This is a genomic window from Actinoplanes sp. NPDC051411 (assembly GCF_040682075.1).
GTDB lineage: Bacteria > Actinomycetota > Actinomycetes > Mycobacteriales > Micromonosporaceae > Actinoplanes.
In genome coordinates this window covers 1-56672 of the sequence record NZ_JBFBAD010000018.1, presented here as the reverse complement: position 1 = coordinate 56672, position 56672 = coordinate 1, and the positions used below count along the sequence as shown (strand labels likewise).

Genomic DNA, 56672 nt, shown 5'->3' with positions numbered 1-56672 from the left:
AACGCCAGGTGCTGGCCGGGTCGGCCGAGCGGCCGGCGGCGATCCCGGTGCCCGAGCCGTCCCGCACCGTGGTGCCGACCGCGGTCGCCAAGGCGTTGCGGGACGGGCTGGACGGGCGCGACTCGTTCGGACGGTCGGCCGAGATCGACCGCTTGCGGGGCCTGGTGCGCACGGCGGCCGCGGGCGGCGGGTCGGCGGTCTGGATCGAGGGCGAACCCGGCATCGGCAAGACCGAGCTGCTGATCCTCGCGTTCGCCGACGCGGCCGACGCCGGATGCCGGGTGGCCTGGGGCGCGGCCGATCAGCTGGGCTCGCGTGTCCCTCTGCAGGTGCTGTCGCGGGCGCTCGGCCTGGAGACCGCGTCGCGGCGGCCGCGCAGCCCGGTCGCCGAGCCCGCGGTGGCCGAGGACCAGGTTGTGGCCGCGGTGCGCGGGGCGTGCGCGGCCACCCCTCTGGTGCTGATCGTCGACGACATGCAGTGGGCCGACTCGGCGACCGTACGGGTGTGGGAGCGCCTGTTGTCGCTCACCTCTCGCCTCCCGTTGTTGCTGGTCGCGAGCGCGCGCACGGAACCGCGGCTGGCCACGCTGCGCCGGGCCGTTCAGGGCCGCCAACCGTGGCCGGTCAGATTGAAACCCCTTGCCGCGCCCGAGATCGACCGGCTCGTCGAGTCGCTGGTCGGGGCCCCGCCCGGCCCGCACCTGCGTGCGCTGGTGGCGCGGGCGGGCGGCAACCCGCTGTTCGCCCGCGAGCTGATCGGCGCGCTCCGGCAGCGGGAGGCGATCCAGGTCGCCGGCGGCTGCGCCGACACCGCACCGGATGTGACCGTCGACCCGCCGCAGACGCTGCTCGACGCCGTGCACGCGGGCCTCGACCTGCTGTCGCCGGAGACCCGGGAGGTGCTGCGGCTGGCCGCGCTGCTCGGCTTCGAGTTCTCGGTCAGCGAGGTTGTCGCGGTGACCGGGCGCTCGGCGCTGGAGCTGGTCGGCGCGCTGGAGGAGGCGCTGACCGCGAACATGCTGGTCGACAGCGGAACCGACCTGGCGTTCCGGCATCCCTACCTGCGGGAGGTGCTGGGCGAGAGCGTGCCGCCGGCGCTGCGGGCCGGGTTGCACCGGCACGCGGCGGAGGTGCTGGCGGCCGGCGGGAGCCCGGTGACCCGGGTCGCCGAGCAGCTGACCGCGCAGACCCCGGTGGTCGACAGCTGGGTGCTGGGCTGGTTGCTCGACCACCACGCCGAGGTCGTACGCCGGGCGCCGCAGATCGCCGGGGAGCTGATCCGCCGTACGCTCGCCACCGACCTGCCGTCGGCCGGGCAGCGCGGTGTGTTGCTCGTCGCCCTGGTCCGCCTGGAGTTCCGCCGCGAGCACTACCCGATGACCGAGGCCGAGGAGGCGATGACCCTCGCCACCGACCCGGCCGACAAGGCCGAGATGCGGCAGTTGCTGGCGACCATGCGCTACCGGCGGGGTGAGATCGCCGAGGCGGTGGCGATGTTGCGCGACGCGGTCGACGACGCGGGCGTGCCGACGATCTGGCGCACCCGGCATCGCGTGCTGCTGGCCAATTTCCGCCGGGGTGACCTCGACGATCTCGATCTGGCCGAGCGGCGGGCCGAGATCGTGCTGTCCGAGGCGATGGCGGCCGGCGAGCCCTACGAGAGCGCGTACGCCCTGCAGACGATCTGGATGACGAGCTCGATCCGCCGCGACCACGAGAAAGCACTGGCCAATGTGGACCGTGCTCTGGAAGTGGTGCGGGGTAACGAGGAACTCGCCGGCACCACCATCGACCTGCTCGACAACCGGCTGTTCTCGCTGCAAAATCTCGACCGTCTCGACGAGGCTCAAACCACTTTGGAGACCGCGGTCGCGTTCGCCACCGAGCACCGGCTGCCGGCCAGCCTGCACGTGGCGACCGCGGTGCAGGACTACTGGCTGGGCCGGTGGGACGAGGCGCTGGCCGAGGTGAGCGCGGTGACCGAGGACGCGCCGGGCATCGGCTTCCACGGGCTGCGCGAGCCGGGCGCGGTGACGATGCTGCTGCACGGGGTGGCGGCGCTGATCGCCCTGCATCGCGACGCCCCCGACCTGGCCGCGGCGCATCTGGGTGCGGCCGACGCGGTGCCGGCCAGCGAGGCCGAGCGGGAGAACTGCGATTTCCTGCTGGTCGCCCGGTCGCTCGCGGCCCAGCAGCGGGGCCGGGGCGAGGAGGCGCTCGAGGTGCTGGCGCCGCTGCTGCAGCCGGCGTACGCCCCGATGATGTTGCGGCACCAGTGGCTGCCCGACGTCGTGCGGCTCGCCCGCACTCTGTCGCGTTCGGACATTGCCGAACAGGCGGCGGCGATCTGCGCCGCCGAGGCGGCCCGGGAGGTCCGGCCGGCCCGGGCGTACGCGGCGAATCTGCGCTGTCAGGCACTGCTGCTCGGCGATCCGGGCCCGGCGCTGGCCGCGGCCGAGCACTACCGACAGGTCGGGCGGGTGTTCGAGCGGGCGGTCGCGCTGGAGGATGCGGCCCTGCTCAGCGGGGAGCGCCCGGAGGAGGCCCGGAGCCTCTACCTGGCGTTGTCCGCGCGCTGGGACCTCGCGCGCACCTCGACCGTCACCATCTGAGCCGTTCTCAGTTCCCATCGACGCCCGTCAGCGGCGTTCGGTTGTGATTGGTTTTGGTGCTCATGCTTGACAGGAAAAGTTTGATGGTGCGTGAATGTGTTTCCAGGTGGTTACTCCCCGATGTCACACCCACCAAGGAGCTCAAAACATGCGTACATACCCGGGACGATTGCGCCCTGCGGCCGTCACTCTAGGTGCCGCCCTGCTCATGATCAGTGCGTGCGCCAAGTCCGAGGACAGCGGTTCGGCCAGCAACAGTTCCGCTCCGGCGTCGGCCGGTGCCCAGGTCGTCGCCTCCGCTCCGGCCGGCCCGACCTGCTCGATCGACCAGTACGGCGGCAGCAAGATCGATCTCAAGACGGCCAAGGTCGGCTTCTCCCAGTCGGAGAAGGAGGCCAACCCGTTCCGCATCACCGAGACCCAGTCCATCAAGGACGAGGCGGCCAAGCTGGGCATCACCAACCTGACCGCGACCAACGCGAATTCCGAGTTCAACAAGCAGATCAGCGACGTCGAGCAGATGATCGACTCGGGCGTCCAGGTGCTGGTCATCGCGCCGCTGAACTCGGACGGCTGGGACTCGGTGTTCGCCAAGGCCTCGGCCAAGCACATCCCGATCATCACGATCGACCGCAAGATCAACGCGACCCCGTGCAAGGACTACCTGACCTTCATCGGGTCGGACTTCGCCGAGCAGGGCAAGCGGGCCGCCGACGAGATGGCCAAGGCCCTGGGCAACAAGGGCAAGGTCGCGATCCTGCTCGGGGCGCCCGGCAACAACGTGACCACGCTGCGTACCAGCGGCTTCAAGGACGAGATCGCCAAAGTCGCCCCCGATGTGAAGATCGTCTTTGAACAGACGGGCAACTTCGCCCGGGAGGACGGGCAGAAGGTCACCGAGCAACTGCTGCAGTCCAACCCCGACATCAACGGGATCTACGGCGAGAACGACGAGATGGCGCTCGGCGCGGTCACCGCGCTCAAGGGCGCGGGCAAGAAGGCCGGCGACGTCAAGGTGGTCTCGGTCGACGGCACCAAGAGCGCGGTGCAGAACATCGTCGACGGCTGGGCCAGCGCGGTCATCGAGTCCAACCCGCGGTTCGGCCCGCTCGCGTTCGACACCGCGAGCAAGTTCCTGAGCGGCACCCCGGTCGGCGAGGACATCGTCATCCAGGACCGGCAGTACGACGAGAGCAACGCCAAGACCGACGTCAACAGCGCGTACTGAGATGCTCGAGGTCACCCGGGTCAGCAAGACCTTTCCCGGCGTACGCGCGCTCGACCAGGTCTCCTTCGCCCTCCAGCCGGGTGAGGTGCACGCCCTGGTCGGCGAGAACGGCGCCGGGAAATCCACTCTGATCAAGGTGCTCACCGGGGTCTACCGGCCGGACGCCGGTGAGCTGCGCTATGCCGGTGAGGCGGTGACCTTCGGCTCACCGATGGACGCCCAGCGGGCCGGGATCTCCACGATCTACCAGGAGGTCAACCTGGTCCCGCTGATGAGCGTCGCCCACAACCTGTTCCTGGGGCGGGAGCCACGCACCGCGTTCGGCCTGCTCGACGAGCGCCGGATGCGACGCGCGGCGACCGAGGTCCTGGCCGGCTACGGCGTCACGACCGACGTCGGCCGTCCACTGGGGACGCTGCCGCTCGGAGCGCAGCAGATGGTCGCGCTGGCCCGGGCGGTGATGGTCGACGCCAAGGTCGTGATCATGGACGAGCCGACCTCGTCGCTCGAGCCGCGCGAGGTGGAGACGCTCTTCGGCGTCATCCGCACGCTGCACGAGCGGGGCATCGGCATCGTCTACGTCAGCCACCGGCTGGACGAGCTCTATCGCATCTGCGACGCGGTGACGATCCTGCGGGACGGCAAGGTCGTGCACACCGGCCGGCTGGCCGACCTGGAACGGATCCGGCTGGTCTCACTCATGCTGGGCCGGGAAGTCACCGAGGGCTCGACGGCCTTCTCCGGCGACGCCACCGGCAGCGAGGCTGCACCCATCCTGCGGGCCACCGGCCTGACCGACCGGCACAAGCTGCACGAGGTCACCTTCGAGGTGCGGCCCGGCGAGGTCGTCGGGCTCGGCGGCCTGCTCGGCGCCGGCCGGAGCGAGACGATCAAGGCGATCGGTGGCGCCTATCCGCTGGATGCCGGTGAGGTCGAGGTGGACGGCGCTTCCCTCGGCCGGCCGACCACGGTCCAGGCGGTCAAGGCGGGCATCGCGGTGCAACCGGAGGATCGGAAGGCCGAGGGCATCGTCGCCGGCCTTTCCGTACGCGAGAACATCGCGCTCGCCGTGCTCCCCCGCATGTCGCGCCTGGGCCTGGTGTCCGACAAGCGCATCGACGAGATCGTCGAGAAGTACATGACCCGCCTGCGGATCAAGGCGTCCAGCCCCGACCAACTGGTCGGCGACCTCTCGGGCGGCAACCAGCAGAAGGTGCTGCTGGCCCGGCTGCTGGCCACCGGCCCCAAGGTGCTGCTGCTCGACGAGCCGACCCGCGGCATCGACGTCGGCGCCAAGGCCGAGGTGCAGTCGCTGATCGACGAACTGGCCGCCGAGGGCCTGGGCGTCGTGCTGGTCTCCTCGGACGCCGAGGAGCTGATCGAGGGCGCCGACCGGGTGGTGGTGCTGCGCGACGGCGTGGTCGTCGGCACCCTGACCGGCGACGCCGTCACGACCGAGGATCTGCTGGCCACGATCGCGGGAGACCCGTCATGACCGGCGAAGCCGTCACCGCCCGGCCCGGTCTCGACCTGACCCGGCTCTCGAAATACGGCGTGTACCTGGCCATCGCCCTGTTGGGGCTCTACAACATCTTCTTCACGCCGTACTTCCTGACCTGGAGCAACCTGCGCATCCAGCTGATCCAGGTCGCGCCGGTGGTCATCGTCGCGCTGGGCATGGCACTGGTGATCGGCACCGAGGGCATCGATCTCTCGGTCGGCTCGGTGATGGCGCTCGCGGCCGCGTTCATCCCGCTCTATCTGGGGTACGGCGTGGTCGCCGCGATTCTGGTGTCACTGGCCGCCGGCGTGGTCGTCGGCCTGATCAACGGCGTGCTCGTGGCGAAGGTCGGGCTGCAACCGATCGTGGCGACGCTCGCGCTGTTCGTCGGCGGCCGGGGCCTGGCCGTGGTCATCTCGAAGGGCCGGCTCCGGGACATCCACGACTCGAACTTCCTCTATCTCGGCTCGGGCGACCTGTTCGGCATCCCGGTGCTGGTCTGGATCGCCGCGCTGCTGGTGGCGGTGGTCGCGTTCGTCGTGCGGCGCACCGTGTTCGGCCGCCGGCTGCTCGCCATCGGCGGCAACCGCCCCGCGACCGAGCTGGCCGGCGTGCCGGTCCAACGGGTCCTGATCACCGTCTACGTGGTCTGCTCGGTGCTCGCCTCGATCGCCGGGCTGCTGTCGGTGTCCCGCATCCAGTCGAGCGACGCCTCGTCGGTCGGCCTGCTGATCGAACTGTCCGCGATCACCGCGGTCGTGGTCGGCGGCACCCCGCTCACCGGCGGCAAGGTGCGCGTCGTCGGCACGGTCGCCGGCGCCCTCCTGATGCAACTGGTGATCGCCACGATGATCAAGCACAACCTGCGGCCGTCGACGACCGAGATGGTCCAGGCCGTGATCATCCTGATCGCGGTCTACGTGGCCCGGGAAAGGAAGACCCGATGATCGTGACCGATCCCGCGACGATCGTTGTCGAGGACGTCCGCCGGGCCGAGCGCACCGATCGGATCGTCGGAACCGTGCAACGCCAGGGCGCGCTCGCCGTGCTCGTGGTCGTGGTCGTGATGTCGGTGGCCGCCTTCCCCAACTTCCGCAGCTTCGACAACGCGGCGACGATCCTGGTCGCGGCCGCGCCACCGATGCTGATCGCCCTCGGCATGACCTTCGTGATCATCACCGGCGGCATCGACCTGTCGGTCGGATCGCTCTACGTGCTCGGCGGCGTCGTCGCGGCCTGGGCCTCCCAGTACGGCTGGCTCGCCGCGTTCGCCGCCCCGCTGCTGGTGTGCGGGGCGATCGGGCTGGTCGACGGGCTGCTCATCGCGTACACCCGGATGGCGCCGTTCATCGTCACCCTGGCCGCCCTGCTCGGCGCCCGCGGCCTGATGCGGGCGATCAGCCAAGAGGGCTCGCAGACCTACCTGGTCCGAAGCCGGCCGTTCGCTCATTTCGGCAACGGCTCGTTCCTCGGCCTCGGCTATCCGGTGTGGCTGGCCGCGGCGCTGGTGGTGGCCGGGATGGTCGTGCTGGCCCGCACCCGGTTCGGCCGCGCGGTCTACGCACTCGGCGGCAGCGAGGACGCCGCGGCCCTGATGGGCATCGCCGTCCGCCGCACCAAGGTCTGGGTATACGTGATGTCCGGCCTGCTGGCCGGGCTGGCCGGGGCGATCAACGCGGCCAAGCTCGGCTCCGGCGTGACCGTGCTCGGCAGCGGCATGGAACTCGACGCGATCGCCGCGGTGGTGATCGGCGGAACCCTGCTGACCGGCGGCGCCGGCACGATCGCCGGCACCGTCGCCGGTGTGCTGCTGCTCGGCGTGATCCAAAACCTGATCAACCAGGTCGGCAACCTCAACAGCAACTGGCAGCAGGTGATCAGCGGGGCGTTCCTGGCCCTGGTCGTGGTCGCCCAGACCTACCTGGTGAAACTCCGCCGGGTGACCTAGTTGACGTTGGCCGTTCCGAGCAGGTGGCCGTTGCGGTCGGCCACCGTGATCTCACTGACGTTGCGCAGCTGGATGGAGCTGGCGCCGATCACCTTGGCATTGCCGGTCGGCGTCGGCCCCCACGCCGCGGCCTGCTCGATCACTTTGCCCTCGTCGTCGTGCACCTGGCAGAGGAACGGCCCGTCACCCTGCAACCGGGTCACCTCGAGCGAGACCGAGACACCCCACGTCTTCGGGGTGAGCGTCGCCTGACCGGTCATGCTGCTGCCCGCCGCCGGCTCGAACTGGGCCGTGACCAGCTGCGGGCTGGGCAACGCCTCGGGGGCCTGCTGCTGATGACTGCCGCGGACCACCCCGAAGCCGATGGCGGCCGCGACCACCACCACGGCGGCCGCGGCCAGCCAGCGTACGCGTGCCGTGCGGCTCTCCCGGGAACGCTCGGCCCGCATCTTCCGCAGCAGGCCCTCGATGTTCTCCGCACTCGGCCGGGTGGCCAGGCTGACCGGCGCTTGCGCGCCGTCGCCCCCGGCCCGCTGGGCTTCCGGCAAACGCTTCAAAAGCTCCGGTACGGCGGCAAGCTCGTCCAGCTCGGTGCGGCAGTCGTCGCAGTCGCGCAGGTGAGCGTCGAGCCGGTCGGTGTCGGCTTCGTCGAGGCCGCCGAGCAGATAACCGCCGAGGAGCCGGCGCAGGTCGTCGTGTTCGGCGCTCACCGCAGGACCCCCATCTCCTCGAAGGCGGTTCGCAGGGCCCGCACCGCGTAATAGGCCCGCGACTTCACTGTGCCCTCGGGCACCGACAGCTTCCGGGCCGCGTCGGCGACACTCTGGCCCTCGTAGTACATGGCCCGGACCACCGCCTGGTGATCGGCCGAGAGCCGCTCCAGCGCCTCGGCGACCAGCCAGCCCTCGACCAGCTGATCGACGTTGTCGGCCGAGGGCACGGACGCCACCGCGGCCTCGTCGGCGACCAGGTGGGGGCGGCGCTGCTCGGCCCGCCAGGCGTTGGTCACCACGTTACGGGCGATCGTCAGCAGGTAGGACCGGGTGCGGCCGGGGTCGCTGTCCAGGTGGTCGATGTGCTTCCACGCCCGCAGCAGCGTCTCCTGCACCAGGTCTTCGGCCCGGTGCCGGTCGTGCACGTAACGCAGGATGAAGCTGAGCAGGACCGCGTAGTGCTCGGTATAGAGCGCGGTCATCAGCTCCTCGTCGGGGCTACCCCGTCGCCTCATCCGGCCTGCCTCTCGAACTCACGGCCCCGTCCTGGGTATTACACCCCCCGCCGGTTTCCGGTTCGATCGCGAGGCAGCCAATTCCGTCCTGGGAGCGCCCCGGCAACCCCCTGGGGAAACGGACGATGCCCGATCCCCCTCGCCGGGACCGGGCATCGTGTCGTGGGTGACCTGTCAGCAGGCCGGCTTCACGGTGTCGGTAGAACTCTTCTCGGGGTCGGAGGCGCCCGGTCCGCCGTACATGAACGATCTGGTCGAGTTCTTGATCGAGCTCATGCCGTAAACGAGGTTGGTGCTTCGCATGTACATGTTGACCGTCGGACCGTTGATGTACGTGAGGTTGCCCATCCGGGCCGCCGCCCCCGACGGGTCGCCGACCTTCACGCCGCTGCCCATCTGGGAACAGGGCGTGGAGGTCGGGGCCGCGACCTCACCGAACGCCTGGAAGTACGAGCCGTAGGTGAAGTCGTCGACACCCTGCTCGTTCCAGAGCTTGTCCGGGAAGTTGCCGACCCAGTTCGTGTCGTACGCGATCCACCAGGCGTTGTTGACGTGCTCGATGCCGAACTTCTTCAGGGTGTCGACCGGCAGCGTGTCGCCCGGCTTGGCACCACCGTCGAACTGCTGGAAGCCGCAGGCGTTGTAGCAGGTCGGCTCGCCGTTGATCCAGTGGAAGACGAAGAGGTGCGGGTCGTCGTCGCCGTTGACCGAGCGGTCGACGTTCCAGCCGACCTCGACCGTCTGCGAGCCGTCGTCCGTCTGCACGGCCAGCTCGGCGAGCGTGTGGTATTCGCCCTTGGCCAGCGTCGGCTTCTTGATGTCGACCGACGCGTACAGACCGTCGGCCTTCTGCTCCTGCGAGGCCACGCTGTAGAGGAAGTTGACACTCTTGCTCGCCGCGCCGTTGTTGCCGGTGACCGGCGGCGTGGTGGAACTGACCGCGTTCGGCGTGCTGCTGGCGGCCAGCGGGGCGACCCCCGCGGCCGACGTCGACGGCGAGGCCGGGGAGGTGGTCGCGGCCGCCGTGGTCGGGTCGGCGGCCGGGCTCGTCGTGGACGACGTGGTGGGCGACGTCGTCGAGTCGTCGGGCGCGGTCGTCGTGGTGGTGGTCGAGGGCGACGCGGCCGGTGCGGGCGGCTGCACGTCGGTCTTCTCGGACCGCAGGACGCTGGTCCTGGTCGACCGGCCCTTGGGTGCGAAGTCGAGGGTGTGTGCGTTGTGGTCGGAGGCGGCCTGCAGACCCTGAGCCTTGAGCGAGCGGCTGGAGGCGCCGTCTCGGCCCCGGCGCACACGCTGCGGCTTGTCGCCCCAGGGCAGCTTGGCCGGCGGTGTCGACACGGCAGGGGCATCGGCCTGGTCGGCGACGGGGGCCTTGGCGGCACCCTGGTCACCGGAGACCTGTTCCGCGCCCGCGTTCATAGTCGAGGCAACGCCCAAGGCGCCGACCACGGCGACGGCTAGGCCGGCGGCAAGGAGACCGCGGCGTGACTTCAACACGTGTCCGTCCTCGTTCATCGGGGGGATCGGCGGAGGCGGGCGAGGTCCTCCGGCACCGTTTCGGCGGCGGAGGTCACCATATAGCTTTCTCGATTGCAGTTGAGCGTGCCGAGCTGATTTCCGCCTTAACGGCTGAGGCGCCACAGCAAGACGGCCGATTCGCACGTCAATTAGGTTGACGGAGCGTGTCGAAGCGGTCGCGCAGGGCCTCTTTTCACGTGTTGTTCGGAAAGAGGCAAAGTCCCATGAGGTTCTTTCAGGTCTAAGTTGATCGCATGTCCGGGATCCGAGTCCTGTCGTTGACCGGCGGCACGGTCGAGAGTCACCCGTTGGAGGAGGTGGCCGACCTTCTCGAGCGGGACGACACGCTGGTGTGGGTGGACGTTCCGGAGTGCAGCGACGAGGCCGTGACCCTGCTGACCGACGTACTCGAGTGCCATCCCCTGGCCGTACGTGACTGTATGCAACGCAATCGCGTGCCAAGAGTCCGGATTTATCCGCATCAACAACTTCTGATCTTGCACGGACCGGAACGCGGACCGTCCGGGCATGTCCACTATCTCGAACTCGATCAGATAATCGGGGAAAAGTACGTCGTCACCGTGCACGGCCCGATCAATCCCACCGTTCCGCTCGAGGTCGCATTGCGCGAAACGGACGGCGTCCGGAAGCGGATCGAGGCGGGCCGGCTGCAACCGGATTCCCCCTACGAGTTGTCGTACGCGATCACCTCCGCCCTGACCCACCGGCTGGAGTCCTTCATCGAGGACCTGACCCGCGACGTCTGGGAGCTGGAGCGACGGGTGACCGGCGGCCACATGGGCAACCCGGAGGAGTTCCTGGAGGAGCTCTTCGAGGCCCGGCACGGCCTGCTCGCGGTACGCACGATGGGCGCGCTCGGCGCCGAGGTGCTGGGCCGGATAGCCGCGCTGGAGGCTCGCATCCCGGTCGACGACCGTCCGCTGGTCGCCGACGCGACCGACCAGATGAACCGCATCCGCAACCTGGCCGACGGCGAACGGGAGTACCTCCAGGGCGTGATCGAGTTCTACCGGGCCCGGGCCGAGACCAAGATGACCGTAGCGGCCGAGCGCCTGGCCGTGATCGCGGTGGTGACGCTGCCGATCACGGCCCTCTCCTCGATCTACGGCATGAACATCATCGTCAACGGCACGACCCACGTCACCCAGCTGATCGTGGTGCTCACAATCATGGCGGTCATGTCGGCGCTGCTGCTGGCGTGGGCGAAGCGGCGCGGCTGGTGGTGACGTCCCGGTTGGCTGCGGTCCACATGGCGGAACGAATTTGACGGGCGATCTTTTGCCGGGCCACGATGGGCGCCATGCAGCGGAAGGCCATCCCTCTCATCGCCGATCTGGCGATCGATCTGGTGCGTTGCGCCAGCGCCTGCTGTCCTAGCTGACCTGCTCTTTCTTCCGGCCCTCGGGCCCACAGCACGTTTCAGCCAACCGATTCCGCGCGTTCCGCCCCACTAGGCCGCTCTGCGCCGGTTAACCTATAGGACTGATAGGCAATGTATGCAAAGCGAGGAGCTCCCGTGACCGCCGTCGACGTCCGCCTCGACCATCTCGCCATCGCCGCCCGCTACGCCGCCGCACCCGGGCAGTGGCCGGTCGCCCCCCGGTTCAACCCGGTCGACCGCTGGTACCACCGGCTCACGGTCGCCGAGGACCACGAGGTCTGGCTGCTCACCTGGCTGCCCGGCCAGGGCACCGACCTGCACGACCACGGCGGCTCGTCGGGCGCTTTCCTGGTCGTCGCCGGCACGCTGACCGAAGAGACGGTCGCCCCCGGCAAGCTGACCGGGGACACGATCGGCGGCGGCACGCTGACCGGAAAGACGGTCACCGGCGGCACGCTGACCGCGGACACGATCGGCGGCGGCACGCTGACCGGAAAGACGGTCACCGGCGGCACGCTGACCGCGGACACGATCGGCGCCGGCACCCTGACCGCAGACACGCTCACCGCCGCCACGCTGACCGGGAAGACGGTCACCGCCGGCACGCCGACCCGGCAGACCGGCGACGAACGGCCCCGGGCCGTCGCGCGCGAACTCAGCGCGGGCGACGGCCGCCGCTTCGGTCCGCGCCACATCCACCGGGTCACCAACCGGTCGACCCGGCCGGCGATCAGCATCCACGTCTACGGCCCGGCGCTGACCACGATGACCCGCTACCGCCTGACGGCGGCGGGCCTGGAGATCCGTACGGTCGAGGCAGCGGGAGCGCAGTGGTGACCGCGAGCGTCCTGACCCCGCCGCCGGGCTCCCTCGGCATCAACGACCTGTTGGCCGCCGCCCGGGCCCGGCTGCACCGCCTCGACCCGGCCGCCGTGGCCGCCGCCCTTCGCGACGGCGCGACGCTGATCGACATCCGCCCGGTCGCCCAGCGAGCCGAGCACGGTGAGATCCCGGGCGCGCTCGTGATCGAACGCAACGTGCTGGAGTGGCGCCTCGACCCGCGCAGCGACGCCCGGCTGCCGTTCGCCGACCGCTACGACCTCGAGGTGATCATCACCTGCCAGGAGGGCTACACGAGCAGCCTGGCCGCGGCCGCCCTGCAGGATCTCGGCCTGCACCGGGCGACCGACCTGGCCGGCGGCTACGCCGCGTGGCGCGCCGCCGGCCTGCCGACCACCAGATAAGCCGACTCGTCAGGCCGGGCTGGTGTAGACAGCCGGCCAGATAAGCCGCGCCGCCAGCGCCTCTCTTCCGGCCGCGGCTGGCGCACGCTGCAGGCCCGACGACCATCTCAAATGAGCCGAGCCGCCAGGGCCTCTCTTCCGGCCGCGACCGGCGCACGCTGCAGGCCCGACGACCATCTCAAATGAGCCGAGCCGTCAGGGCCCCTCCTCCGGCCGCGGCCGGCGGGGCAGGAAGAACGACAGTCCAAAGGCGAGCAGGAGTAGCAGCACGGTCACCGCGGTGGTGCGGATCGTCGTGTCACGGAACCCGCTCTGCACCTGCTCCGTCACGTACGCCCCGATCTTTGGGTCTTGGTTCTGCGCCGAGCCGGCGCCCTTGCAGCTGGCCGGCACCACGTCGGGGTCGTTTTCCGAGACCCGGTCGGCCAGGCAGGCCCGCAGGCCGGCCGTGACCGCCGGCTGGGCCTGGGCCGGCACCCCGCTCGCGGTGAGCACGGTGCGCAGCCGGCTCGCCGAACTGTCGACGTGGTGGGTGACCGCGCCGGGCAGCAGGGCGAAAAAGATCGTGCCGAGCACCGCGATGCCGAACGCCCCACCCAGCTGCTGCACCGACGTGAGCGCCCCGGACGCCGAGCCGGTCTCATGGTCGTCGACGCCGGCCAGCACGATGTTGAAGAACGGCGCCATCGCCAGGCCCATGCCGATGCCGAGGAACAGCAGCGACGGGATCATCTGGTACGGGTTGATGCCCGCTCCGGCCAGCCAGACCGTGTATGCGAAGCCGCCCGTGGCGACCAGCATGATCAGGGTGCCGAGCTGAAGCGCCTGCCGGCCGAACTTCTCGGTCAGCCCGGCTGCCGCCAGCCCGAAGCCGGCGATCGTGCCCAGCGCCTGCGGCAGCGTCGACAGGCCGGCCTTGAGCGGTGAATAGCCCAGGCCGATCTGCAGGTAGAACGTGAAGATCAGGCCGGTGCCGATCAGCGCACCGAAGAACACCATGCCCAGTGCCAGGCCGCCGGTGAACGCCCGCTTGCGGAACAGGCTGGGCGTGACCAGCGGGTCGAGCCCCTTGCGCTCGCGCCGGCTCTCGAAGAACGAGAAGACCCCGAACACCACGACGCCGGCCGCCAGCATCACGAAGCACCACGCCGGCCAGTCGAGCTCGCGGCCCTGCACCAGCGGGAAGAGCAGCAGGAACGCGCCACCGGCCGCGAACAACACTCCGACCAGGTCGAGCTTGGGCGGCTCGGGCAGGCGCGAGTCGGGCAGGAAGCGCAGCGCCCCGACCACCGCGAAAATGCCGAGCGGCACGTTGATGAAGAAGATCATGCGCCAGCCGGAGCCGAAGTAGTCGGCGTCGACCAGCCAGCCGGCCAGGATCGGGCCGGCGACCGCGCCGAGACCCATCACCGGGCCGAAGGCGCCGAACGCCTTCGCCATCTCCTTGGGGTCGGCGAACATCCGGCGGATCATGCCGAGGCCCTGCGGCAGCATGATCGCGCCGAACAGGCCCTGCACCGCGCGGGCGGCGATCAGCTCGCCCGGCGCCTGGGCGAGCGCACAGCCGAGCGAGGCCAGCGTGAAGCCGGCCGCCCCGACCAGGAACATGCGCTGCCGGCCGAAGATGTCACCGAGCCGGCCGCCGGTCAGCAGGCCGATCGCCATGGCCAGCGTGTAGGCCGCGCCGAGCCACTGGATCAGCGCGTAGGACCCGCCCAGGTCGGTGCGGATCGAGGGCCCGGCGATGGTGGTGACCAGCGAGTCGAGGAGGTCCATCACCTCGGCCGCGAGGATCACGAAGAGCGCGACCCAGCGATATCGGTATGGCGCGGCGGCCTTGGCCTCTTCCAGAACCGCTTGCATGGAGTCCCCCCGGATGTTCTGAACAGTGTTCGTCGTCTACGAACACTGTTCTACTGGCGAACGGTGTTCGCGTCAAGGTAAATTCAGTCCCGATGAACGAGTTCCCCTGGCGACACCAGAGGCCGGCGGCCGGCCGCCCCGCCAAGCTCCCGCTAACCCGCGACCAGATCGTGCAGGCCGCCCTGCGCATCGTGCGGGCCGAGGGCATCGACGCGGTCAGCATGCGGCGCGTCGCGACCGAGTTCGACACCGGCCCCTCCAGCCTCTATGCCCACGTGGCCAACAAAGACGAGCTGCTCCAGCTGATGTTCGACGAGATGTGCGGCACCATCGCGGTCCCCGCGCCCGACCCGGCCCGCTGGCGGGAACAGGTCAAGGAGCTGGCCCGGGCCGGCTATCAGGCGATGCTCGACCACAACGACCTGGCCCGGGCCGCGCTGGCCACGATTCCGACCGGGCCCAACGCGATGCGGGTCTCCGACGCCATGCTCGGCATGATGCTGACCGGCGGCGTCCCGGCCCGCATTGCAGCGTGGGCGCTCGACCGCATCTTCCTCTACATCACCGCCGACGCTTACGAATACTCGATCTGGCGCGGTCACGTCTCGGCCGCCGGCACCGACAAGGAGACGTTCCTCGAGCAACTCTCGTCCGATCTGGTGGCCTATTACGCCGAGTTGCCCGAAGACACCTATCCCCACCTGAGCAAACATGCGGCCGAGATGGTCGGCAACACCAACGGCACCGAACGCTTCGAGTTCGGCCTCGACATGATCGTCGGCGGCCTCGATCGGTACGTCACGGCCGGCCACCAGACCGACTTGTCGGGAAACCGTCAGCCCAGATAGCAAGATTGCCGGTAATGCCCTGCCGTCACCCATAGTTGATCTGGTCCCTTTTGTTGATACTGAGACCATGGATGGTGAGATCCAGTCAGATGGATGGCTCCCGGTGCCGGTCACCGTGTTCGGGCCGCTCCATCTGCTGGCGCTCCGGGTACACCAGATGGCCAACACCGGCCGCTGCCACGAGGCGATCGCCGCGGCCGACGCCTATCTCGCCATCGCCCGCGCGACCGGGGACGCCAGGACCGTCCCCTTCCTGATCCAGGGCAAGATGTACGCCAATCTCAAGATGGGCCGGCTGATCGAGGCGACCGACCTGGGCGAGCAGCTGCTGCGCATGCACCGGGTCGCCGGCTCGGCCCTCGGCGAGGCCAAGACCCTCTGCGACCTGGCCCAGTTCGACGTCCTGCGCACCCGCTACGTCGACGGCATGCGCAACCTGGCCCGGGCCGCGGTGCTGCTCGACCTGCCCCACAACAACCCCGACCGGCGCATCTCCGCCCTCTGCTCGTTCGCCGAGGCGGCCAACGCGGCCGAGATGTACGAGACCGCCGCCGCCACCTACGAGCAGCTCAGCGTCGCCAACGCCAGCTTCGAGCTGGTGCACGCGGTGACGCTGCTCTACTGGGGACTCCGGCTGGCCCACGTCGGACGGCACGACGAGGGCGCCAACCGGCTGCGCCGCAGCGCCACTCTCACCCGCCGGCACGTCGACCAGCGGCCGGACGACTTCGGCAGCGCCGCGATGCTGGCGCTGGCCCTGGCCAAGCTGGGCGACGTGGTGCCGGCCGAGAAACTCGCCCGCGAGGCGGTGCTCCCGCTGCGGCAGGCGGAAAACTTCCAGTACGCGCGGATGGCCCACCTCGCGATCGGCATCAGCCTGCGCGCCCAGGGCGCCCCGCACGAGGCCCGCACCGAGTTCGTCGCCGCCCGCGAGCTGTGCGACTTCGGAGCCCGCCCCGACGAAAAGACGATCATCCGGTCCGAGATGGCGCTCAACGCCCTCGAACTGGACGGCGGCCGGGCCGGGCGCGACCTGTTCGAGGCGGTCGAGGGGCAGACCCGCGAGCTGTGGCGGGTGCGGCTGCAGCGCCTGGCCATGCTGCGCCAGGCCCGCCAGCGCGAGGAGGTCGACGCGGCCCGCGCCCGGGCCGAACGCGAGGTGATGCGCGACCCGCTCACCGGCCTCGGCAACCGGCGCCGCTTCGACCTGCTGCTCGACCGCATCGACGCCCACCGTCTGGGCGTCCCGCTGGTGCTGCTGCTGGTCGACGTCGACCATTTCAAGGCGATCAACGACGCTTACTCCCACTCGGTCGGCGACCGGGCGCTGCGCGAGGTGGCCCGCATCCTGCGCGCCCACTGCCGTACCGAGGACGTGCCGGTCCGCTACGCGGGCGACGAGTTCACGGTCTTCCTGCGCGGTGACCTGACGGTCGGCCGCGAGGTGGCCGAACGCATCCGGTCGGCGGTGGCCCGCTCCGACATCCTGCCCGGCGTCCGCCTCACGGTGAGCGTCGGCCTGGCCGAACTCACCGACGGCATGACCGGCGACGCCCTCTTCCGCCACGCCGACGACCGCCTCTACGCCGCCAAATACAGCGGCCGCAACACCATCGCCGCCTGACACCAACCCGGCATTCGGCCAGTCTCTGAGATAGCTTTCACTACACTAGTCGAGTGACTACTCTCGAATGAGACGTTGTCGGCGCAGGCAATTGACGTCCTCGCCACGACGGGACCTGCTCTCGGTCGGCCTCGCTACAAGGCCTACCTGAAGAGGCGAACCGAGGAAGGCGAGGAATGAAGGGATATACGCGTTGGGCGGACGTCCGCAGCCGCCACATCGCGGCATCCGGCGGTGAAGAAGTGGTCGAGGCCGAGAAGCAGGAACTGCTCGCCCAGGTGGTCGGGCATCGGCTGGCCGAGGTCAGAAGGGCTCGCGGACTGACCCAGCAGCAGGTCGCCGAGCGGATCGGGGTGACCAAGGGCCGGGTGTCGCAGATCGAGCAGGGCAAGGTCGCCGGGCAGGAGGTTGTCGCCCGCTATGCCAAAGCGCTGGGCGGCCGCCTGCACCAGGCGATCTACTTCGAGGACGGCGACATCGCCGCGATCGCGTGAGTCAGAGGGGGCGGACGACGGCGGAACGGCCGCTGTAGAGGCTGCGGGAGTTGTCGAGGCGGCGCGGGGTGTTGGGGGCGTCGAGCCAGACGACGTACGGGTTGCCGGAGATCAGGCCGGTCAGGGTGGCGGTGACCGTGCAGCCGGTGCCGGCGGTCACGTTGACCCAGGTGGGCGGCGGTTGGGTGCCGGTGACCAGCCTCTGGTCGACTGCGGCCACCCGGTAGTTCGGGCCGTACCAGGAGGGCCACTGCACCTTCAGCGAGCCCGCCCCCGGGGTCACGACCATCGGGATCAGGACCCGCTCGTCGGTCGGCCAGGGGATGTCGCAGGTGGTGGCGCTCGGCAGCGGTGACCAGGCCGGGGTGGCCGACGGGGGCAGGCTGATCGGCGGGCTGGTGCTGGGGGTCGGATTGGCGCTCACGTCGATCAGCCACGGGGCGGCCGGGGAGGCCGCGGCTGAGGTGCCCGCGCTCGGCGGGCCCGAGGCACCGCAGCCGCTCAGGACCAGCAGCGACGCCGATATCGCCAGCGCCGACCGCACCGCCCTGAGCCGCATCCGTCCCCCTCTAACCCCCCCTTCGGCTCAGCCGCCGCAGGGCTTAGCCGCCGCAGAACTCAGCCGCCGCACGCAGGGCTCAGCCGACGGAGGGCTCAGCCGCCGCAGAACTCAGCCGCCGCAGAACTCAGCCGCCGCAGGGCTCAGCGGCGGCGCGAAGGACCAACCCTCCGCGAGCAGGGCGTCGGTCGCCGCCACCGCGGCGCGGAGACGGTCGCCCGGGGTTCCGGTCAACACCTCATGACGTACGCCGTGAGCCGCCAGCTCCTGGCGGAACCGTCCGGTCATCCACCGCCGGATGTGTTCGCCGTCCCGCAGCCCGTCGTCGACGAACGGCACCCCCTCGTCGGAGGTCAGCAGGTACAGCGAGGGCCGCCGCACCCGGGCCCGCACCGCCTCGGAGCCGCTGCCGAGGTAGCGCTCCTCCCAGATCGTGGTCGCGAACGTGTCGGTGTCGCAGAACAGCACCGGCGAACCCTCGCGGGCCAGCGCGTCCTCGGCCGCGTTCTGCTCCTCAGCCACCGTGACGAAGTCGTCCCGGTCCCACGTCACGTCGAAGACCGTGGCCGCCGGGTCGGTCTTGCGCAGGTCGTCGAGTTTGCGTTCGGTGAGTTCGCGGCCGTACTCGGGGACCCACCGGGTGCGGGCCCAGACCCCGCCGCGCAGCCGGAACAGCCGGGCCAGCGCTCGCGCCGTCGTGGTGGTGCCGGTCGATTCGGCGCCGACCACGACGACCCGCCGGGTCAGCCAGGACCGCACTCCCGGCCCGAGGTGGTCCCAGTTGCCGATCGGGTCGGCCCGCACCGCGGTGCCGGAGACGGGCACCCGGGCCCGGTCCAGGTCGACGATCACCGGGACGGCTCCGAACCGGGCGGCCAGCTCGATCCCGTACGCCTCGGAGGAGAACACCGCATCGACCCGGTCGGCTCCGGCCGCGGCCCGGAACACCGCCATGTGCAGTTCCCACACCGCCGGGTCGGCGTAGTCGACCGGGTGATCGTCGTGCACCCCGACGAACCGGACCGACGGGCCGTGGGCCTCGCGCAGCCAGGCCAGCCGCAGGTCGAGCGGCACGGTCTCGCGGGACGACGGCGCCACCACCACGGTCACCCGGGTGCAGGCGGCCGCCGCCGCGTCGATCAGCGCGTGGTGCCCGGCGTGGGGCGGATAGAACTTCCCGACGACCAGCCCGTGCTCGTAGCTCATGCTGTGCATCTGGGTATGCCCTTCTGGCCCTCGCCTTCAGCGCCGTCCGCTGGTCCGGCTGGGTGCCGCTCGGTGCGGGCGGTCATGCCGGTACCACGACCAGCTGGGCGCGAAGTGCCATTCGCCAGGCCCGGAGCCCGGCCACGCACAGGGCCAGGAACGCCACGTAGAGGATCGAGGTCAACCAGAGGTCCTTGTATCCGTAGAGCGGAATGTAGATCAGATCGGCGGCAATCCAGAGCCACCAGTTCTCGACCAGTTTGCGGCTCTGACCATAGGTCGCGAGCAGCGACAAAGCGGTCGTCACGGCGTCGGCGAGCGGCACCGTCGAGCTGGTCAGCCGGTCGAGGAACAGCCAGAGGCCGGCCGTGAGCAGCACCCCGGCGACGGCCTGGGCCAGCCACTCGTCGCGGGTCGTCGTGCGGACGACCAGGTGGGTGCGGTCCTGGCCGCCGTAGAGCCAGGTCCACCAGCCGTAGAAGCCGAGCAGCACGTAGAGGATCTGCAGGCCGACGTCGGCGTACAGCCCGGCCGACCAGAACACCAGCATCAGCAGGGCGACGTTGAGGATGCCGAGCGGCCAGTTGAGGATGTGCTGGCGCACCAGCAGCCACACGTTGATCAGGCCGGTCACGAACCCGAGCACCTCGGCCCAGGTGGTCGGCGCCCCGAAGGCGGTGAGGGCCGTACTGTTCAACCAATCGATCACGGTCACAGTGTGCCAGCGGGCGACTGCGGAGCGCGTACCTCGAAATGCCGCAGCACCGGCCGGAACCCCATCCGGTCGTACAGCCTCCGGGCCGGGTTGCCGTTGGTCACGGTCAACCCCACGATGGTCAGGCCCGCCTGGCGGGTTCCTCTCATCGCGTACGCCAGGAGAGCCGCACCGAACCCGCGACCCTGCCCACCGGGGGCGACCGCCAGGTCGAGCACCCACGACATCGGCACGCTGCCCCACGGCACCGGCCCGACCGTGAACACCTCGCCCATGCTGCGCCCGCCGGGGTCCTTGAGGCGGGCCGTCGCGCCGGGCAGGACGATCAGCCCCTGCTCGCCTTCGGTGAGCGAGCGCAGCCGGGCGGGCCGGTCGGCCTGGTCCGGATGGTCCGGCCCGTAGGCCGCGCTGAGCGCCGCCGCCAGCTCGTCGTCCCAGTCGTGCGGCACGATCGACCAGCCGCCGGCCACCGGCGCCTCGGGAATCGGCTCGCCGAACCCGCGGTGCATGTCGGTGGCCGCCCGCACGAGCGTGCAGCCGGCGCCGATCAACGCCCGGGCCGCCTCTTCGTCGTTGCTTCTGATCCGGCGTCCGGCCAGCTCCCGGACCCCGGCTCGCGCCGCGCGATCGGCCGGCACTCCCGGACTGGGCCGGAACATCAGGGCAACCCGCTCGCCGCCCTCGTCCCGCCACCCGAACCGCGCCACCGGCACCCCGTGGCCGTCGCTCAGCACCGCCCCGCCGGCGTCCTCACTGATCGGCATGCGCCGCACATTAGCGGCATTGGTCTCTAGGCTAGGCGCGGCCGAGGCGGTGGCCGGCCATCTCGAGCTCGCCGTCGTAGAGGACCACCGGCGTACGGAGGCCGGTGTCGTCGCGGAGGGTCATCGTGGTGCCGTCGACGCGATAGGTGCCGTGAGCCGCGCGTTTGCGGCCGGCGACCGCTCCCGCGTACGTCCCGTCGGTTTTGATCTCCAGGCGCACGGCGCCGTCGGCGCTGCGCCATCGCCCGACCAGCGCCTTGCTCGCGACCGGCGCCGGCTGGTGGCCGGGCGGCGCGGTGGCCTCCGATCCGTCGGTGCCCATCGCCAGGGCGAGCAGCGACGAGGTTCCCAGGACGGTGGTGTCGACGCGAAAGATACGCATGCCGGGCTCCGAGGGGTCGCGGGTCGTGGCCCTACTTTCGGTAAGGGAAGGGGGAGCTGCAGATCTTTCGGTGGTGCTAGTCGGTTGGCGAGGCGCGCAGCGCGCCGATCACCGCGGCCTGGAGCCTCTCCAGGTAGCCGTCGGGCAGCGGGGTGCGCGCGACCGCCAGGCGCCAGTAGAGCGGGCCCAGCATCAGGTCGACGGCGACCTCCGGATCGGTGCCCTCGGGCAGCTCACCGCGCCGCACCGCCTGGCCGACCAGCTTTTCGCCGACCGCCTGCTGGTGGGTGCGCAGCGCCTTTTGGAGGGTTTCGGCGATCTGCGGGTTTCGTGCCGCCTCGGCCATCAGGTCGGGAATGATCTGCGAAGCGATCCGGTGCTGGAGCGCACGGCTTACGATCATCGTCAGCAGCTCGAGGTCGTCGGCGAAACTGCCGGTGTCGGGCAGCGGGACGGCGCGGCCGGCCACGTCGGAGACGATTTCGAGCACCATCTCGAGCTTGTTGCTCCACCGGCGGTAGATCGCGGTCTTCCCGACCCCGGCCCGGCGCGCGACCGCCTCGATGGACAGTCGGCCGTAGCCCACCTCGGCCAGCTCGTTCATCACGGCGTTTCGGATCGCCGCGGTGATGTCTCCTCGGAGCACCGCCGCGCCGGCGGGTGCACGCTTCCCTGTCGCCACACGATCACTATACGCCAGGACGTAACGGTTGCGTTCCGCCGTTCGGTCGGTTAGCCTTCGGCACGTCGATACGCCTGCGTTTCATCGGCAGGGCACCGCGATCGGCTGTCATGCTGCTTCGGCTGTCATGCTGCTCTAGTGTTCCCGCGACGAAAGCCTGGGTCCGACACCCCCATCGGTCCGACGAGATCGGAGCACCACCCCATGTCTCAGACGGCGGTCGCCGATTCCGAAACCGGGTTGCCGCTCAAAGAGCTAGCCCGGCGGAACGGTCTGAGCTCGGCCGGCCGGATGCCGAGCGTCTTCGAGTACGCGAAGCAGGTCTGGTCGTACCGTCATTTCATCGCCGCGTTCGCCCGTGCGAGGACGATCGCCACCCTCGGCGAGACGCGCCTCGGAATGATCTGGCAGGTCCTGACCCCGGTCTTCAACGCCGGCGTCTACTACGTGATCTTCGGCGTCATCATCAATACGCGGCGCAGCCAGTCGAACTTCATCACCTACCTGTGCATCGGCGTCTTCCTGTTCGGCTTCACCCAGACGGTGGTGCAGAACGGCGTGATGGCGATCACCGGCAACCTGGGCCTGATCCGGGCACTGCACTTCCCCCGGGCGAGCCTGCCCGTCGCGGTCACCCTGATCGAGATCCGCAACATGGTCGCGTCGCTCAGCGTCCTGCTCGCCATCGTCCTGATCAGCGGCGAGCCGATCCGGTGGCAGTGGCTGCTGATGTTGCCGCTGTTCGCCCTGCAGTCGCTGTTCAACGCCGGCCTGGCGCTGTTCGTCGCCCGGCTGGGCACCAAGGTGCACGACATCCGGCAGCTGATTCCGTTCATCATGCGGTTCTGGCTGTACGGCTCGGCCGTGATCTACCCGGTCACCAACTTCACCCACCGGTTCCACGACTGGAAGATCTGGGTCATCAAGGCCAACCCCCTGCTGGTCTTCATCGAGCTGGGCCGGCACGCCCTGATGAAGGACGTCGAGCTGGTCGGGCCGCCGGTCGAGTTGTGGATCGAAGCGATCGCCTGGACCGTGCTGGTCGTCGTCGTCGGCTACCTGTACTTCCGGCGCGGAGAGAAGGGCTACGGACGTGGCTGACAAGCGCATCCCCACCGTCATCTCGGACGACGCGCACATCGTCTACCGCATCCACGGCGCCTCGGCGGCCGGTGCCAACAGCCCGCTGGCCAGCTTCAAGCGCATCATCACCAAGAAGGACGCGGCGTCGGTCCGCGAGGTGCACGCGGTCAAGGGTGTGAGCTTCGTGGCCTACCGCGGCGAGGCGGTCGGCCTGATCGGCAGCAACGGCTCCGGCAAGTCGACGCTGCTGCGGGCGATCGCCGGCCTGCTGCCGGTCGAGCGCGGCGGCGGCATCTACGCGGCCGGCCAGCCGTCCCTGCTGGGCGTGAACGCGGCCCTGATGAACGACCTGTCCGGCGAGAAGAACGTCGAGCTGGGCTGCCTCGCCATGGGCATGAGCCCGGCCGAGGTCAAGGAGCGCACCGCCGACATCATCGAGTTCTCCGGCATCAACGAGCGGGGCGACTTCAGCTCGCTGCCGATGAAGACGTACTCGTCCGGCATGGCGGCCCGGCTCCGCTTCTCGATCGCCGCGGCCAAGAAGCACGACGTGCTGCTGATCGACGAGGCGCTGGCGACCGGTGACGCGAAGTTCCGCAAGCGGAGCGAGGCGCGGGTGCGCGAGCTGCGCCAGGAGGCCGGCACGGTCTTCCTGGTCAGCCACAGCGAGCAGTCGATCCGCGACACCTGCGAGCGGACCATCTGGCTCGAGTCGGGCGTGATCCGGGCCGACGGCCCGACCGAGGAGATCCTCCGGATGTACGAGGAGTTCAGCAACAAGTGAGCGAAAGGCCGGCCCCGGCGGGCCGGCCTTCTTCGTTCATCTCACCGAGAGATGTACGTGGTTCTCGTGCTCGCTCGACGGGTCGCCGTTCCCCTTCGTGTACGCCTTCCAGCCACTACTAGGCAGCCAGATGCGCCGGAACCAGATCACGTAGAGGACGCCCAGCTCGTCCGAGTTGTTGATGAAGTAGTTGGCCAGCCGGTTGCCGTAGTCCTTGCTGGACCCCGTCGCGACCCCGCCGAAGCCGCCCTTGTCGGCCGCGAAGTCGCACGCCCGGCCCTTCGGGTGCTCGCCGCTGTCCTGGTGCCGGAAGCAGGCCACGTAGTGCGTGAACCCGTCCGACTTGGCCTGCTGCAGGGCGTGCAGCATGCGCGCCGTGATGCAGCCGTCGGTGGTCGGGTCGTTGACCGTGCAGCCCTCGGGTGACAGCGACCCGTCCCCGTTCCGCTTGACCGGGGTCGCTTTGGCACTGCCGCCTCCGTCACCCGGCTGCGGGGCGTTCTGCCCGGCGTCGGCCGTCTTGAGCGCCGCCTCGGCCTGCGCCTTGCGGGCCGCCATCACGGCCACCTGCTTCTGCTGGTCGCGTACGGTCGCATCGATCGCCGCCTTGGCGGCGGCCTGGGTCTGCCGGGCGGTCCGCAGGTCGTCCATCGCCTTCTGCTGGCGGGCGGCCACGGTCTGCAGGACCTCGGCCCGGTCGAGGAACCCGGCCGAGGAGTCGGAGGTGAGCAGCGCGCTCATCGGCCCGAGCCGGCCGGCTCGGTACGACTCCTGGACGACCTGGTCGAACGCGGCCTGCCGGGGCGCCATCTGAGCGTCGATCCGCTGGAGCTGGGTGGCCAGGTCGGTCTGCTTCTTCTTGGATCCGGCCAGTTTGTCCTTGGCGTCGAGGTAGCCGCGGGAGGCCGCGTCGAGCTGCTGGGTCAGCGACTTCGAGCCGCCCTCGCCGTCGTCGCCGGACGATCCGGGAGCGGCCCGGGCGGGCGAGGCCAGTCCGGCCGCCGCGACCAGCGCGACCAGCACCGCGGCCCCAGCCTTCTGCAGCACAGTTCTTCGCAGCACAGTTTTCTGCCGCACAGTTTTCTGCCACACAGGGCATTCCTTCCATAGCGCCGGCCGGGTTAGCTGACGGGTTCGGGACGGAAGAAATCCCTACCGCGGCGAAGCGGATTCACCCCAGGATGGAACGTGGTTCCCCGGCTCACCCTGGCGGGTGATTAGGCGGTGGCCCCGATAAGGGACCGCGGCCGACCATACCGGAAGGTATCGATTGATCGACAGTTTTGATACGCAGAGCTATTCGACAATCACGCATGGTCGAACGATTACTTTTCGTCGCCATCCGGTAACTGGTTTTATGCTTTTCGAAGGCTGAAGCATTCTCGCTGCTCGGGTAAACTTCCGGCCGGATCTGCGACACGGCCCCACCCCCGAGGCACCGGCAGACCACCGCCCAATCGCCCGCCAGGGCGAGCCGGGGACCCAAGTTCGTTGGGGTGCATCCGCTTACAAGAGCGGTAGGGATCGCTTCCATCCTGAACCCGTCAGCTAACTCGGTAGGCGGTCCATCCGGAAGGACTTGCATGACCGTCAGACGCCGCCGGTGGCTGCATATCGCGCTGGCGCCGCTAGTCGTGGCTGCCACGCTGACCGCTGTAACGGCCCCCGCGCAGGCCGCGCCCGGCTCCGGCTCCTCGTCGTCGTCGTCGACCGCTCCGGACGAGAAGGGCGGCGACGAGCTCTCCGACAACTCGACGCTCAACGACGTCCTGGAGAGCACCAACCGGAAGTACGTGCAGGCCAAGGCCCAGGTCGCCACGTCGACCACGCAGCAGAAGGCGCTGGCCACCCAGATCAAGGACGCCGAGGCCAAGCGCGACGCCCTCACCCCCGAGGTCGCGTCGATCGCCGCCGAGCAATACGAAACCGGCCGCCTCAGCGCGTCCCGCTTCCTGCTCGGCGCCGACGACTCGGACGACTTCCTCTCCAAGGCGGTCTCGCTCGAGGAGATCAACGCGCTGCACGACCGGAAACTGCACGACCTCGACCAGGCGATCGACGCGGTCAACGCCAAGAAGGCGGCCCTCGACGCCGAGGTCAAGGCGCAGCAGACCAACCTGCTGGCGATGAAGAAGCAGAAGGAGTCGGCCGACAAGGCGCTCGCGCTGCTCGGCGGCGAGAGCCTGACCGGCGGCTTCGTGGTCGCCAAGTCACCGGTCGCCGCGCCCGCCCCGCGCAACGCCCAGGGCGGCTTCTCGCCCGAAGCGTGCACTGTGGACGACCCGACCACCAACGGCTGCATCACGCCGCGCATGCTCCACCTCTACAAGGAGGTGAAGAAGGCGGGCTTCAATCGGTTCGTCGGCTGCCATCGCGACGGCGGGCCGTTCGAGCATCCCAAGGGCCGGGCCTGCGACTGGTCATTGCAGAAGAGCGGCTTCTCGGTCGCGCACAACGCCGACATGAAGAATTACGGCAACAACGTGATGGCGTTCCTGGTGCGCAACGCCGACCGCCTCGGCATCTACTACGTGATCTGGTATGCGCAGATCTGGTTCCCGGCGACCGGCTGGCACGCCTATCACGGTGTGAGCAATCACAAGGACCACGTACACGTGTCCGTGCTTTAGCAAAAGGGCCCCGCATTCGCGGGGCCCTTTCCACTCAGTTCGTGCTGCTGGTGGCCCGGCGTACCGGAGCCCGGCCGTGCGGCTGGGTCGGCGCCGGTCCGACCGGCGGGGCCGGGGGAATCGGCACCGAGACCGGCTTGACCTGGGTCACCTCGATCTCCTTGCCGTGGTGGACCAGCGTCAGCCGGGCCGCCCCGCCGCCGTTGCGCAGCGAATAGGTGACCTCGTCGGCGGAGACGTCGACCCGCAACCGCAGCCCGTGCCAGAGCATCGAGAACTCGAGATTGGTGATGCGGCTGGGCAGCCGGGGCGCGAACGACAGCTGGCCGTTGAAGTCACGCATGCCGCCGAGGCCGGCGATCAGCGAGATCCAGGTGCCGGCCAGCGACGCGACGTGCACGCCGTCCCGGGCGTTCTGGTGCAGGTCGTGCAGGTCCATCAGGGCGGCCTCGCCCAGATAGTCGTGCGCCAGCTCGAGGTGACCGACCTCGGCCGCCAGCACCGCCTGGACGCAGGCCGAGAGCGAGGAGTCCCGCACCGTGCGCGCGTCGTAGTAGGCGAAGTTGCGCGCCTTCTCCTCCGGCGTGAACGCGTCGCCCCGGATGTACATCGCCATGACCAGGTCGGCCTGCTTGACCACCTGCTTGCGGTACAGGTCGAAGTACGGGTAGTTGAGCAGCAGCGGGTAGGCCTCGGGGGGCGTGTTCTCGAAGTCCCACTCCTGCAGCCGGGTGAAGCCCTGCGACTGCTGGTGCACCCCGAGCTCCCGGTCGTACGGGATGTGCACGGCGGCCGCCGCGTCCCGCCAGGAGGCCATCTCCTCGTCGTCGATCCCGAACTTGTGGGCCAGGTCGGGGTGACGCTTGGCCGCCTCGACCGCGGCGAACATGTTCTGCTGCGCCATCAGGTTGGTGTAGATGTTGTCGTCGACCACCGCGGTGTATTCGTCGGGGCCGGTGACGCCGTCGATGTGGAAGCGGCCGTGCCGGTCGTGGTGACCCAGCGAGCGCCACAGCCGGGCGGTCTCGACCAGCAGTTCCAGGCCGGCCTCGCGCTCGAAGTCGTAGTCGCCGGTGGCCTGCACGTAGCGGCGGACCGCGTCGGCGATGTCGGCGCCGATGTGGAAGCCCGCGGTGCCGGCCGGCCAGTAGGCCGAGCACTCCTCCCCGCGGATGGTCCGCCACGGGAAGGCGGCACCCTGCAGGCCGAGCGTCTGGGCCCGCTCCCGGGCCAGGTCGAGGGTGGAGTGACGCCAGCGCAGCACGTCGGCGGCGGCCGACGGCTGGGTGTAGGTCAAAGCCGGCAGCACGAACGTCTCGGCGTCCCAGAACGTGTGGCCGTCGTAGCCGGGACCGGTCAGCCCCTTCGAGCCGACCGGGCGCTGCTCGGCCCGGGCACCCGCCTGCAGCGTGTGGAACAGGCCGAAGCGGACGGCCTGCTGCACCTCGGGGTCGCCCTCGACCTTGACGTCGGAGTGGTCCCAGAACGCGTCCAGGTATTCCCGCTGGGCCTCCAGGAGTCCCTCCCAGCCGTCGAGCCGGGCGCTGGCCAGCGCCGCGCCGACCTGGTCACGCACGGCGGGCAACGAGCGGTTGCTCGACCAGCCGTACGCCGCGAGCTTGACCACCCGCAGTTTCTGCCCCGGCTCGAGCTTGCAGGCGACGGTCGTCCGCAGCCAGTCGGGGTGGCCCTCGGTGGTGACCTGGTGCTTGCCCGTCGTCTCGATCAGGTGCTCGACGGCGGCGGCCATCCGCAGATCGCTCGCCTTGGTGCGGTGCACCAGCAGGCCGCCCGCCTTCTGCTCGAGCATCTCCTCGGCCTGCAGAGGGTGGTCGAGCACCGCGGCGACCCGCGGGTCCTTGCTCATCGGCGGGAGCTGCTCGTTGGCCACCAGCTCGGACTGCAGGATCAGCCGGGCCGACGCGTCGAGCGGCTCGACCTCGTAGAGGAAGGCGACGACGGCGCGCTGGGTGAACGAGACCAGCCGCACGGTGCGGACCCGGATCGCCTGACCGGACGGGGAGACCCACTCGGCGGTGCGCTCCAGGGTGCCGGCCCGCAGGTCGAGAACGCGCTCGTGGGAGCGCAGGTCGCCGTAGCGCACGTCGAACGGCTCGTCGTCGACCAGCAGCCGCATCAACTTGGCGTTGGTGACGTTGACCATCGTCTGGCCGGACTCGGGGAAACCGTAGCCCGCCTCGGCGTAGGGCAGCGGACGAAGCTCGTAGAACGAGTTCAGATAGGTGCCGGGCAGGCCGTGCGGCTCGCCCTCGTCCAGGTTGCCGCGTATCCCGATGTGACCGTTGGCCAGTGCGAAGACCGACTCCGACTGGGCCAGCAGATCCAGGTCCAGCCGGGTCTCCCGGATGTGCCACGGGTCGACGGGATATGCCCGTTCACGGATCACGGTGGTGCCTCTCGAAGGAAAGAAACAGAAAAGACGTCAGGAATACGCGCTCAGCGCGTGAGCAGTTCGGACAGATCCTGCACGACGATGTCGGCACCGTTGTCGGCCAGGCCCTGGGCGTTGCCACCACGGTCCACCCCGACCACGTACCCGAAACCTCCGGCTTTGCCCGCGGCCACACCGGCCTGGGCATCCTCGAACACTACGCACTGCTCCGGGGGTACGCCGAGCAGCTTCGCGCCGTACAGGAAGGTGTCGGGAGCCGGTTTGCCCGGCAGATGCTGCTCACGGGCGACGATGCCGTCGACCCGTGCCTCGAGGTAGCCGTCGATGCCGGCCGCCTCGAGCACGTCCTTGCAGTTGGCGCTGGCCGAAACGACGGCCCGGCGCAGACCGGCGGCCTTGGCCGCCTTCAGGTAGTCGACCGAGCCCGGGTAGACCTCGACCGCACCTTCCTTGATCTTCTGCAGGACGAGCAGGTTCTTACGGTTGCCGACGCCGTTGACGGTCTCCTGGTCAGGACCGTCGTCGGGGGTGCCCTCGGGCAGGGTGATGCCGCGAGAGGACAGGAAGGTGCGGACGCCGTCGGCGCGTGGCCGGCCGTCGACATATTGGTGATAGTCGGCGCCGGAATCGAAGGGCACGAAGGCTTGTCCGTGCTGCTCCGACCACGTCTTGAGGAACGTGTCGAACGTTTGTTTCCACGCGGCGTTGTGCACCGCGGCGGTCTGGGTGAGCACCCCGTCAAGATCGAAAAGGCATGCTGTCACTGAGGAGGGAAGTCCGAGCACTGGCCCAATGTAGTCGCACGGCGCAGTTCGCGAGCCCGGAAGGGCCGGTTCACATTTGGCCGGCGCTTCACACGCCGTTCAAGATGCTGTTTCAGCGCAGCGGCCGTCCGTCCGGGCGTCCGTCCCCGGATGCGTCATGGGGTGCGTCGATGGCGATCCGCAGGCCGATCGTCGTGCCGATCGGGCCGGTCGCCATGGTGACTTCGTCGCATAGTTGATAGGCCAGCCAGATGCCGCGGCCGCCGACCTCGAACGCGCCCGGCACATCCGGGCTGGACACATAGTGCGCCGGAATGCCGGAGCCGGAATCGGTGACCGTGCACCACGCCGAGTCGCCGGCGAGCCGCAGTGTGATGCGCCCCTCGCCGCCGGCGTGCAGGACGACGTTGGTGACCACCTCGTTGACCGCGAGGACGAAACCGTGCAACCGGTCGCCCGCGAGCCCGGCGGCGGTCAGCGAGCCGGTGACCTCGTGCCGCACCAGGGTGATCTCTTCCCGGCCGAACCGCCGGTCGATCAGGTCGTGCCCGATAAGTTGATCAGCGACCGGGAGACCGAGCACGGGTGCGGGTGCGACGGACCCTCCCGGCTGTCTGCCGGGGACCGAGCGCACGCCCTGACTCAAGCTGTCCTCCACCGTGGTGCAGCCTACGCGGTGAACGGCCGCATGGGCAGGAGGCGCCCGCGATGGCCCTCAGAAGAGGTGCGCCAGCGTCCGGAAGACCTCGGCGTAGAAGTTTCCGTCGATCTCCCGGTAGAGGCTGAACGGCTTGTCGGGGCTGCCGAAGAACGGGCGCAGCGTCCAGGCCAGCTGGGTGCCGACGAAGCCGAACAGCAGGATCCAGATGTAGAGCAGGGTCATGCTCGGCGGGGTGGGCTCGTTCTGCCGCAGCGGACGCGGGTGCGGGAACGGCTGGGGGTGCGGCGCGAGCGCGACGGCGACCAGAGAGCCGTTCTCGCCGGCGGGGGAAGCGGCGGGCGAAACAGCCGGTGCCGGACCCGCCGGCGAGACCGGGGCGGCGGCCGGGGTGGCGGCCGGGGTGGCCGGCTCGGCCGCGAGCAGCCCGTGCTGGTTGAGAACCTTCATGCCGCCGGTCAGGAAGCGCAGCCCGACCAGCGCCGACAACGCCAGGATCGCCACGTTGAGCAGTTTGAAGAAGGCGTAGTCGGGCGCGGTGATCAGGAAGAAGAGGCTGATCGGCGCGAACGCCAGGGCCAGCATCGCGGTGACGGTGAGCGCCACCATGACCATCGCCAGCGACTGCCGGATCGAGAGCCGGGCCCCGAAGACCAGGTTGAACAGGTAGAGCGTCGGCAGGCAGATGGCCAGCGTGACCAGGAAGAGCAGTGGCAGCTTGACCGCCGAGGTGAGCGCCATCAGGGCGCTGTGGAACGAGCCGAGCACCGCTCCGTAGACCGCGAGGGCGATGCCGGAACTGATCAGCATCTGACCGGTGAGCCGCGGGAGGCCGCGGTCCTCGACCACCTGCTGCCAGATGCCCTGCCGGTCACGCAGGATGCGCTCGATCACCAGCAGTCCGGACGAGTCAGCCACGGTGTCCTCCCTCGGTGCACGCTGCGTCGATACGCCATCGATCCGTCGTGTGGGCGGAACACTAGGCCATCGACGCAAACCTGTGAAGAGGGCGGTCGAATCAGCGCCAGCCGACGTCGATCCGGAAGCCCCGCTCGTCGAAGAAGTGCAGCGCGTCCATGCGTACGGCGACCGAGAGCGACTGACCGGGCGAGATCGCCGGGTAGGGCGCCAGCCGGACCGCGAGCTCGGCCGGGCGGCGGGCGTGCCGGCCCGAGTCGCCGAGCACGCTCGCCCGCTCCTGCTCGCCGCGCTCCAGAGTGGTCGCGCCGCCCCGCCCGGTGAGCCTCTGCAGCGCGCCGCCGAACCGCCGCAGCGCGCCGGTGCTCTCGACCGGGTCGCGGGCGGCCTTGCCGGCCAGCTCGTCGACGACGATCGCGGTCGCGCCGACGTCGAGGAAGGCCAGCGACTCGTGCCCGTGGTGCTCCAGGTAGCGGATGCGGCCGTGCAGCACGTCGCCCTGGAAGTCGGGGGCGACCGGGGTGAGCGCCTCGGCCCGCATGCCGACCACGATCCGCTCGCCGTGGTAGTGCGCCACGGTCCGGGCCCGGAGGTCGCTCCACGGCAGATAGAGCGACTGCTCGCCGAAGCTCAGGGCGACGTAGCGGTCGAGGTGCACGTAAACCTGAGCCTCGAGCAGGTTCATGCGGGGCGCCCCGAGGAAGGCGGCGACGTAGAGGGTCGCCGGGCGGCCGTACACCTCGGTCGGGGTGCCGACGTCCTGCAGCACGCCCCGGCGCATGATCGCCACGCGGTTGGCCATGGTCAGCGCCTCGGCCTGGTCGTGGGTGACGTACATGGTGGTGACGCCCAGCTCGCTGGTCAGGCTGGTGATCTCGGCCCGCAGCTCGGCCCGCAGGCCGCTGTCCAGGTTGGAGAGCGGCTCGTCCATCAGGAAGAGGCCCGGCCGGCGAACGATCGCCCGGCCCATCGCGACCCGCTGCCGCTGCCCGCCGGAGAGCTGGCTGGGTTTGCGGGCGAGTACGTCGCCGATGCCGAGAGCGGACGCGATGTCGCCGACCCGCTCGAGCCGGGGGCTGTGCTCGACGCCCGACAATTTGAGTGGAAAGCCGATGTTGTCGCCCACCGTCATATGCGGATAAAGGGCGAAGTCCTGAAAAACCATCGCGATGCTGCGGTCACGCGGCGGAACTTCCAGAACTGGTTCACCATTGAGCAGGATGTCCCCTTCGGACGGATCCTCCAGGCCTGCGATCATTCGCAGAATCGTCGATTTTCCGCAACCGGACGGACCCAGCAGGACCATGAATTCGCCGTCGTTGACGTCGAGACTCACGTTGTTCACGGCTACCGTGCCGTCCGGCCAGATCTTGGTGACGTCCTTGAGCGAGACGGTGGACACCGTCGACCTCCTGCGGGGGGATTGCGTGTGTGAGTCCGGTCCCACTACGGACCGCGACCCGACGCTTACCTTGACGAGGAGTATCGATATGCCGCCATCGGGTGAACGTGCCATTTGCACAGAGTGATCAAGTGATCACAGCAGCTCAGGCCGTTAATCCGGACTTAAGGAAGATCTTGCGGACGACGCGCTCGGCGGCTCCACCGTCGTCGAGGTAGCAGAACTTCGCGCGGAAAGCTGCTCGGGCGCTGGTCGCTTGCGGTCCGGCATACGCACCGGTGTCGAAGATTTCCCGCAACGACCGGAAATCGACGGCAACGGCACCCGGCGGTTCGGCGAGGAGATCGAAGTACGTGCCTCTCAGTTCCTGATAGACCTGCCAATCCGGAACGAAGACCACAATCGGCTTATTGAGTACGGCAAAATCGAACATCGCCGATGAATAGTCGGTCAACATGACGTCGGCCGCAAGATACAGATCCTCGACCACCGGATAGGCCGAGACGTCGACGATGCCGCCACTGGGCGCCGGCGCCGAGCCGGCCGACGCCGAGCCGGCCGCGGGCGGGGGCACGTTGAAGTAGTGGGCGCGGACCAGCAGCACCGTGTCGGGCCCCAGCACCTCGGCCAGCTGCTCGACGTCGAGAACCGGCTTACCGGCCGGAAGCCACTCGCGGTGGGTCGGGGCGTAGAGGACCACCCGCTGGTCGGGCCGCAGACCCAGCCTCTCGCGTACGGCATGGACCTCGGCCGCCGTGGCCGTCGCCAGCCGGTCGTTGCGGGGATAACCGACCTCGAGCGTCTCGTAGCGGCACGGGTAGGCCCGCTCCCAGGCGATCGTCGTGTGTGCGTTAGCGGACACGCTGTAGTCCCAGCGGTCGGCCCGGCGCATCTGGGCCGCGAAGTCGGTGTCGCGGATGCTCGCCGGATGGTCGAGCTGGTCCATGCCCATCATCTTCAGCGGGGTGCCGTGATGGGTCATGACGTGCGTGGTGCCGCGCCGCTTGATCAAGTGGTTGGGCCAGTTGACGTTGTTGATCAGGTAGCGGGCCCGGGCGAGCGCCCGGTAGTAGGCGAAACTGCCGGAAACGACGTAATCGGTGCCCGGCGGCAGGCTCGCGGCGCGACCCCGGCCGACCACCCAGAGGGCTCGCACCTGCGGCGCGAGCTCGGCCGCCTTCGCCGCCACGGCGGCCGGATTGCAGGTCACCCCCCGATACCAGTACGCGGCGTAGAGCGCGAGTGACTGGTCGATCGGCAGCAGCCGGCGCATCGCCCGATAGGCCAGTTGATAGACGCCCTGCCGCGCGCGCATCACCGGCCGCTTGACCCGCCGCTTCCACCGGCGCAGGTCACGCCGGATGTGCCGGGCCCGGCGCAGCGCCCCGTCGGTCACCCGGAACGCCGGATAGGAGCCCCGGCCGACCAGGTCGAAACGCAGCCGCTCGAGCCGAGAGGACGGCTCGGGAAAGCCCGACGCCGGCCGGAAGCGCCGATAATTTTCGGTCATCCGCTGGAAGAAGCGGCGACGCGAGGCGGCCGGCACCCGGGTCTCGTGGCGCAGCACCTGCAGGTAATGCCAGATCATCCGGCGGAACAGCCGCCCGCGAAGATCGTCCCCGACCTCGCCGGCGAGCTCCAGCGCCCGCTCCCAGTGGTCGAACACCTCGAAGTGCCGGTCGCCGACCGTACGGGTGATCGCCCCGGTCCGCCGCTGCCGATAGTGCACACAGGTCCGCGGCAGGACCGTCATCCGCTCGGCCCCGACCAGCAGCGGATAGGTGAACGAGACGTCCTCGTACCAGCCGGTCTCGAACTCCAGCCCGAGCCGGATCAGCAGATCGCGGCGCACCACCTTGTTCCAGGCCACGTGCAATACGTCGAGCACGGCCGGCCACTGCTCGGCAGTGAACGTCTCCGGCGCCCGGGCCATCAGCTTCTTGGCCGTCCCGACGTCGACCCGGCCGTTCCAGTGCACCCGGTCCCAGCCGGCGATCAGCACGTCGGCGCCGGTCTCCCGCAGCCGCCGGACCACCGCGGCGAGCGCGCCCATGGCGAGCCAGTCGTCGCTGTCCAGAAACCAGACGTACTCCCCCTTGGCGTGCTCGAGACCCAGGTTGCGGGCCCGGCCGAGACCGAGGTTCTCCGGGGCGGTGATCACGCGTACGCGGGGGTCGCGGGCCGCGTATTCGGCCAGGATCTCGCCGCTGCGGTCGGGCGAGCAGTCGTCGACCGCGACGATCTCGAAGTCGGCATAGGACTGTTCGAGCACCGAGTCGAGACACTGCCGCAGGTAGGCCTCGACCTTGTAGACCGGCAGCACGATGCTGAGCAGCTTCACGCCGGGCTCCGGTGGTCTTCCAGCGCCGCGCTCCGGCGGTCCCGGCCGGCCGCGCCCCGGCGGTCGCGGATCATCGTGTCGACGAACGAGCCGGCCACCGCCGCGCACAGCAGCGCCTCGCCGAGCGTCGCCCATCCGGCCAGGCCGGCCACCGCGAGCACCAGCACCCGGCCGTCCCACCCGAGCCGGGCCCCGGTGCCGGTCCCCGCCGGAGCACCCTTCTCCATCCGCGCGGTCAGGTCGTAGTGCCGCAGCGCCAGCAGGAAGAGCAGGAGAAAGATCACCGGCGGTGGAGTCCGGCCGATCAGGCCGACGGCGACGACCAGGAGATATTCGGCCGCCCGCAGCGCCGCGGGAACCAGCCAGTCGAGCGGCCCACCGTGCCGCGCCCGGGCCGCCCGGCCGGCGCACAGGACGACAATCGCCGCCAGCGCCAGAACCAGCTTGTCCGATCTGCCGACCCAGCCGGCGAGCAGCGCCACAACCAGGGCCAGGGCGGCAACGGCCCCGAGCCCGGCCAGCGCGAGCGGCGCCGGCCAGCCGGCCCGCGACAGCAACCGCCGGGTCAGCAGACCGTCGTCACGGTGCCGCATCGTGTCGACGGTGTCGAGAACCCCCACCCGCATCGAAAGCGAACGCAGCGAACGCAGCCCCAGGGTGTACGCGAAAGCCAGCGCCCCCCACGCCACGATCGCGATCAGCGCGACCCGCCCATTCGTGAAGATCGCCAGCAGCGAGATCAGGGCCCATCGCTCGCCGATCGGGAAGACCACGATCCGTTTCAGCCAGTACGCCGCCGAGCCGGTGTCGCCCTGCACCCGGTTGGAAGCCGCGCTCAGCTTGGCCCCCACCCCGGCCGTAGCCTGCGGGCGAGGACGGGCGGCGGCCTCGTCGTGCAATGCGCCGTACCACGTGTCGGTCATGTGCCGCACGGTCTGCAGAAGGATCGCGGTGATCGCGAGCGGCCACGCGTCGGGCAGACCGATGCGGTCGGCGCCGGCCGCGAGACCGGCATAGACCGCGTACTCCTTGGCCCGGTCGGCCATCGTGTCGAGCCAGCCGCCGAACGTGCTGAACGTGCGGGTGTAGCGGGCCAGCTGACCGTCCACACAGTCCAGCACGAAGCCCAGATAGAGGAGGAGCCCGCCGAGGACCATCGCCGGCCGCGACGCCTCCCAGAAGCCGAGCGCGGCGGCGACGGCGAACAGCACCGACAAACCGGTCACCGCGGTCGGGCTCAGACGCAACCGGGCCGCGGCCTTGGTCACCAGAGGCGACCACGAGCTCACCGCGTACGTCGTGAAGAAGTCGTCCTTCTCCTTCACCGCGAGCCGCAGGCGCGCCTTGTCCTCGTCGACCGCGGCCACCGCGGCCTCGGCCCGCTTCAAGGACTCGGGCGTGCGCACCTGCTCGGCGTGCAGCAGCCGCACCGGAGTGGCGATCGGCACCAGGCCGTTGGCCAGCAGAGCCGGCAGCAGATCGTCGGCCGACCTCATCTGCCCGGCCGCCTCGGCCAGCACCGGCAGATCAGCCGGGGCGATCATGATGGCCCCGGCGAAGCGGGCCGTGCCCGGGCCGTCGGCCGCCGGCCCCACTCGGCCACGGTCGTCGCGCAGGTCGCCCGACGGATCGGCGACGACCAGCGCGGTGGTGCGCCCGGCCGGCTCGGTCGCGAGCGTCCACAACAGACTCGGATGGGCCACCAGGTTGTCGGCGCACAACAGCACCGGTTGATCTCTTGCCAGCGTCGCCATCTCGCTCCCCACGCTCACCCGGTAGACCTCGGACGCCCCGGCCGCCCGCAGAGCGGCGGTCAGATCGTCGACGAGCCGAGCGGCGTCGGCGGGATCGAGGGAGTTGCCTGGACCGGCGTAAAGGACGGCCAGCGTCACCCCAGCATCACCGCTTGCCTCCTTGGCCCGCCCGATGTGTCTAGTGAAAATCGGCCCGGGAAATCTAAGGGTTGGGAGCTGAAGGAGAGCTTAACAGCGGGTGTTCAGCGGGTACGGGTCACCCGTACGGGGATCCGGCCGCCGATCTCCACCTCCAGATCGAGGGAAGACCGGCCGGGCGCCCATACCGTCGAATCAGGTCGCGGCGCCCGCCACGGCCCAGCCCGAAGGAGTGGTGACCGTGACCCGCCTCTACCGACCCCGCAACGACCGCTGGATCGGCGGCGTCTGCTCCGGCCTGGCCCGCCGCTTCGGCGTCTCCTCCGGCGTGATGCGCCTGATCTTCGTGGTGTCGTGCCTGCTCCCCGGCCCCCAGTTCATCATCTACCTGATCCTCTGGGCGCTGATGCCCAGCGAGTAGGGTCGAATCGGGTCGCGACTGGCGAGGGTGGAGCACCACCGGGGAACGGCCCGAACCGGATTTTCGGGTGCCGACCGCCTGGGCGCCTCCTCACCAGGAGGCACTATGCGACTTCGCTACGGCATGAACCCTCATCAAACCCCCGCGACCTGGGAACCGGTCGAGGCCGGGACGGCACCCTTGCGGGTGATCAGCGGGCTTCCCTCGTACGTCAATCTGCTGGACGCCATCGGCGGCTGGCAGCTGGTCCACGAGGCCGCCCTGGCCTTTGATCGTCCCGCGGCGGCATCGTTCAAGCACGTCTCCCCGGCCGGCGCGGCCGTGGCCGGGCCGATCGACCCGGCAATGGCCGCCGCCTACCGCCTCAGCCCCTCCGGCGTCGGCGCCCTGACCGGCGCCTACGCGCGCGCCCGAGACGCCGACCCGAAAAGCTCCTACGGCGATTTCGTCGCCGTCTCCCACCCGGTCGACCTCGAACTGGCCGACTTCCTCCGCGGCGTCGTCTCGGACGGCATCATCGCGCCGGGCTTCGAACCCGGCGTCGTGGCCGCCCTGGCCGCCAAGAAGAGCGGCCGCTTCCTGATCCTCGAAGCCAACCCGTCCTTCACCCCGCCGCCGGTCGAGGTACGCGAGGTCTACGGCCTGCGCCTCACGCAGCCCGTCGACGCCGGCCTTCCGGCGCTCTCGGGCGACCTGCTCCTCGGGGCGGTGATCACCCGCTACACCCAGTCGAACTCGGTGGTCTACGTAAGGGACGGGATGGCCCTCGGCGTAGGGGCCGGCCAGCAGTCCCGGATCGACTGCACGGCGCTGGCCGGTGCGAAGGTCGACACCTGGTGGCTGCGGCGGCACCCGTCAGTGCCGACGCCTTCGCCGGACCGCCTCCACGACCGGGTGAACGCGCAGCTGGCAGCGGCCGCCGCGGTCCCCGACCCGGCCTCCTGGCTGGCCCGCCTCGACGGGGTCGCGTTCGTGTCGGACGGCGCGCTGCCGTTCGCCGACAACGTGGCCGAGGCCCGGCGGCACGGCGTCTCCTCGATCGCCGAGCCGGGCGGATCGACCCGCTCGGCCGAGATCGCCGCCGAGTGCCGCCGCCGGGGCGTCGAGCTGATCCAGACCGGGCGTCGCCTCTTCCGGCATTGACCCGGTTGGATGAGGCCTACTGAAACGGCCGCACCTCCTGAGGCCAGCCGCAGGCCATCGCGATCTTTCCCGCCCACTGCCGGGCTGCCTCCTCGTCGGCCACATCGACCACGGTGAAACCGCCGAGGTGCTCCTTGGACTCGATGTAAGGGCCGTCGGTGAACAAGGGCGTGCCGCTCGACGCATCGACGCTGAATACCGGGGCTTCCTCCCGCAGGCCACCGAGGAAGACGAAGACGCCGGCCTCCTTCATCTCGGTCCTGAGCGCGCCGACAGCCTCGGACGCCGTCCGGAGATCATCGTCCGTGAGCTCAGGCACCCACTCGTGGTTGAAGGCGATGAGGTACTCGGTCATGTCTGCTCCTCGCGCCGTTTGATCACTTGCGGTCGCTTCCATCCTTCCTACGAGCAGTGGAAGACCGATCGGACACCGCGCCGGAACGTTTTCCGCGCGAGGACGCCCGCCGGGCGCCTGCGCAGGCTCGCGGCGTCGCCGTCGATCGCACCGACCGGCCGGACGGAACGCCGGAACACCGAGCTGCGACACATCCGTGATCGGCCCAGACGCGCGCGGTCGGGCCGATCACGGGGTCGGGCCCTACGCGGTCCGGCCTTACGCGGCCGGCAGCGGGGCCACGTCCGGGTCGAGCCATGTTTGACGGGCCTCGGCGGAGGCGAGGCGAGCGCTGGAGTAGTGACCGGTGAGCAGACGTTTGTCCAGGAGCCGGGGGAAGCGGCCGAGGAAGGCGGCGAAGTCGTCCGGGCCGCCGGGGACGTGGTGGGCGACCAGCCGGGTCCAGGCGCCGGTCATGGTGGCGTGGTATTTCTGCGGGGCGCCGGCGTAGCGGGCCGTGCGGCGAATGCCGTCGCCGATCAGGTCGGTGGCGGCGGACGGGCCGTGGCGGCGGACGGCCAGCCAGGCCAGGTGCAGGTGTTCTCGGTGTCCGAAGCGGTCGGCGGAGGCCATCACTTCGGCCATGAGCGATTCGAAGGCGTCCATGCCCCGCAAGCTACGACCCGGCGGCTCGCGGCGCGACCGAATTGGGCCGGAGCCCGACGTCGTCGGGCTCCGGTGGGCAGACATGGGGCTATGGGTTGGTGAAGGTCACCGAGACCGAGGTGAAGCCCAGGCGGGCGAAGAGACTCTCCAGCATCTTCTGGGTGTTGGCCTGGGCCCGCTGGTCGAGACCACTGCCCTTGGCGGCGTCGGTGATGCGCTGCTGGGCCAGCTGGTAGACCTTCTGCTGCTTGTTGGGATCGTTTTTGAAGGCGTCGCCGATCCGGTTGAGCAGGCCCCTCTGTTCGGCCACGACGTAGCTCTTGTCCATGTCGAGGGCGGCCGTGGACTGCTGCGGCGGGGGCAGCGTGATCGTCACCGACTTCCTGGTGTCGTCGATCTTCAGCGCGTTGGTGCTCAGGGAGCCGAAGTCGACGTACTCCTCGACCGTGCCGGACCCGACGAACAGGGTGCGGTCATTGATCAGGAAGTCGGGGATGTTGTTCTTGTCCGACTGCAGATCGACGATGACCTGGAACGTGCCGTCGGCGGCCACGTAGCGGCTCAGGTCGCGCATCGACTGCAGCAGCACCGGCTGGCTGCGGTCGGTCGTCTTGGCGGCGAACGGGTTGCTGAAGCTCGGCAACACGTGCACCGCGCGCAGCCCCAGGCAGGCGGCCACGATCAGCGCGAAGACGAACGCCGTGAAGATCAGCAGACGGGCGAAACCGCTGGGGCGGCTCGGCGAGTCGGCGGTCGTGTCGTCCGAGGTGGACGAGGGCGGGGTGGCGGGGGGAGGAACGGCGGGACCGGCGGCCTCGTCGGGGACCGGGTACTCCCTGGTCGGTTCCTCGACATCCGGTGAGTTAGCCATGACTCAAAGGTAGAAGACGGGTACGACAATTTCGACTTGTCAGCCGGCGAAAGCGTTCAAACCTGTCAATTTCTGGCCGATCACCAGCTGATGGATCTCGGATGTTCCCTCGTACGTGAGGACGCTCTCGAGGTTGTTCGCATGCCGCATGACCGGGTATTCGCCGCTGATGCCGTTGCCGCCGAGGATCGTGCGGCAGGTGCGGGCGATCGCGATGGCCTCGCGCACGTTGTTGAGCTTGCCCACGCTGACCTGCTCGGGCCGCAGCGCGCCCGCGGTGTCGCGCAACCGGCCCAGGTGGAGCGCCAGCAGCATGCCCTTCTGCAGTTCGAGGGCCATGTCGGCGAGCTTGGCCTGGGTGAGCTGGAAGCCGGCGATCGGGCGGTCGAACTGCTCACGCGTGGTCGCGTACGCAATGGCCGTGTCGAGGCAGTCGCGCGCCGCGCCCATCGCGCCCCAGATGATGCCGAACCGGGCCTCGGTGAGGCACGAGAGCGGCGCCTTGAGCCCGGCCGCGCCCGGAAGCCGCGCCGAAGCGGGCAGGCGCACGTCGTCGAGGCTGATCTCGCCGGTGCTCGACGCGCGGAGCGACATCTTGTGCTTGATCTCGCGGGCCTGGAAGCCCGGGGTGTCGGTCGGCACGGCGAAGCCGACCACGCCGTCCTCACTGAGAGCCCAGATCACCGCGACGTCGGCGACCGGCGCGTTGGTGATCCACATCTTGCCGCCGTTGAGCACCCAGTCGCCGCCGTCGCGACGGGCCCGGGTCGACATGTTGGCCGGGTCGGAGCCGTGGTCGGGCTCGGTCAGGCCGAAACAGCCGATCAGCTCGCCGGCCGCCATGCCGGGCAGCCAGCGCTGTTTCTGCTCCTCGGAGCCGTACTTCCAGATCGCGTACATCGCGAGTGAGCCCTGGACGCTGACCAGCGAGCGGACGCCGGAGTCGGCCGCCTCGAGCTCGTGACAGGCCAGGCCATAGGCGACCGCGGACGCCCCGGCGCAGCCGTAACCCTCCAGGTGCATGCCGAGCAGGCCGAGCTTGCCGAATTCCAACGCCAGATCGCGGACCGGGACCTGACCCTCCTCGTACCACGTAGCGACGAACGGGCGGACCCGGTCGTCGGCGACCCGGCGGGTGAGCGCGCGGATGTCGCGCTCCTCGTCGGAGAGCAGCGTGTCGAAGTCGATCACGTCAAGCGGGGAGGTCACCATGTCTAGCCCTCCACGAGCAGAACCCGGGCGTGGATCTGATTGCGCTGCTGAAGCGCGGCCCGCAGCGCGCGGTGCAGGCCGTCTTCGAGATAGAGCGCGCCCTGATATTCCACGACGTGCGGGAAGAGGTCGCCGTAGAAGGTCGAATCCTCGGCCAGCAGCTTGTCGAGGGCGAGCTCACGCTTCGTGGTGATCAGGTCGGCCAGGCGGATCGGCCGGGGCGGGATCTCGGCCCACGCCTTCAGCGTGGTGTTGTGATCAGGATATGGGGCTCCGTCTCGGACCGCTTTGAAGATCACGGCGGCTGCCCCCTCCCAGATCGGTCCCGCTGCCTGCGGGTGCCAGCCTAGTCTTGCTCCGGTCACCCCTCATCGGTCGGCGACGGTGATCCCGATGCGACCCATCGGCCATGATGCACCACATCGTCCACCGGGCGATGCCCGCGCTTCAGTGACGGTGACCTCTTGTCGTCCGCTCGATACCCCACGGTCAGAACGCCAATCGGCGAAAATTCCTCCGGTACGCCGAACGCCTCCTTGAAATCGGGGATCGTCACCGGCGGCAGCCCGATGAAGCACGACCCGAGCCCCTCGTTGACCGCGGTCAGGTGCATCAACAGCGCGGCGAAGCCGGTGTCGATGTCCCAGTAAGGCACGGGCCAGCGGGCTTCGTCCCGATCGGTCCAGCCCTTGTCGGGCTGGGCGTATCGATCCAGGTAGACCGACTTGTTGGAGAGACAGACCACGACCAGCGGCGCGGTGCGGATGCGCTCCAGCCACTCCCCGCGCCAGTCCTCCTCGGCCTTGCCCCCGGTGGTGACGGCCCAGTAGAGGTCGCGGTCGGCCTGCTCGGTGAGGACCAGGAAGCTCCAGCCCTGGGCGAAACCGGCCGACGGCGCCCGGAGTCCGTGGTTGACGATCTTGTCGACCAGCTCGGGGGCGACCGGGCGGTCCGGGTCGTAGCGCCGGATCATCCGGCGGCGCCGTACTACCTCGTCGAACTCCATCAGGGCCGGATTCCCCAGGAGGCGGTCCAGGTCTCGCCCGGCTGGAGGGTGATCAGGTCGCGGCCGGTGCGGAACGCGTCGGGCGGGCAGGTCATCGGCTCGATCGCGACCGACCGGCGGAACCGCTCGCCGTGCAGGGTGTCGCCGGAGAAGACCTGCCAGTACTTGAACTTGTCGTCGGCCCAGACCGTGACCTTGGCGGCCGAACCGGGGTCGGCGATGCTCACCTCGGTGATGCCGTCGGCGCCGTGCTCGATCTCGCCGAAGGTGGTGTCGAGGATCTGGATGCCGATGCGCCGGGGCTCGGTGTAGTCGTAGTCGGTGCCGGCGACCTTGACCGCGCCGATCGGCAGCAGCCGGGCGTCGGCCACGATGCGGGTCTGGCCGGGCACGTGCAGCAACGTGTCGTCGACCGAGACGCCGGGAAGCTGCAGGTAGGGGTGGACCGAGTAACCCCAGGGGGCGGTGGTGCCGCTGTTGTTGACGACCTCCTGGTCGCAGCGCAGACCGTCGGCCGAGACCGACCAGCGGGTGCGCAGCCGCAGCCACCACGGGTAACCGACCTGGGCCGGCACCTCGACCTCGAGGGTCACCGCGTCGGCCGACTGCTCGACCGCGCTCCACCGGGCCCAGTTGACCAGGCCGTGGATCGCGTTGTGCCGGGCCGGCTCGGTCAGCGGCAGCTGATAGGTCTGGCCGTCGAACACGTAGTGCCCGTCGCGGATCCGGTTGGGCCAGGGCGCCAGGATCTGCCCGGCCGACGCCGGCGACAGCTCCTCGGCCGAGAACCCGTCGAGGACCTCGGTGTCGCCGACCGAGTAGTGGCGCAGCGCGCCACCGACCTCCACGACGACGGCGCGATGGCCGTCCGCCTCGATCGACCACTGCGTTCCGGATTTCGCGGCTACCACGCTCGTCATGAGGTGGACATTATCGGTTCGACCGGGGCCGCGAGCCGGGCGTAGGGAAGGTCTCACCTGTCGGCCGCCGGGGGCCGGTAGCGGATCAGGGCCGGGAACACCGCGGCCAGCACGACGGCCAGGCCGGCGGCGACGAAGCCGCCCCCGGCCCAGGACGCGGTCGGGCCGGTGAAGGACGCCGTGGCGCCGGCCCGCAGATCGCCGAGCCGGGGACCGCCGGCGACCACGACCGTGAACACGCCCTGGAGGCGGCCGCGGAGCTGGTCGGGCGCGAAGACCTGCAGGATCGACTGCCGGTAGACGGCGCTGACCAGGTCGGCCGCGCCACCGACCGCGAGCAGCAGCATCGCCAGCCACAGCTGGTGGGCGAAACCGCTGAACGCGATCGCGATGCCCCAGCCGACCACCGCGCCGACCAGGGCGACGCCCTGCCGCTTCACCCGGCCGATCCAGCCCGAGAAGATGCCGCCGATCACCGAGCCGATCGCGATCGCGCTGAACAGCAGGCCGACCGCCGAGCTGCTGTGGAACCGGTCGGCCGCCACCTCGGGGAAGAGCGCCCGGGGCATCGCGAAGACCATGGCGATGATGTCGACCCCGAAGGAGAGCAGCAGCACCGGCTGGGTGACCAGGAACTTCAGGCCCCCGATGACGCCGCTCAGACCGGCCGTCGGCCGTTTCATGCCCGCCACGTGCTCGACCGGCGGGATCGGCGGCAGCTTCCAGGTCGCCCAGAACGAGACCGTGAACAGCGCGGCGTCGACCAGGTAGGCCGTGGTGACGCCGGAGTTGGTCGACCAGACGCCGAAGATCAGCCCGGCGGCCAGGGGTCCGAGCACCCCGCCCGCGGTCGTGGTCGTATAGCTGAGCGTGTTGGCCGACGGCACCAGGGACGCGGGCACGATGCGCGGGATGATCGCCTGGCGGGCCGGCGAGCTGACCGCGAAGCCGGCCGACTGCACCGCGGTGAGGCCGAGCAGGAGATAGCCGCTGTGTGCGCCGACCAGCGCCTGGATCAGCAGGCCGACGGTCGACAGCCAGGCCAGGGTCGAGCTGGCGAGCAGCAGCTTGCGCCGGTCGACCACGTCGGCCGCGGCGCCGCCCCACAGCCCGAAGATCAGCAGCGGGACCAGGCCGGCGATGCCGATCAGGCCGACCCAGGCCGACGAGCGCGTGATGGCGAACATCTGCACCGGCACGGCGACCGAGGTGAACTGGAAGCCGAAGTACGAGACGCCGTTGCCGAGCCACAGCCGGCGGTACGCCGTGACCTTCAACGGCCGGATGTCCATCAGAGCGGATTTGTGCTGCGCGTGTTCCTCGACGACCTTCTCGGTCGATTCGACGGACTCCTGGCTCAAGGGGCCAGCCTCTCCACGATCCAGCCCCGTTCCTCGGTGCGCCGGTAGCGCAGCCGGTCGTGCAGCCGGTTGCCGCGGCCCTGCCAGAACTCCACGGTCTCCGGGAGCACCCGGAAACCACCCCAGTGCGGCGGCGCCGGAACCGGCCCGTCGCCGAACCGCTCGACCGCCGCGGCCAGGCCGGCCTCGACCGCCGCCCGGTCGGGCAGCACCCGCGACTGCGGGCTGGCCCAGGCGCCGAGCTGGGAGCCGCGCGGCCGGGAAGCGAAATAAGCCTCGGTCTCGGCCCGGGTCACCCGCTCGACCGGCCCGCCCACCAGCACCTGACGCTGCATGGGAAACCAGGGAAAAACCAGGCTCGCGTACGCGTTGGCGGCAAGCTCGCCGCCCTTGCGCGACTCGTAGTTGGTGTAGAAGGCGAATCCGCGCGCGTCGTACTCCTTGAGCAGGACCGTACGCGCGGAAGGGCGACCGGAAGGGTCGGCCGTCGCCACCACCATGGCATTGGGTTCCGGCAGGCCGAAGGCCGCCGCGTCGGCGAACCAGACCGCGAACTGGGCTGTCCAGTCGGCGGCCAGATCGGTCTCGAGCAGGGCCTCCTGCCGCGCATAATCGCGGCGCATCCCTGCGGGTGAGGGGGGTTGCAGACTCACCACGCTCCTAGCTGACTCTCGACATCACCGTAAGTCGCCCCGGTCCGTCCGTCAGGTCGGTCAGGATGGGTGTCGCGGAGAGCACACCGTGCGACCTCGACCACCCGGTACCCGACGGGGAAGATGAAACACTTATCGGATTTAGCCGCAGCAGGGAGCGTCGTGACCGATTTCAAGCCGGGCCTCGAGGGCGTGATCGCGTTCGAGACCGAGATCGCGGAACCCGACAAGGCCGGTGGCTCGCTGCGCTACCGGGGCGTCGACATCGAGGACCTGATCGGCCAGGTCTCCTTCGGCGACGTCTGGGGCCTGCTGGTCGACGGCCGGTTCGGCACCGGGCTGCCGCCCGCCGAGCCGTTCCCGGTGCCGGTGCACTCGGGCGACATCCGGGTCGACGTGCAGTCGGCGGTCGCCATGCTGGCGCCCTACTGGGGCCTGTCCCAGCTTCTCGACATCGACGACGCGCAGACGCGCCGCGACCTGGCCCGGGTCTCGGTGACCGCGCTGTCGTTCATCGCCCAGGCGGCCCGCGGGCTCGGGCTGCCGGCGGTGCCCCAGAAGGACATCGACAAGGCCGGGACGATCGTCGAGCGGTTCATGCGGCGGTGGCGGGGCGATCCCGACCCGCGGCACGTCAAGGCCGTCGACGCCTACTTCATCTCGGCCGCCGAGCACGGCATGAACGCGTCCACCTTCACCGCCCGGGTCGTCGCCTCGACCGGCGCCGACGTGGCGGCCTGCATCTCGTCCGGCATCGGCGCGCTCTCCGGCCCGCTGCACGGCGGGGCGCCGTCGCGGGTGCTGCACATGATCGAGGCGGTCGAGCGCAGCGGCGACGCGGAGGGCTACGTCCGGGGTGTCCTCGACCGCGGCGAGCGGCTGATGGGCTTCGGCCACCGGGTCTACCGCGCCGAGGACCCGCGGGCCCGTGTGCTCCGGCGCACCGCCCGCGATCTGGGCGCGCCCCGGTTCGAGGTCGCCGAGGCGCTGGAGCGGGCCGCGCTGGCCGAGCTGCAGGCCCGCAAGCCCGACCGCGTGCTCGCCACCAACGTGGAGTTCTGGTCGGCGGTCGTGCTCGACTTCGCCGAGGTGCCGGCCCACATGTTCACCTCGATGTTCACCTGCGCCCGGGTCGCCGGCTGGAGCGCGCACATCCTCGAGCAGAAGCGTCTGGGCCGCATCGTGCGCCCGAGCGCCCGCTATGTGGGACCCAACTCCCGCAAGCCGCAGGACGTGGATGGCTGGAACGGTCTCGCCCATAATGGGTCGCTGTGACTGACATCCGGATTCCCGACGAAATCAAACCGGTCGATGGACGGTTCGGCTCCGGGCCGAGCAAGGTCCGCCCCGAGGGCGTCGAGGCGCTGTCCGCGGTGTCACGGACGTTCATGGGCACCTCGCACCGACAGCGCACGGTCAAGGATCAGGTCGCCCGCCTGCGCCGCGGCCTGGCCACGTTCTTCACCCTCCCGGACGGCTATGAGGTGATCCTGGCCAACGGCGGCACCAGCGCGTTCTGGGAGGTCGCCACGTTCGGGCTGATCCGCGACCGGGCCCAGTTCGCCGAGTTCGGCGAGTTCGGGGCGAAGTTCGCCAAGGCCGCCAAGGACGCGCCGTTCCTCAGCGACCCGACCGTGCACAAGGCACCGGGCGGCCAGGCGGCGTTCCTGACCGCCGAGGCCGGCGTCGACACGTACGCGTCGGTCCACAACGAGACCTCGACCGGCGTGGCCGTCCCGGTGCGCCGGGTGGCCGGGGCCGACGAGGGCTCGCTGCTGCTGACCGACGCGACCTCGGGCGGTGGCAGCCTCGAGGTCGACCTGCGCGAGACCGACGTCTATTACCTGGCCCCGCAGAAGGCGCTGGGCTCGGACGGCGGCATCTGGCTGGCGCTCATGTCGCCGGCCGCGATCGAGCGGGCGTTCGAGATCAAGGCGACCGGGCGCTACATCCCGCAGTTCCTCGACCTGGTCACGGCCATCGAGCAGTCCCGGCTCGAGCAGACATACAACACGCCGGCGCTGGCCACCGTCTTCCTCGCCGCCGAGCAGGTCGACTGGATGAACGCGCAGGGCGGCCTGGCCTGGGCGGCCAAGCGGTCGGCGGAGAGCGCGGCCGCGATCTACGGCTGGGCCGACCGCAGCTCCTATGCCACCCCGTTCGTGACCGATCCGGCACTGCGGTCCAACGCGGTCGCGACGATCGACTTCGCCGAGAGCGTCGACGCGGCCGCGGTGGCCAAGGTGCTGCGGGCCAACGGCGTCGTGGACACCGAGCCCTACCGCAAGCTGGGGCGTAATCAGCTGCGGGTGGCGCTCTACCCGACCGTCGACCCGGCCGACGTGACGGCCCTGACCGAGTGCGTCGACTACGTCGCCGAGCGGCTCTGAGTCGCCGACCACCACCGCGAGAGGCGCGCTACGGCCCGGGCCCGGCAGTTCGTCGCGTCGACGACGCCGGGCGCGCGCCGCTTGCGGTTGGGGCGCTTCACGCGGCGTACGTCTTGGGGTTCTGAGGTTTTAAGATCATCTTGGCTGCTCAGTGAATTAATAGACGGCGCGCCTACCTCCATTGGGTGATCGGGACGCGTAGCGTGTTCCGAAACGCGCCCGGGTGGCTGACTCTCGGGAGCACAGGCCAACGCGACGGGACGGAGGCAACGCATGCGGCCGGTACGCTTCGTCGCCCTCTCCGAGGACGGTCAGGCTCTGGTGCTCGCCGACGAGGTGGGTCGCCTTCTGGCACTTCCTCTCGACGACCGGATCAACGGCGCGCTCACTCAGGAGACGCATCCCCCGCACTCCGGTGGTTCGCTGGCCACGATGGCGCCCGACGTGATCCCGTCGCTGTCGCCGCGTGACATCCAGGCCCGCATCCGCTCCGGCGAGTCGGCCGAAGACGTCGCCCGCGTCGCCGGTGTCCCGGTCGACCGCGTGCTGCGCTATGCCGGCCCGGTGCTGCAGGAGCGGGCCATGCTCGCCCAGCACGCCCGCCGCACCCGCCTCAAGACGTCGGACTCCGGCGCGCCGCTGGCCGAGGTGGTCGACGGCCGCCTGGCCCAGCACGGCATCGACGCCGAGAAGATCTCGTGGGACGCGTTCCGCCGCGAGGACGGCACGTGGCGCATCGTCGCCACCTGGCCGTCCGGCAAGGCGACCGCCCAGGCGATCTGGGATCTCGACAAGGGCCGCCAGGTCGTCTCGCCGCACGACGACATGGCGCAATATCTCTGCGCCGAGCGTCCGACCCAGATTCTTGGCCAGGACCCGGTGCCCGAGCGTGGCTTCGGTGGCGACCGGGGCTTCGGCGCCGACCGCGGCCACGGCCTGCCCGGCCCGGCCCGCGGCAACGAGTCCGCTCGTGGTGGCCACGGGCTGCCGGCGGCCGAGACGACGTCGGCGCCGCGCTCGGTCCGTGATCCGATCCGGTCCGGCCGTGACGCCCTGCTCGCCTCACTCGACCGCCCGCTGAGCAGTCCCGGGCTGGGCCAGACCGCCGGCCGCGGCCTTGACTCCGGCCCGTCCGAAAACCGGCGCCCGGTCGCCGGTGGCGCCGCGGCGCTGCTCGGCGGGGGTTCCGGTTCGGCCTTCGACGACGACGCCGACCTGCCCAAGGAGGTGCCGGCCGTGCCGTCGCTGGCGGTCCTGCGGCCGCGGCGCACCGTCGGGCAAAATCAGCCGGGCGAGGCCGACGAGACCAAGCCGCGCAAGCGGCTGCCGAGCTGGGACGATGTGTTGTTCGGCGGCGGCCCGGCGGCTCGCGAGTCTTCCTGACTTCTATCGAGGCGGCCTGACTTTTATCGGAGCGGCACGCCTGCGCGCTGCAAAGCGCCCTCGACCCGCACCCGCTCGATGTCGCGGTCCATGCCCTTGAGCGGCTTCAGATGCTCAGGCACGCCGACACATCGGCAGGCCCGGCAGAGCCCGTCGTCGTAGGCCCGCAGCACGGCCTCCAGCCACCGCTCCGACTCGAGGGTCGGGCCGCCGCGGCGCTGCCGGTCGAGGCGGCGCAGCTCGCGGGCGATGTCGTCGATCGTCTGGGCGGGAGCGTCGTCGAGCCGGTCGCCGCACTGCTGCATGGCCCGGTCGAGTTCGTGGAGGGCCTGCGTCTCCTCCAGCGGCCGGCGGGCCCACTCGCGGCGGCGCAGGAAGGCCTCGTCGGCGCCGCGCAAAGCGATCAGAGCGCACGGGAGAGCGAGCAGCGCCACGGCCGCCGCCCCCCACATCGCAGCTTGCGTCAGACCCACGGAATCGACGCTATGCCCCGGGTTCAAGTGACCGGAATACCCGTTCGGCCGACTCGATCTGCCAATCTACCTCGGCATACCTCTCCCGGGTGATCGACAGCGACCCGGCAGTCCGCTAGGTGTCAGTCTTCAGACTTTGGACGGGGTCAGGTCTTCCAGCGGGTCGGCCACGGCCGGGGTTGAGTCAAGAGCGTCGATGGATACCACCGGCCGCACCTCGAGGTGCGGCCGCGGAGAGAACCGCACCCGCAGCCGGTCCCCACTCGTACGCAACTGCCACACCAGCGCCGCGACCGCCGCGACCAGACAGACCAGTCCGGCTCCCCAGATGCTCGACGGCACACCGAACCGCTCTCCCCACCAGCCGGCCAGTGACGCCCCGATCGGCGTCGTGCCGAGGAAGACCAGCACGTAGAGGGACATCACCCGGCCCCGGTACTCGGGGCGGACGCCCATCTGCACCCGGTGGTTGGCGGCCTGGGCCAGGAAGATCGAGAAGAACCCGGTCGGCACCAGCAGCAGGGCCGCGGCCACGAACGACGGCGCGAATCCGACGATGAACTCGAGGATGCTGAACGCGATGCCGGAGAGCAGGACGACGTACACCCCCGGGCGCGCCCGCCGCAGGCTCCCGACCAGCGCCCCGCCGAGCGAGCCGGTGGCGAGGCAGGTGGTGAGGAGCCCGAACGACGACGGGCCCGCGTGGAAGTTGATCTTCGCCAGCGAGGCCAGCGTGACCGGGAAGTTGAAGCCGATCATGCCGATGACCGCCATCACCGCGATCGGCAGCAGCAGGTCGTGGCGCTTCCAGACGTACTGGAGGCCGTCCAGGATGCGGGTGTCCTTGTTGGCCGGGCGGTCGCCGCGGTAGAGGTCGGCCGGGCGCATCGCGATGTAGCTGAAGACCGGCGCGATCGCGAGCGCGGTCGCGATCAGGAAGACCGGGCCGGTGTGGAAGATCGCCAGCGCGACGCCGGCCAGGGCCGGGCCGCCGATCCGGGCGGTGTTGAAGGTCGCCGCGGAGAGTGCCAGGGCGTTCGGCAGCAGCGGCAACTCGACCAGTTCGGAGACGAAGGACTGGCGTACCGGGGTCTCGATCGCGTTGGCCACGCCGAGCAGGGCGGCGAAGAGGAAGACGTGCCAAAGTTCGACCACGCCGCTGGCGACCAGCACCGCGAAGACGACCGCGGTGACGGCGAAGACGGCGTTGGCGGCGATCAGCAGGAACCGCTTGTCGTACCGGTCGGCCAGCTTGCCGCCCCACAGGGTGAGCAGCAGCACGGGAGTGAACTGGAGGGCGGAGACGCCGCCCAGGGCGCCCGGCGAGTTGTGCGAGAGATCCAGCACCAGCCAGTCCTGTGCGGTGAACATCATCCACACACCGATCAGCTTCACCAGCTGGCCGAGGGAGAACAGCCGGTAGTTGCGGACTCTCAGGGATCGGAATGTGGTGTTCAGCACTGCCCGCACGCGGGCCTCCGTTCGGTCGTACGCGTCATCGTCGCGTGACGAAGCGCGCCGGCCGTGAGCCGTCAGGCCCGGGCGACCTGCTGCATGATCTCGGCCGCCCGGAACAGCACGTCCCGATCTTCGGGTCCCAACTGTTCCAGATGCTCGGACAGCCAGGCGTTACGCGCCAACTCGAACTGGGCGTAGATCGCCCGCCCCTCTTCGGTCGGCGCCAGGATGACCTGCCGCCCATCGGTCGGGTGCGGAGTGCGAATCACCAGCCCGCGGTCCTCCAGCTTTCCGACGATCTTGGTCATCGTCGGTGGTTGGACCCGTTCGAGATCGGCGAGCTCCCGCGGGGTCAGCGCACCGGCCAGCAGGATGCTGGTCAGGGCGGAGAGTTGACCGAAGGTGAGATCACCGACCGGGCGCGCCTGCCGAACCCGCCGGTTGAGGCGCTGAATGGCCTCGCGCAGCGTCTTGGCCAGATCGTCTGCCGTTCTGGGCTCCGACACCAGCCGCTCCATCACGATACTTAGCCTAGCTAATGAGCTAGGCTAACGACATTGAATTTGCGTATGACCGCAGTCACCGGCTGGCATTTTAGAGCCTGCGAGCGGTGATCGTTTAGTCTGACCGCGTGACTGAGCAGCGCAAGCCGCGCGTGGAGCCGCTCGACCCGCCGATGGTCCCGTTCGCCGTCGGGGGCATGGCCGGCTTCGCGGTGGCGACGCTTGTGGTGTGGCTCGCACACGGACCCGACCGATGGCTCGACATCTGCATCGCCGGGTTCTTCCTCGGCATCCCGGGCCTGATCACGATGATCGTGCACGACCGTCACCGTCGCCAGCGCCGCGCGCTGACCCACCCGGAGTTCCGCGTCACCTCTTAGCTGTGGCCGTAGTCCTCGGCCGGCTCGTCCGACTCGACCGAGCCGTGGCCGCGGCTGACCGCGACCGACTCGACCTCGCTGTCGTCGTAAACCGTCGGCAACTCGTCGACCGGCTGCTCGGAGCTGCCCAGCATCGCCTCGGAGTGCGCGCCGCAGCCGTGGTCGGCGCTGACCGCCCGGCTGTCGTCCGGGGCGTAGAGGTTGCCACAGACGCCGAACATCGACCGCATCGAGCCGGCCAGCGGAAGATAGAACCCGCAGGTGCCGCAGCGGGCGTTGCGCGGGGCGGCGGTGGAGATCGGCGCCTCGGGGCCGGAATCGCCGTCGTACCACCTCTGGGCGGTCTCGATGCGGCCCTCGCGCGACATCACCCGTGACCGGCCCAGGCCGAGCTCCCAGCTGACCTCCTCGACCGCCGGGTCGTCGCTGAGCACATAGCCCTGGGCGAGCCGATCGTCGTCGGGCGCGGTCGGCATGAGGTCGCCGACGCCCAGGTCGCCGGGCTGCAAGCGCTCGTTCCACGGCACCCAGCCGGGGGCGAGCAGCGCGTCGGGGCCGGGCAGCAGCACGGTCTCGCAGATCGTCACGTGGCGGCTGCGGGGCACCCGGGTCACGGTGACCGCCCAGCGCCAGCCGCGGTAACCCGCCAGGTGGCTCTCGAAGAAGTGGGTCACGACACGGTCGCCCTCGGCGACCGCTTCGAGGTGCTCGCCGATGTCAGCCGGATCGACTTCGGTGATCGCACCACGTGCGATCCCCACCGCATCAGCACAAACCTGGTCGAGACGGGCGGCGCGTGAGGTGGTCCTGGTCGTCACGTATCCATTGTCCCCTACTCGCACGGCCTGTCCGCACCGACTCCCCCAGATAACGGCCCCCGGGACGCGACGCGGGTCGCCTCGATCAGTCAGGATGGTTCCCATGCCGCTGCTTCCTTCGATCGGACGCACCGTCGGCACCGCGGTCAAGGCCGTGCGCATGCTGGTGCGGGGTTCGGTGCGCTCCGGCGCGTGGGCGACCCGCCGGGTCGGCTCGGCGCGCGCCCGGGGCGCCGCCAACGAGATCGGCATGATCCGGCTCTTCGACCTGCACGCGGTCTCCTGTGCCGGCGACGCGCTGATCGCGATCGGACTCGCGGGCACGATCTTCTTCAACGTGCCGCTCGGCGAGGCGCGCGGCAAGGTCGCGCTCTACCTGCTCATCACCATGGTGCCGTTCGCGCTGCTGGCCCCGGTGGTCGGCCCGCTGCTCGACCATTTCCGCCACGGCCGGCGCTATGCGCTCGCGGTCACCATGCTCGGCCGGGCGTTTCTGGCCTATGTGATCTCCGATCACCTGTTCGGCTGGGGACTCTATCCGGCGGCTTTCGGGGTGCTCGCGCTTTCCCGGGCGTACGGCGTGGCCCGCTCCGCCGCCGTGCCCCGGCTCCTCCCGGAAGGGGTCGGCCTGTCCCAGGTCGGCGCCCGGGCCAGCGTCTACGGCACCTTCGCGGGCGCGGTCGTCGCCCCGATCGGCCTGCTCGCGTTCAAGTTCGGTCCCCAGTGGCCGCTGCGCGTGTCCTCGATCATCTTCATCGTCGGCATGGTCGTCGCGCTGCGCCTGCCCCCGCGCGCCGACTCCGACCCGCCCGAGGCGGTCCCCCAGCCCTGGCGCATGATGCTGCGCCTGGGCCGCGGCGCCGACCGCCCGCTCTCCGGCAAGCTGATCGTGGCCAGCCTGATCGGCAGCGCCAGCCTGCGCCTGCTCTACGGCTTCCTCCTGCTCTTCCTCACCTTCGTCGTGGTCGGCGGCCAAATCGACACCCACGTCTTCGGCGCCGACATCGGCCACAAGGCGGCGGTCGGCGTGGTCGGCGGCGCGCTCGCGATCGGCACGTTCCTGTCCACCGCGGTCGGCACCCGCCTGCGCATCCGCCGCCCGCTCGCCCTGCAGGCGGCCGGCCTGGCCGTCACCGCCGCCGTGGCCGTGCTGGCCGCCGTCTTCTACAGCCTGCTCATGGTCGCGCTGTTCGCCCTGATCGCCTCGATCTTCAGCGGCATCGCCAAGCTGGCCATCGACGCGAGCATCCAGGAACGCATCCCCGAACGCCTGCGCGCGAGCGCCTTCGCCCACTCCGAGACGGTCCTCATGATCGCCTGGGTGGCCGGCGGCGCGATCGGCATCATCCCGCTGCCCGGCCGGGTCGGGGTCGCGCTGGGCGCGCTCCTCGCGGTCGCCGCCACCGTACGCGCGGGGATCGTCGCCGCCCGCCTCCACAACGAACGCCTGAGCGGCCGCTCCCACGAAATCGTCGAGCCCACCGACCCCGACCGCGAACCCGTCCCGGCCGCGGCCGGATCAGCCGCCGGCACCACCACCGGCTCGTCGGCCGAGCCATCGACCGCCGAGCGGCGCCGGGCCGCCCCGACCGACCCGTGGCCCGAGGCACCAACCGTGCCCGCACGCTCCCGGCCCAACACGCCGCTCCCCCGCACCGCGCCGCTCTCCGACCTCCCACCGCCCCCACCCGGCCGAGGAGCCGACCGTGCCGACCGCAGGCCGGGGTCGTCCTCGCGCGCAACCGACCGCGTGCCGACGTCGCCCGCCGGAGGAGCCGACCGTCTGCCGACGTCGCCCGCCGGAGGAGCCGACCGCCTTCCGCCACCAGGCGACCGTCTGCCGCCACCACCTGCCCGTGGGGCTGACCGACCGCCAGCACCACCAGCGCCGGCCGGCCGCGGCTCCGACCGGCCGCTCGACCCGACGCTGATCGACCCCAAGCCGGCCCGCAAGGGCTGGTTCGGCCGCCGCAAGGACAAAGCCAAGGCGCCGGAGCCGCCGACCTCCGGTCCGTCCCCGGCCGCTCCGATCCCGGACGATCCGCCGGCCCAGCCCGCGCCGACCCGGTCCGCGGCAGGCAGGTCCGCACCAGGCGGGTCCGCGCCAGGCCGGTCCTCACGAAACCAGTCCACGCCAGGCCAGCCCGATTCAGCCCAGCCCGATTCAGCGCCGGCCCAGCCCGATCCGGCCCTGGCCCCACCCGGCTTCCACGTCTATCGCCCCTCCTCGGCGGCCGAACGCTCCTCCCCCACCCCGCCCGACGATGACGAGGACTTCTGAGGTCAGTTATCCACAGGCGCCTCCGTCGTCCACAGGGGTCCCCCACGATCTTCGTTTTTCCGCGAGAATCGAAACGGGGGAGGCCCCCGGGTGGCATTTGCGGTTGATGCGACGACTGTGACAACCGCGACCAGTGCACCAAGGACGGCATCCAGATGGTTCATCCCCTGCTCGTGGTGACCGCGGTCGCCGCCGAGGCCGAAGCCGTGCGCGCGGGCGCCGACCCCGACCACGTCATCGTCGAGCCGGTCGGTGTCGGCCCCGCCGCGGCCGCCGCCAGCACCGCCCGCCTGCTCGCCACCGGCCACTACCGCGCCGTCATCAGCGCCGGCATCGCCGGTGGCTTCCCCGGCCGGGCGCCGGTCGGCGCGACCGTCATCGGCTCCCGCAGCATCGCCGCTGACCTGGGCGCCGAGTCCCCCGACGGCTTCCTGCCGATCGAGGAGCTGGGCTTCGGCCGCAGCCGCGTCGAGGCCGACCCCGCATTACGAGCAGCCCTGGCCGCCGCTCTGCCCGACGCCGTCGTCGGCGACGTGCTGACCCTGGCCACGGTGACCGGCACCGCCGCGACCGCCGAACGGCTCCGGGAGCGCTTCCCGGCCGCGGTCGCCGAGGCGATGGAGGGGTTCGGCGTGGCCGTTGCGGCCGGCGACCTTCCGTTCGCCGAGTTGCGCGCGATCTCCAATCCGGTCGGTCCGCGCGATCGTGCGGCGTGGCGGCTGAAGGAGGCGTTCGCGGCATTGTCCACAGCTTCCGGGGCTTTGTGGACAGCCTGTGGATAACCGGGGTGATGTGGGATTACAGACAGGCGCCGCTACGCGCTAATGGGCACCGACGCGTTTAGCGTGGGTGGGTGGCGCTTTCACTCGCGGTCTCCCCGTGCCCCAATGACACTTTCGTCTTCCACGCCCTTGTGCACGGGCTGATCCCTTCGGCCCCCGAGGTCAATCTGACCTTCGCCGACGTCGACGTGACCAACACGGCGGCCGAGCGGGGCGAGTTCGACCTGGTCAAGGTGAGCTATGCGGCGCTCCCCTGGTTGATGGACGACTATGAGCTGCTGCCCACCGGCGGTGCGCTCGGGCGTGGCTGCGGCCCGCTCGTGCTGGCCCGCGACGGCAAGCTCGACCTCACCGGCAAGACGGTGGCCGTCCCCGGTGACCGCACCACGGCTTATCTGCTCTTCCGCCTCTGGGCCGCCAACCAGCAGCCGAAGAAGATCGAAGTGGTCCCGTTCCACCAGATCATGCCGGGTGTGGCCGACGGGACCTATGACGCCGGCCTGGTCATCCACGAGGCCCGCTTCACCTACCAGCGCTACAACCTGGTTTCGCTGGCCGACCTCGGCGAGTGGTGGGAGGGCGACACCGGCCTGCCGATCCCGCTCGGCGCGATCCTGGCCCGGAAGGGCGTCGTCGACCCGGCCGCCGCGACCGAGTGGATCCGCACCTCGGTGAGCATGGCCTGGGCCAACCCGGCCGCGAGCCGCGACTTCATCCTGGCCAACGCGCAGGAGATGGAGCCCGACGTCGTCGACCAGCACATCCAGCTCTATGTCAACGAGTTCACGCTGGAGCTGGGCCCAGACGGACTCGCCGCCGCCGACGCCCTGCTCGGACGCGCGGCGGCGGCGAATCTGACGCCGGCCATCAAGCCGTTTATCTGATCTGAGACGGCCGGTGAGGTGGTAGTCACC

Annotated in this window: 54 protein-coding genes and 3 riboswitches (1 of these 57 running past the window's edge); of the genes, 23 read left to right on the top strand and 31 right to left on the bottom strand. The window is 70.2% G+C overall.

Annotation, left to right across the window (positions count from 1 at the left end):
• The 5 genes from AB0M88_RS12815 to AB0M88_RS12795 all read left to right on the top strand — a co-directional run.
• A protein-coding gene (locus AB0M88_RS12815) for a BTAD domain-containing putative transcriptional regulator (protein WP_364099866.1) crosses the window boundary here: on the top strand, positions 1-2612 show its 3' portion. The gene continues 712 nt to the left of window position 1, outside the view; 2612 of the gene's 3324 nt are visible here — the last part of the coding sequence; its start codon lies off the left edge, out of view; the stop codon is at positions 2610-2612.
• A 208-nt stretch (positions 2613-2820) separates the two neighbouring features.
• On the top strand, positions 2821-3840 hold the full coding sequence (locus tag AB0M88_RS12810; protein WP_364099863.1) for an ABC transporter substrate-binding protein: 1020 nt from the start codon (positions 2821-2823) through the stop codon (positions 3838-3840).
• Between the two features lies 1 nt (position 3841).
• A complete protein-coding gene (locus AB0M88_RS12805; protein WP_364099861.1) occupies positions 3842-5335 on the top strand; it encodes a sugar ABC transporter ATP-binding protein in 1494 nt (497 codons plus the stop codon).
• A complete protein-coding gene (locus tag AB0M88_RS12800) occupies positions 5332-6288 on the top strand; it encodes an ABC transporter permease (RefSeq protein ID WP_364099859.1) in 957 nt (318 codons plus the stop codon). Before AB0M88_RS12805 ends, AB0M88_RS12800 begins: the two co-directional genes overlap by 4 nt.
• Entirely contained in the window at positions 6285-7289 is a 1005-nt protein-coding gene (locus AB0M88_RS12795; RefSeq protein WP_364099856.1) for an ABC transporter permease, read from the top strand. Before AB0M88_RS12800 ends, AB0M88_RS12795 begins: the two co-directional genes overlap by 4 nt.
• On the opposite strand, the gene AB0M88_RS12790 is transcribed toward AB0M88_RS12795, so the two are convergent.
• From AB0M88_RS12790 to AB0M88_RS12780, 3 genes are all read right to left on the bottom strand, one after another.
• The gene (locus AB0M88_RS12790; RefSeq protein ID WP_364099854.1) at positions 7286-7999 is read right to left on the bottom strand and encodes a zf-HC2 domain-containing protein; all 714 of its coding nucleotides are present in this window, start codon (positions 7997-7999) and stop codon (positions 7286-7288) included. The genes AB0M88_RS12795 and AB0M88_RS12790 overlap by 4 nt on opposite strands.
• Complete coding sequence (locus tag AB0M88_RS12785) at positions 7996-8517, bottom strand: sigma-70 family RNA polymerase sigma factor (RefSeq protein WP_364099851.1); 522 nt, start codon at positions 8515-8517, stop codon at positions 7996-7998. Before AB0M88_RS12785 ends, AB0M88_RS12790 begins: the two co-directional genes overlap by 4 nt.
• A gap of 174 nt (positions 8518-8691) precedes the next feature.
• The gene (locus AB0M88_RS12780) at positions 8692-10014 is read right to left on the bottom strand and encodes a neprosin family prolyl endopeptidase (RefSeq protein WP_364099848.1); all 1323 of its coding nucleotides are present in this window, start codon (positions 10012-10014) and stop codon (positions 8692-8694) included.
• Positions 10015-10289: 275 nt separating this feature from the next.
• Between AB0M88_RS12780 and AB0M88_RS12775 the strand changes: the two genes are divergently transcribed.
• From AB0M88_RS12775 to AB0M88_RS12765, 3 genes are all read left to right on the top strand, one after another.
• Positions 10290-11282, top strand: coding sequence for a magnesium transporter CorA family protein (locus AB0M88_RS12775; RefSeq protein ID WP_364099845.1), 993 nt, complete (start codon positions 10290-10292; stop codon positions 11280-11282).
• Between the two features lie 290 nt (positions 11283-11572).
• Positions 11573-12274: a cysteine dioxygenase family protein gene (locus AB0M88_RS12770; RefSeq protein WP_364099843.1), complete on the top strand. Its 702-nt coding sequence runs from the start codon at positions 11573-11575 to the stop codon at positions 12272-12274.
• Positions 12271-12681 carry a rhodanese-like domain-containing protein gene (locus tag AB0M88_RS12765; protein WP_364099841.1) on the top strand — a complete coding sequence of 137 codons (411 nt, stop codon included), beginning with the start codon at positions 12271-12273 and terminating at the stop codon, positions 12679-12681. The genes AB0M88_RS12770 and AB0M88_RS12765 overlap by 4 nt, the downstream gene beginning before the upstream one ends.
• A gap of 195 nt (positions 12682-12876) precedes the next feature.
• On the opposite strand, the gene AB0M88_RS12760 is transcribed toward AB0M88_RS12765, so the two are convergent.
• Positions 12877-14544, bottom strand: coding sequence for an MFS transporter (locus AB0M88_RS12760; RefSeq protein WP_364099838.1), 1668 nt, complete (start codon positions 14542-14544; stop codon positions 12877-12879).
• Between the two features lie 92 nt (positions 14545-14636).
• Here AB0M88_RS12760 and AB0M88_RS12755 point away from each other — a divergent pair, with 92 nt between their 5' ends.
• The 3 genes from AB0M88_RS12755 to AB0M88_RS12745 all read left to right on the top strand — a co-directional run bounded on the left by AB0M88_RS12755 (position 14637) and on the right by AB0M88_RS12745 (position 17510).
• On the top strand, positions 14637-15392 hold the full coding sequence (locus AB0M88_RS12755) for a TetR/AcrR family transcriptional regulator (protein ID WP_364099835.1): 756 nt from the start codon (positions 14637-14639) through the stop codon (positions 15390-15392).
• A gap of 67 nt (positions 15393-15459) precedes the next feature.
• A complete protein-coding gene (locus AB0M88_RS12750) occupies positions 15460-17016 on the top strand; it encodes a GGDEF domain-containing protein (protein WP_364099832.1) in 1557 nt (518 codons plus the stop codon).
• A gap of 176 nt (positions 17017-17192) precedes the next feature.
• Positions 17193-17510, top strand: a complete 318-nt coding sequence (locus AB0M88_RS12745) for a helix-turn-helix transcriptional regulator (protein WP_364099830.1) — start codon at positions 17193-17195, stop codon at positions 17508-17510.
• Between the two features lies 1 nt (position 17511).
• On the opposite strand, the gene AB0M88_RS12740 is transcribed toward AB0M88_RS12745, so the two are convergent.
• The 6 genes from AB0M88_RS12740 to AB0M88_RS12715 all read right to left on the bottom strand — a co-directional run bounded on the left by AB0M88_RS12740 (position 17512) and on the right by AB0M88_RS12715 (position 21818).
• Positions 17512-18069: a hypothetical protein gene (locus tag AB0M88_RS12740; RefSeq protein ID WP_364099827.1), complete on the bottom strand. Its 558-nt coding sequence runs from the start codon at positions 18067-18069 to the stop codon at positions 17512-17514.
• Between the two features lie 111 nt (positions 18070-18180).
• Entirely contained in the window at positions 18181-19275 is a 1095-nt protein-coding gene (locus AB0M88_RS12735; RefSeq protein WP_364099824.1) for an AAA family ATPase, read from the bottom strand.
• Between the two features lie 82 nt (positions 19276-19357).
• Complete coding sequence (gene pnuC / locus AB0M88_RS12730; RefSeq protein ID WP_364099821.1) at positions 19358-19984, bottom strand: nicotinamide riboside transporter PnuC; 627 nt, start codon at positions 19982-19984, stop codon at positions 19358-19360.
• A gap of 2 nt (positions 19985-19986) precedes the next feature.
• Entirely contained in the window at positions 19987-20754 is a 768-nt protein-coding gene (locus AB0M88_RS12725; RefSeq protein ID WP_364099818.1) for a GNAT family N-acetyltransferase, read from the bottom strand.
• Positions 20755-20785: 31 nt separating this feature from the next.
• Positions 20786-21136 (bottom strand): Atu4866 domain-containing protein, encoded by a 351-nt coding sequence (locus AB0M88_RS12720; protein ID WP_364099816.1) that lies wholly within the window; start codon positions 21134-21136, stop codon positions 20786-20788.
• 76 nt (positions 21137-21212) lie between these two features.
• Entirely contained in the window at positions 21213-21818 is a 606-nt protein-coding gene (locus tag AB0M88_RS12715; RefSeq protein WP_364099814.1) for a TetR/AcrR family transcriptional regulator, read from the bottom strand.
• Positions 21819-22022: 204 nt separating this feature from the next.
• Here AB0M88_RS12715 and AB0M88_RS12710 point away from each other — a divergent pair, with 204 nt between their 5' ends.
• The gene (locus AB0M88_RS12710; RefSeq protein ID WP_364099811.1) at positions 22023-22919 is read left to right on the top strand and encodes an ABC transporter permease; all 897 of its coding nucleotides are present in this window, start codon (positions 22023-22025) and stop codon (positions 22917-22919) included.
• Positions 22912-23685 carry an ABC transporter ATP-binding protein gene (locus tag AB0M88_RS12705; protein ID WP_364099808.1) on the top strand — a complete coding sequence of 258 codons (774 nt, stop codon included), beginning with the start codon at positions 22912-22914 and terminating at the stop codon, positions 23683-23685. The genes AB0M88_RS12710 and AB0M88_RS12705 overlap by 8 nt, the downstream gene beginning before the upstream one ends.
• A 36-nt stretch (positions 23686-23721) precedes the next feature.
• Here the strand turns inward: AB0M88_RS12705 and AB0M88_RS12700 are convergent, their stop codons facing one another.
• Positions 23722-24777 carry a hypothetical protein gene (locus AB0M88_RS12700; protein WP_364099805.1) on the bottom strand — a complete coding sequence of 352 codons (1056 nt, stop codon included), beginning with the start codon at positions 24775-24777 and terminating at the stop codon, positions 23722-23724.
• A gap of 3 nt (positions 24778-24780) precedes the next feature.
• Positions 24781-24919, bottom strand: a riboswitch (cyclic di-AMP (ydaO/yuaA leader).
• 206 nt (positions 24920-25125) lie between these two features.
• A riboswitch (cyclic di-AMP (ydaO/yuaA leader) is annotated at positions 25126-25263 on the top strand.
• 5 nt (positions 25264-25268) lie between these two features.
• On the opposite strand from AB0M88_RS12700, the gene AB0M88_RS12695 reads away from it, so the two are divergent.
• On the top strand, positions 25269-26315 hold the full coding sequence (locus AB0M88_RS12695) for a hypothetical protein (protein ID WP_364099802.1): 1047 nt from the start codon (positions 25269-25271) through the stop codon (positions 26313-26315).
• A gap of 34 nt (positions 26316-26349) precedes the next feature.
• Here AB0M88_RS12695 and AB0M88_RS12690 read toward each other — a convergent pair whose 3' ends face one another.
• The 7 genes from AB0M88_RS12690 to AB0M88_RS12660 form a co-directional block, all read right to left on the bottom strand.
• On the bottom strand, positions 26350-28722 hold the full coding sequence (locus AB0M88_RS12690) for a glycoside hydrolase family 65 protein (RefSeq protein ID WP_364099799.1): 2373 nt from the start codon (positions 28720-28722) through the stop codon (positions 26350-26352).
• Between the two features lie 50 nt (positions 28723-28772).
• The gene (locus tag AB0M88_RS12685) at positions 28773-29513 is read right to left on the bottom strand and encodes a beta-phosphoglucomutase family hydrolase (protein WP_364099796.1); all 741 of its coding nucleotides are present in this window, start codon (positions 29511-29513) and stop codon (positions 28773-28775) included.
• Positions 29514-29604: 91 nt separating this feature from the next.
• Positions 29605-30075: an ATP-binding protein gene (locus AB0M88_RS12680; RefSeq protein ID WP_364099794.1), complete on the bottom strand. Its 471-nt coding sequence runs from the start codon at positions 30073-30075 to the stop codon at positions 29605-29607.
• Positions 30076-30207: 132 nt separating this feature from the next.
• Positions 30208-31068, bottom strand: a complete 861-nt coding sequence (locus tag AB0M88_RS12675) for a hypothetical protein (RefSeq protein WP_364099791.1) — start codon at positions 31066-31068, stop codon at positions 30208-30210.
• 100 nt (positions 31069-31168) lie between these two features.
• Entirely contained in the window at positions 31169-32470 is a 1302-nt protein-coding gene (locus AB0M88_RS12670) for an ABC transporter ATP-binding protein (RefSeq protein ID WP_364099788.1), read from the bottom strand.
• Between the two features lie 145 nt (positions 32471-32615).
• Entirely contained in the window at positions 32616-34811 is a 2196-nt protein-coding gene (locus AB0M88_RS12665) for a bifunctional glycosyltransferase family 2 protein/CDP-glycerol:glycerophosphate glycerophosphotransferase (protein WP_364099785.1), read from the bottom strand.
• Positions 34808-36703 (bottom strand): DUF5941 domain-containing protein, encoded by a 1896-nt coding sequence (locus tag AB0M88_RS12660; RefSeq protein WP_364099782.1) that lies wholly within the window; start codon positions 36701-36703, stop codon positions 34808-34810. The genes AB0M88_RS12665 and AB0M88_RS12660 overlap by 4 nt, the downstream gene beginning before the upstream one ends.
• Before the next feature lie 232 nt (positions 36704-36935).
• On the opposite strand from AB0M88_RS12660, the gene AB0M88_RS12655 reads away from it, so the two are divergent.
• A complete protein-coding gene (locus AB0M88_RS12655; protein WP_364099779.1) occupies positions 36936-37124 on the top strand; it encodes a PspC domain-containing protein in 189 nt (62 codons plus the stop codon).
• Between the two features lie 4 nt (positions 37125-37128).
• Positions 37129-37215: riboswitch (ZMP/ZTP riboswitch) on the top strand.
• A gap of 14 nt (positions 37216-37229) precedes the next feature.
• Complete coding sequence (locus tag AB0M88_RS12650) at positions 37230-38267, top strand: phosphoribosylaminoimidazolecarboxamide formyltransferase (RefSeq protein WP_364099776.1); 1038 nt, start codon at positions 37230-37232, stop codon at positions 38265-38267.
• A gap of 16 nt (positions 38268-38283) precedes the next feature.
• Here AB0M88_RS12650 and AB0M88_RS12645 read toward each other — a convergent pair whose 3' ends face one another.
• The 9 genes from AB0M88_RS12645 to pdxH all read right to left on the bottom strand — a co-directional run bounded on the left by AB0M88_RS12645 (position 38284) and on the right by pdxH (position 45290).
• Positions 38284-38622 carry a YciI family protein gene (locus AB0M88_RS12645; protein ID WP_364099773.1) on the bottom strand — a complete coding sequence of 113 codons (339 nt, stop codon included), beginning with the start codon at positions 38620-38622 and terminating at the stop codon, positions 38284-38286.
• Positions 38623-38880: 258 nt separating this feature from the next.
• Positions 38881-39267 (bottom strand): hypothetical protein, encoded by a 387-nt coding sequence (locus AB0M88_RS12640; RefSeq protein ID WP_364099771.1) that lies wholly within the window; start codon positions 39265-39267, stop codon positions 38881-38883.
• Positions 39268-39355: 88 nt separating this feature from the next.
• A complete protein-coding gene (locus tag AB0M88_RS12635; protein ID WP_364099768.1) occupies positions 39356-40138 on the bottom strand; it encodes a DUF4230 domain-containing protein in 783 nt (260 codons plus the stop codon).
• Between the two features lie 39 nt (positions 40139-40177).
• Positions 40178-41350, bottom strand: coding sequence for an acyl-CoA dehydrogenase family protein (locus tag AB0M88_RS12630; protein WP_364099765.1), 1173 nt, complete (start codon positions 41348-41350; stop codon positions 40178-40180).
• 2 nt (positions 41351-41352) lie between these two features.
• On the bottom strand, positions 41353-41649 hold the full coding sequence (locus AB0M88_RS12625) for a type II toxin-antitoxin system VapB family antitoxin (protein ID WP_364099762.1): 297 nt from the start codon (positions 41647-41649) through the stop codon (positions 41353-41355).
• 62 nt (positions 41650-41711) lie between these two features.
• The gene (locus AB0M88_RS12620) at positions 41712-42356 is read right to left on the bottom strand and encodes a nitroreductase family protein (RefSeq protein ID WP_364099759.1); all 645 of its coding nucleotides are present in this window, start codon (positions 42354-42356) and stop codon (positions 41712-41714) included.
• Entirely contained in the window at positions 42356-43276 is a 921-nt protein-coding gene (locus AB0M88_RS12615; protein ID WP_364099756.1) for an aldose 1-epimerase family protein, read from the bottom strand. The genes AB0M88_RS12620 and AB0M88_RS12615 overlap by 1 nt, the downstream gene beginning before the upstream one ends.
• 53 nt (positions 43277-43329) lie before the next feature.
• Positions 43330-44568 (bottom strand): MFS transporter, encoded by a 1239-nt coding sequence (locus AB0M88_RS12610; protein ID WP_364099998.1) that lies wholly within the window; start codon positions 44566-44568, stop codon positions 43330-43332.
• A 65-nt stretch (positions 44569-44633) separates the two neighbouring features.
• Positions 44634-45290 carry a pyridoxamine 5'-phosphate oxidase gene (gene pdxH, locus AB0M88_RS12605; protein WP_364099753.1) on the bottom strand — a complete coding sequence of 219 codons (657 nt, stop codon included), beginning with the start codon at positions 45288-45290 and terminating at the stop codon, positions 44634-44636.
• A 162-nt stretch (positions 45291-45452) separates the two neighbouring features.
• Here pdxH and AB0M88_RS12600 point away from each other — a divergent pair, with 162 nt between their 5' ends.
• From AB0M88_RS12600 to sepH, 3 genes are all read left to right on the top strand, one after another.
• Positions 45453-46565, top strand: coding sequence for a citrate synthase 2 (locus tag AB0M88_RS12600; RefSeq protein WP_364099750.1), 1113 nt, complete (start codon positions 45453-45455; stop codon positions 46563-46565).
• On the top strand, positions 46562-47680 hold the full coding sequence (gene serC, locus AB0M88_RS12595) for a phosphoserine transaminase (RefSeq protein ID WP_364099748.1): 1119 nt from the start codon (positions 46562-46564) through the stop codon (positions 47678-47680). The genes AB0M88_RS12600 and serC overlap by 4 nt, the downstream gene beginning before the upstream one ends.
• Positions 47681-47953: 273 nt before the next feature.
• On the top strand, positions 47954-49063 hold the full coding sequence (gene sepH, locus AB0M88_RS12590; RefSeq protein WP_364099745.1) for a septation protein SepH: 1110 nt from the start codon (positions 47954-47956) through the stop codon (positions 49061-49063).
• Between the two features lie 23 nt (positions 49064-49086).
• Here sepH and AB0M88_RS12585 read toward each other — a convergent pair whose 3' ends face one another.
• The 3 genes from AB0M88_RS12585 to AB0M88_RS12575 all read right to left on the bottom strand — a co-directional run bounded on the left by AB0M88_RS12585 (position 49087) and on the right by AB0M88_RS12575 (position 51512).
• A complete protein-coding gene (locus AB0M88_RS12585) occupies positions 49087-49536 on the bottom strand; it encodes a hypothetical protein (protein WP_364099742.1) in 450 nt (149 codons plus the stop codon).
• Positions 49537-49665: 129 nt separating this feature from the next.
• A complete protein-coding gene (locus tag AB0M88_RS12580; RefSeq protein WP_364099739.1) occupies positions 49666-51006 on the bottom strand; it encodes an MFS transporter in 1341 nt (446 codons plus the stop codon).
• A gap of 62 nt (positions 51007-51068) precedes the next feature.
• Positions 51069-51512 (bottom strand): MarR family transcriptional regulator, encoded by a 444-nt coding sequence (locus tag AB0M88_RS12575; protein WP_364099995.1) that lies wholly within the window; start codon positions 51510-51512, stop codon positions 51069-51071.
• 113 nt (positions 51513-51625) lie between these two features.
• Between AB0M88_RS12575 and AB0M88_RS12570 the strand changes: the two genes are divergently transcribed.
• A complete protein-coding gene (locus AB0M88_RS12570; protein ID WP_364099736.1) occupies positions 51626-51877 on the top strand; it encodes a DUF2530 domain-containing protein in 252 nt (83 codons plus the stop codon).
• Here the strand turns inward: AB0M88_RS12570 and AB0M88_RS12565 are convergent.
• Complete coding sequence (locus AB0M88_RS12565) at positions 51874-52695, bottom strand: DUF3027 domain-containing protein (protein WP_364099733.1); 822 nt, start codon at positions 52693-52695, stop codon at positions 51874-51876. The two genes, AB0M88_RS12570 and AB0M88_RS12565, sit on opposite strands and share 4 nt — an antisense overlap.
• Before the next feature lie 103 nt (positions 52696-52798).
• Here AB0M88_RS12565 and AB0M88_RS12560 point away from each other — a divergent pair, with 103 nt between their 5' ends.
• The 3 genes from AB0M88_RS12560 to AB0M88_RS12550 all read left to right on the top strand — a co-directional run bounded on the left by AB0M88_RS12560 (position 52799) and on the right by AB0M88_RS12550 (position 56642).
• Positions 52799-54976 carry an MFS transporter gene (locus AB0M88_RS12560; protein WP_364099730.1) on the top strand — a complete coding sequence of 726 codons (2178 nt, stop codon included), beginning with the start codon at positions 52799-52801 and terminating at the stop codon, positions 54974-54976.
• A gap of 155 nt (positions 54977-55131) precedes the next feature.
• Positions 55132-55758 (top strand): futalosine hydrolase, encoded by a 627-nt coding sequence (locus tag AB0M88_RS12555; RefSeq protein ID WP_364099727.1) that lies wholly within the window; start codon positions 55132-55134, stop codon positions 55756-55758.
• A 71-nt stretch (positions 55759-55829) separates the two neighbouring features.
• On the top strand, positions 55830-56642 hold the full coding sequence (locus AB0M88_RS12550) for a 1,4-dihydroxy-6-naphthoate synthase (protein ID WP_364099724.1): 813 nt from the start codon (positions 55830-55832) through the stop codon (positions 56640-56642).
• Positions 56643-56672 lie beyond the last annotated feature (30 nt).

Bases quoted from the DNA above. Each gene is read 5' to 3' on its own strand.
- AB0M88_RS12810 (WP_364099863.1), top strand. From the start codon at position 2,821: ATGATCAGTGCGTGCGCCAAGTCCGAGGACAGCGGTTCGGCCAGCAAC.
- AB0M88_RS12805 (WP_364099861.1), top strand. From the start codon at position 3,842: ATGCTCGAGGTCACCCGGGTCAGCAAGACCTTTCCCGGCGTACGCGCG.
- AB0M88_RS12800 (WP_364099859.1), top strand. From the start codon at position 5,332: ATGACCGGCGAAGCCGTCACCGCCCGGCCCGGTCTCGACCTGACCCGG.
- AB0M88_RS12795 (WP_364099856.1), top strand. From the start codon at position 6,285: ATGATCGTGACCGATCCCGCGACGATCGTTGTCGAGGACGTCCGCCGG.
- AB0M88_RS12785 (WP_364099851.1), bottom strand. From the start codon at position 8,517: ATGAGGCGACGGGGTAGCCCCGACGAGGAGCTGATGACCGCGCTCTAT.
- AB0M88_RS12775 (WP_364099845.1), top strand. From the start codon at position 10,290: ATGTCCGGGATCCGAGTCCTGTCGTTGACCGGCGGCACGGTCGAGAGT.
- AB0M88_RS12760 (WP_364099838.1), bottom strand. From the start codon at position 14,544: ATGCAAGCGGTTCTGGAAGAGGCCAAGGCCGCCGCGCCATACCGATAT.
- AB0M88_RS12755 (WP_364099835.1), top strand. From the start codon at position 14,637: ATGAACGAGTTCCCCTGGCGACACCAGAGGCCGGCGGCCGGCCGCCCC.
- AB0M88_RS12750 (WP_364099832.1), top strand. From the start codon at position 15,460: ATGGATGGTGAGATCCAGTCAGATGGATGGCTCCCGGTGCCGGTCACC.
- AB0M88_RS12745 (WP_364099830.1), top strand. From the start codon at position 17,193: ATGAAGGGATATACGCGTTGGGCGGACGTCCGCAGCCGCCACATCGCG.
- AB0M88_RS12740 (WP_364099827.1), bottom strand. From the start codon at position 18,069: ATGCGGCTCAGGGCGGTGCGGTCGGCGCTGGCGATATCGGCGTCGCTG.
- AB0M88_RS12735 (WP_364099824.1), bottom strand. From the start codon at position 19,275: ATGAGCTACGAGCACGGGCTGGTCGTCGGGAAGTTCTATCCGCCCCAC.
- AB0M88_RS12725 (WP_364099818.1), bottom strand. From the start codon at position 20,754: ATGCCGATCAGTGAGGACGCCGGCGGGGCGGTGCTGAGCGACGGCCAC.
- AB0M88_RS12720 (WP_364099816.1), bottom strand. From the start codon at position 21,136: ATGCGTATCTTTCGCGTCGACACCACCGTCCTGGGAACCTCGTCGCTG.
- AB0M88_RS12710 (WP_364099811.1), top strand. From the start codon at position 22,023: ATGTCTCAGACGGCGGTCGCCGATTCCGAAACCGGGTTGCCGCTCAAA.
- AB0M88_RS12695 (WP_364099802.1), top strand. From the start codon at position 25,269: ATGACCGTCAGACGCCGCCGGTGGCTGCATATCGCGCTGGCGCCGCTA.
- AB0M88_RS12650 (WP_364099776.1), top strand. From the start codon at position 37,230: ATGCGACTTCGCTACGGCATGAACCCTCATCAAACCCCCGCGACCTGG.
- AB0M88_RS12645 (WP_364099773.1), bottom strand. From the start codon at position 38,622: ATGACCGAGTACCTCATCGCCTTCAACCACGAGTGGGTGCCTGAGCTC.
- AB0M88_RS12640 (WP_364099771.1), bottom strand. From the start codon at position 39,267: ATGGACGCCTTCGAATCGCTCATGGCCGAAGTGATGGCCTCCGCCGAC.
- AB0M88_RS12635 (WP_364099768.1), bottom strand. From the start codon at position 40,138: ATGGCTAACTCACCGGATGTCGAGGAACCGACCAGGGAGTACCCGGTC.
- AB0M88_RS12630 (WP_364099765.1), bottom strand. From the start codon at position 41,350: ATGGTGACCTCCCCGCTTGACGTGATCGACTTCGACACGCTGCTCTCC.
- AB0M88_RS12620 (WP_364099759.1), bottom strand. From the start codon at position 42,356: ATGGAGTTCGACGAGGTAGTACGGCGCCGCCGGATGATCCGGCGCTAC.
- AB0M88_RS12615 (WP_364099756.1), bottom strand. From the start codon at position 43,276: ATGACGAGCGTGGTAGCCGCGAAATCCGGAACGCAGTGGTCGATCGAG.
- AB0M88_RS12610 (WP_364099998.1), bottom strand. From the start codon at position 44,568: ATGGACATCCGGCCGTTGAAGGTCACGGCGTACCGCCGGCTGTGGCTC.
- sepH (WP_364099745.1), top strand. From the start codon at position 47,954: ATGCGGCCGGTACGCTTCGTCGCCCTCTCCGAGGACGGTCAGGCTCTG.
- AB0M88_RS12575 (WP_364099995.1), bottom strand. From the start codon at position 51,512: ATGGAGCGGCTGGTGTCGGAGCCCAGAACGGCAGACGATCTGGCCAAG.
- AB0M88_RS12560 (WP_364099730.1), top strand. From the start codon at position 52,799: ATGCCGCTGCTTCCTTCGATCGGACGCACCGTCGGCACCGCGGTCAAG.
- AB0M88_RS12555 (WP_364099727.1), top strand. From the start codon at position 55,132: ATGGTTCATCCCCTGCTCGTGGTGACCGCGGTCGCCGCCGAGGCCGAA.